The 40,832-nt window shown below is 42.4% G+C and carries 43 protein-coding genes and 1 pseudogene; 34 read left to right on the top strand and 10 right to left on the bottom strand.

Annotated elements, in window-relative coordinates:
• Nucleotides 1–175 precede the first annotated feature (175 nt).
• From QZ076_RS15150 to QZ076_RS15035, 25 genes are all read left to right on the top strand, one after another.
• Nucleotides 176–475 (top strand): hypothetical protein, encoded by a 300-nt coding sequence (locus tag QZ076_RS15150; protein WP_293714452.1) that lies wholly within the window; start codon nucleotides 176–178, stop codon nucleotides 473–475.
• 1 nt (nucleotide 476) lies between these two features.
• Nucleotides 477–806 carry an HNH endonuclease signature motif containing protein gene (locus QZ076_RS22005; protein ID WP_365325878.1) on the top strand — a complete coding sequence of 110 codons (330 nt, stop codon included), beginning with the start codon at nucleotides 477–479 and terminating at the stop codon, nucleotides 804–806.
• 115 nt (nucleotides 807–921) lie between these two features.
• Complete coding sequence (locus QZ076_RS15145; protein ID WP_293714450.1) at nucleotides 922–1,266, top strand: hypothetical protein; 345 nt, start codon at nucleotides 922–924, stop codon at nucleotides 1,264–1,266.
• Between the two features lies 1 nt (nucleotide 1,267).
• Nucleotides 1,268–2,974, top strand: coding sequence for a terminase large subunit (locus tag QZ076_RS15140; protein WP_293714448.1), 1,707 nt, complete (start codon nucleotides 1,268–1,270; stop codon nucleotides 2,972–2,974).
• A 50-nt stretch (nucleotides 2,975–3,024) separates the two neighbouring features.
• Nucleotides 3,025–4,317 carry a phage portal protein gene (locus QZ076_RS15135; protein ID WP_293714446.1) on the top strand — a complete coding sequence of 431 codons (1,293 nt, stop codon included), beginning with the start codon at nucleotides 3,025–3,027 and terminating at the stop codon, nucleotides 4,315–4,317.
• Complete coding sequence (locus QZ076_RS15130; RefSeq protein WP_293714444.1) at nucleotides 4,307–4,939, top strand: HK97 family phage prohead protease; 633 nt, start codon at nucleotides 4,307–4,309, stop codon at nucleotides 4,937–4,939. The genes QZ076_RS15135 and QZ076_RS15130 overlap by 11 nt, the downstream gene beginning before the upstream one ends.
• Nucleotides 4,940–4,955: 16 nt before the next feature.
• Complete coding sequence (locus QZ076_RS15125; protein WP_293714442.1) at nucleotides 4,956–6,065, top strand: phage major capsid protein; 1,110 nt, start codon at nucleotides 4,956–4,958, stop codon at nucleotides 6,063–6,065.
• A gap of 77 nt (nucleotides 6,066–6,142) precedes the next feature.
• Nucleotides 6,143–6,436 (top strand): head-tail connector protein, encoded by a 294-nt coding sequence (locus tag QZ076_RS15120; RefSeq protein WP_293714440.1) that lies wholly within the window; start codon nucleotides 6,143–6,145, stop codon nucleotides 6,434–6,436.
• Complete coding sequence (locus QZ076_RS15115; protein WP_293714438.1) at nucleotides 6,433–6,762, top strand: phage head closure protein; 330 nt, start codon at nucleotides 6,433–6,435, stop codon at nucleotides 6,760–6,762. The genes QZ076_RS15120 and QZ076_RS15115 overlap by 4 nt, the downstream gene beginning before the upstream one ends.
• Nucleotides 6,755–7,276, top strand: coding sequence for a hypothetical protein (locus QZ076_RS15110; RefSeq protein WP_293714436.1), 522 nt, complete (start codon nucleotides 6,755–6,757; stop codon nucleotides 7,274–7,276). Before QZ076_RS15115 ends, QZ076_RS15110 begins: the two co-directional genes overlap by 8 nt.
• Nucleotides 7,273–7,656, top strand: a complete 384-nt coding sequence (locus QZ076_RS15105; protein ID WP_293714434.1) for a DUF3168 domain-containing protein — start codon at nucleotides 7,273–7,275, stop codon at nucleotides 7,654–7,656. Before QZ076_RS15110 ends, QZ076_RS15105 begins: the two co-directional genes overlap by 4 nt.
• A gap of 12 nt (nucleotides 7,657–7,668) precedes the next feature.
• Nucleotides 7,669–8,130: a phage tail tube protein gene (locus QZ076_RS15100; protein WP_293714432.1), complete on the top strand. Its 462-nt coding sequence runs from the start codon at nucleotides 7,669–7,671 to the stop codon at nucleotides 8,128–8,130.
• Complete coding sequence (locus QZ076_RS15095) at nucleotides 8,127–8,423, top strand: hypothetical protein (RefSeq protein ID WP_293714430.1); 297 nt, start codon at nucleotides 8,127–8,129, stop codon at nucleotides 8,421–8,423. Before QZ076_RS15100 ends, QZ076_RS15095 begins: the two co-directional genes overlap by 4 nt.
• 44 nt (nucleotides 8,424–8,467) lie before the next feature.
• Nucleotides 8,468–8,761, top strand: a complete 294-nt coding sequence (locus tag QZ076_RS15090) for a hypothetical protein (RefSeq protein WP_293714428.1) — start codon at nucleotides 8,468–8,470, stop codon at nucleotides 8,759–8,761.
• A complete protein-coding gene (locus QZ076_RS15085) occupies nucleotides 8,742–10,610 on the top strand; it encodes a hypothetical protein (RefSeq protein WP_293714426.1) in 1,869 nt (622 codons plus the stop codon). Before QZ076_RS15090 ends, QZ076_RS15085 begins: the two co-directional genes overlap by 20 nt.
• The gene (locus QZ076_RS15080; protein WP_293714424.1) at nucleotides 10,607–12,721 is read left to right on the top strand and encodes a hypothetical protein; all 2,115 of its coding nucleotides are present in this window, start codon (nucleotides 10,607–10,609) and stop codon (nucleotides 12,719–12,721) included. Before QZ076_RS15085 ends, QZ076_RS15080 begins: the two co-directional genes overlap by 4 nt.
• Nucleotide 12,722: 1 nt before the next feature.
• Nucleotides 12,723–14,993 carry a tail fiber domain-containing protein gene (locus tag QZ076_RS15075; protein ID WP_293714422.1) on the top strand — a complete coding sequence of 757 codons (2,271 nt, stop codon included), beginning with the start codon at nucleotides 12,723–12,725 and terminating at the stop codon, nucleotides 14,991–14,993.
• Nucleotides 14,990–16,183: a hypothetical protein gene (locus QZ076_RS15070; protein ID WP_293714420.1), complete on the top strand. Its 1,194-nt coding sequence runs from the start codon at nucleotides 14,990–14,992 to the stop codon at nucleotides 16,181–16,183. Before QZ076_RS15075 ends, QZ076_RS15070 begins: the two co-directional genes overlap by 4 nt.
• Before the next feature lie 20 nt (nucleotides 16,184–16,203).
• Nucleotides 16,204–16,491, top strand: a complete 288-nt coding sequence (locus QZ076_RS15065) for a hypothetical protein (RefSeq protein WP_293714418.1) — start codon at nucleotides 16,204–16,206, stop codon at nucleotides 16,489–16,491.
• Nucleotides 16,491–16,934 carry a hypothetical protein gene (locus tag QZ076_RS15060; RefSeq protein ID WP_293714416.1) on the top strand — a complete coding sequence of 148 codons (444 nt, stop codon included), beginning with the start codon at nucleotides 16,491–16,493 and terminating at the stop codon, nucleotides 16,932–16,934. The genes QZ076_RS15065 and QZ076_RS15060 overlap by 1 nt, the downstream gene beginning before the upstream one ends.
• Nucleotides 16,935–17,121: 187 nt before the next feature.
• Nucleotides 17,122–17,496 carry a hypothetical protein gene (locus QZ076_RS15055; RefSeq protein ID WP_293714414.1) on the top strand — a complete coding sequence of 125 codons (375 nt, stop codon included), beginning with the start codon at nucleotides 17,122–17,124 and terminating at the stop codon, nucleotides 17,494–17,496.
• 127 nt (nucleotides 17,497–17,623) lie between these two features.
• Nucleotides 17,624–17,998, top strand: a complete 375-nt coding sequence (locus tag QZ076_RS15050) for a hypothetical protein (protein ID WP_293714456.1) — start codon at nucleotides 17,624–17,626, stop codon at nucleotides 17,996–17,998.
• Nucleotides 17,995–18,405, top strand: a complete 411-nt coding sequence (locus QZ076_RS15045) for a structural protein P5 (protein ID WP_293714412.1) — start codon at nucleotides 17,995–17,997, stop codon at nucleotides 18,403–18,405. Before QZ076_RS15050 ends, QZ076_RS15045 begins: the two co-directional genes overlap by 4 nt.
• The gene (locus QZ076_RS15040) at nucleotides 18,402–18,767 is read left to right on the top strand and encodes a hypothetical protein (RefSeq protein ID WP_293714410.1); all 366 of its coding nucleotides are present in this window, start codon (nucleotides 18,402–18,404) and stop codon (nucleotides 18,765–18,767) included. Before QZ076_RS15045 ends, QZ076_RS15040 begins: the two co-directional genes overlap by 4 nt.
• Before the next feature lies 1 nt (nucleotide 18,768).
• Nucleotides 18,769–21,426 carry an SGNH/GDSL hydrolase family protein gene (locus tag QZ076_RS15035; protein ID WP_293714408.1) on the top strand — a complete coding sequence of 886 codons (2,658 nt, stop codon included), beginning with the start codon at nucleotides 18,769–18,771 and terminating at the stop codon, nucleotides 21,424–21,426.
• Nucleotides 21,427–21,550: 124 nt separating this feature from the next.
• Here the strand turns inward: QZ076_RS15035 and QZ076_RS15030 are convergent, their stop codons facing one another.
• Entirely contained in the window at nucleotides 21,551–21,964 is a 414-nt protein-coding gene (locus tag QZ076_RS15030) for a hypothetical protein (RefSeq protein ID WP_293714406.1), read from the bottom strand.
• A 348-nt stretch (nucleotides 21,965–22,312) separates the two neighbouring features.
• On the opposite strand from QZ076_RS15030, the gene QZ076_RS22000 reads away from it, so the two are divergent.
• The 3 genes from QZ076_RS22000 to QZ076_RS15020 all read left to right on the top strand — a co-directional run bounded on the left by QZ076_RS22000 (nucleotide 22,313) and on the right by QZ076_RS15020 (nucleotide 24,320).
• On the top strand, nucleotides 22,313–22,489 hold the full coding sequence (locus QZ076_RS22000; RefSeq protein WP_365325862.1) for a type II toxin-antitoxin system HicA family toxin: 177 nt from the start codon (nucleotides 22,313–22,315) through the stop codon (nucleotides 22,487–22,489).
• Between the two features lie 40 nt (nucleotides 22,490–22,529).
• Nucleotides 22,530–22,934: a type II toxin-antitoxin system HicB family antitoxin gene (locus QZ076_RS15025; RefSeq protein ID WP_293714404.1), complete on the top strand. Its 405-nt coding sequence runs from the start codon at nucleotides 22,530–22,532 to the stop codon at nucleotides 22,932–22,934.
• Nucleotides 22,935–23,156: 222 nt separating this feature from the next.
• Nucleotides 23,157–24,320, top strand: coding sequence for a C1 family peptidase (locus QZ076_RS15020; RefSeq protein WP_293714454.1), 1,164 nt, complete (start codon nucleotides 23,157–23,159; stop codon nucleotides 24,318–24,320).
• Nucleotides 24,321–24,403: 83 nt separating this feature from the next.
• On the opposite strand, the gene QZ076_RS15015 is transcribed toward QZ076_RS15020, so the two are convergent.
• From QZ076_RS15015 to QZ076_RS15005, 3 genes are all read right to left on the bottom strand, one after another.
• Entirely contained in the window at nucleotides 24,404–24,961 is a 558-nt protein-coding gene (locus QZ076_RS15015) for a copper resistance protein NlpE N-terminal domain-containing protein (RefSeq protein WP_293714402.1), read from the bottom strand.
• A gap of 98 nt (nucleotides 24,962–25,059) precedes the next feature.
• Nucleotides 25,060–26,919, bottom strand: a complete 1,860-nt coding sequence (locus QZ076_RS15010; RefSeq protein ID WP_293714400.1) for a mechanosensitive ion channel family protein — start codon at nucleotides 26,917–26,919, stop codon at nucleotides 25,060–25,062.
• A 35-nt stretch (nucleotides 26,920–26,954) separates the two neighbouring features.
• The gene (locus QZ076_RS15005) at nucleotides 26,955–29,189 is read right to left on the bottom strand and encodes a S9 family peptidase (protein ID WP_293714398.1); all 2,235 of its coding nucleotides are present in this window, start codon (nucleotides 29,187–29,189) and stop codon (nucleotides 26,955–26,957) included.
• 126 nt (nucleotides 29,190–29,315) lie between these two features.
• On the opposite strand from QZ076_RS15005, the gene QZ076_RS15000 reads away from it, so the two are divergent.
• Complete coding sequence (locus QZ076_RS15000; RefSeq protein WP_293714396.1) at nucleotides 29,316–29,831, top strand: FKBP-type peptidyl-prolyl cis-trans isomerase; 516 nt, start codon at nucleotides 29,316–29,318, stop codon at nucleotides 29,829–29,831.
• 60 nt (nucleotides 29,832–29,891) lie between these two features.
• Here QZ076_RS15000 and QZ076_RS14995 read toward each other — a convergent pair whose 3' ends face one another.
• The 5 genes from QZ076_RS14995 to argR form a co-directional block, all read right to left on the bottom strand.
• Nucleotides 29,892–31,019, bottom strand: coding sequence for an aspartate aminotransferase family protein (locus QZ076_RS14995; RefSeq protein ID WP_293714394.1), 1,128 nt, complete (start codon nucleotides 31,017–31,019; stop codon nucleotides 29,892–29,894).
• 69 nt (nucleotides 31,020–31,088) lie between these two features.
• The gene (gene argC, locus QZ076_RS14990) at nucleotides 31,089–32,057 is read right to left on the bottom strand and encodes an N-acetyl-gamma-glutamyl-phosphate reductase (protein ID WP_293714392.1); all 969 of its coding nucleotides are present in this window, start codon (nucleotides 32,055–32,057) and stop codon (nucleotides 31,089–31,091) included.
• Entirely contained in the window at nucleotides 32,054–33,253 is a 1,200-nt protein-coding gene (locus tag QZ076_RS14985; protein WP_293714390.1) for an argininosuccinate synthase domain-containing protein, read from the bottom strand. Before QZ076_RS14985 ends, argC begins: the two co-directional genes overlap by 4 nt.
• Nucleotides 33,254–33,318: 65 nt before the next feature.
• Nucleotides 33,319–33,909, bottom strand: coding sequence for a GNAT family N-acetyltransferase (locus QZ076_RS14980; RefSeq protein WP_293714388.1), 591 nt, complete (start codon nucleotides 33,907–33,909; stop codon nucleotides 33,319–33,321).
• Nucleotides 33,910–33,975: 66 nt separating this feature from the next.
• Nucleotides 33,976–34,419: an arginine repressor gene (gene argR / locus QZ076_RS14975; protein WP_293714386.1), complete on the bottom strand. Its 444-nt coding sequence runs from the start codon at nucleotides 34,417–34,419 to the stop codon at nucleotides 33,976–33,978.
• Nucleotides 34,420–34,602: 183 nt separating this feature from the next.
• Here argR and QZ076_RS14970 point away from each other — a divergent pair, with 183 nt between their 5' ends.
• On the top strand, nucleotides 34,603–35,400 hold the full coding sequence (locus QZ076_RS14970) for a M48 family metallopeptidase (RefSeq protein ID WP_293714384.1): 798 nt from the start codon (nucleotides 34,603–34,605) through the stop codon (nucleotides 35,398–35,400).
• Between the two features lie 32 nt (nucleotides 35,401–35,432).
• On the opposite strand, the gene QZ076_RS14965 is transcribed toward QZ076_RS14970, so the two are convergent.
• Entirely contained in the window at nucleotides 35,433–37,226 is a 1,794-nt protein-coding gene (locus QZ076_RS14965; protein WP_293714382.1) for a MutS family DNA mismatch repair protein, read from the bottom strand.
• 158 nt (nucleotides 37,227–37,384) lie between these two features.
• On the opposite strand from QZ076_RS14965, the gene QZ076_RS14960 reads away from it, so the two are divergent.
• From QZ076_RS14960 to QZ076_RS14945, 4 genes and pseudogenes are all read left to right on the top strand, one after another.
• Nucleotides 37,385–38,224: a phospholipase A gene (locus QZ076_RS14960; RefSeq protein ID WP_293714380.1), complete on the top strand. Its 840-nt coding sequence runs from the start codon at nucleotides 37,385–37,387 to the stop codon at nucleotides 38,222–38,224.
• A gap of 86 nt (nucleotides 38,225–38,310) precedes the next feature.
• Nucleotides 38,311–39,267, top strand: coding sequence for a DUF5119 domain-containing protein (locus tag QZ076_RS14955; RefSeq protein ID WP_293714378.1), 957 nt, complete (start codon nucleotides 38,311–38,313; stop codon nucleotides 39,265–39,267).
• Between the two features lie 38 nt (nucleotides 39,268–39,305).
• Nucleotides 39,306–40,292: a fimbrillin family protein gene (locus QZ076_RS14950; protein WP_293714376.1), complete on the top strand. Its 987-nt coding sequence runs from the start codon at nucleotides 39,306–39,308 to the stop codon at nucleotides 40,290–40,292.
• 113 nt (nucleotides 40,293–40,405) lie between these two features.
• A pseudogene (locus QZ076_RS14945) lies at nucleotides 40,406–40,832 on the top strand (carboxylesterase family protein); the annotation flags it as partial.

Raw genomic sequence — 40,832 nt, 5'->3', positions numbered from 1 at the left:
AATATATAACAATCCTAAGGACTAAATTGATTAATGGATATTTCAAATCACGAAAGAAGTGAAGCAATATGAATAGAAAAGCAAAGCCGTTCGGCGGCAACCGGACGGCTTTGTAAAAAACAAAACGCTTTAATGTAATTCACTCACAACAAATATACAAATTAATTGCATTGCTATGAAACGATTCAGACATATTAAAAGCAGGGTGACAGGTGTAGACTTTGACCGTCTTGATGCCATCAAAGAAAAGTATGGGTTTAAATCCGTGTATGAAATATTAAATTATCTAGTCCATTGTTTCCTACGTGTAGCGGATCCCGATAACGATCCAATCGCTGAGCCTGTCCCGATGGAGATAGAAGAAATGTTCTCCGGTTTCACCGATGCAGAAAGCCGGTATAAAGGAGAGAAGCCAAAGCGCAGGTGTAACACCACTGTAGATAAAGAGATTGATCCAATGAGTAAATACATCTGATATGTCACACAACCCTACCTATATAAAGTTAATCAACTGCCAGACCTGGCGCAATCTCAGAAACAAACAATTGAAACTGCGGCCACTTTGTGAGGAATGTAGGAGTAAAGAGATATACACGTCAGCAACAGAAGTACATCACCGTATACCGGTAGAGTCGGTAAGAAGTGAACAAGCAATGAGAAAGCTGGCGTATGATCCTGATAATCTTGTAAGCCTTTGCCATGAGTGTCATATTGAAGTACACAAGGCTTTGCACTCAAGAGGAAAGGATGTAGTAAAGAACAAGACTGAACGAGAGGTAAAGAGCTTTAAGGGGCGGTATTTATGATCAAATCGGGAAGGGGGGAGGGCCTTTTTTTAATTGAAGGCGAAAGGCCCAAACCTCGCCCTTTTAGTATTTACACTCGCGAGGTATTTTTTTTCTGGGGGGGGAGTAGTGATATATGGAAACAGTAAAAACTATAAAGACAAAAATTAGATCGGCATTAAAGCGACAGGGTACTTATTCAAGAGATTTGGAGATCTGCATAGGCATGGTTGCAGGGTCGTATTATGCTTTTTTGCTAGCTCAGAATGATATTGAGGATTTGACATCTAGTTTTGTTGAAGAACTGTCACGTGAGAACAATATAAAGTTGGTTCCTCATCCGGCATTCAAAACCTTAAAAGACTCACAGGAAAGCGTAAGGAAGGGGTTGAGAGAATTAGGGCTTACATTATCAACGCTGTCAGTCAGTGACGATGATGAGTTGAGTGATTTAATCGAAGATGTTGAGAGTGTGAAATGAAATGGAAGAAACCGAAAAGCAGAAACTCAGAGAACTGAAATCCTTTACAGTCGCCCGGTTGCGTTCTATAAATGTAGATTCGTACGGACTATGCAATACAGACACCCGGTTGCGTGATTATGTTCTGCAATGTATTTCCGATCCTGACGCTCACAATCTGTATGAGCTTCTTTCTATTACCCGATTCTTTCGACTCCTTGACACATACAAGTTCCGGCCTAAAGATGTAATTAAGTTTATTCGTTTTTATGAACGATTGAAATTTACTGGAAAGAAGGGGAAGACTCGGTATAAACTTACGCCTATACAAGTCTTTCAATTCGCAAATATACTAGGTTTCTACAAATCGGACGGGAAAAGACTTTGTCGGGAAGCTCTTTTGTTTGTCCCTCGCAAATTTAGTAAGACTACCTCTGTAGCTTCGATAGCTATCTATGATTTACTATTTGGTGACGCAAATGCTCAGGCTTATGTTGGTGCGAATAGTTATGATCAGGCTCAGATCTGTTTCAGGGAGATCAAAAGCATCTTGTCGGGGCTTGACAAAAGGTTGAGGTATTTTAAGCTGAACAGGGAAGTTGTATATAACCGGATGAAAGGTAAAAGTTCTCTGGCGCGATGCCTGGCCACAAATCCGGACAAGCTGGACGGGCTTAATGCGTCGGTAGTTATACTTGATGAATATTCCCAGGCAAACAGCGCGGATCTAAAAAATGTACTAACCTCATCTATGGGTGTCCGTGAAAACCCGCTTACTATCGTTATCACAACTGCAAGCGACAAAGTGGATGCTCCTTTTTATGAGATGCTGCAAGGCTACAAAGCGATCTTACGCGGAGAGCAACAGGATGATACTATATTCGCTCATATATTTGAACCTGATGTGGACGACGAGGAGGACAACGAAAGAACATGGAAGAAGGTGCAGCCGCATTGGGGAATAACAATACAGCCGGATTTTTATGCTTACGAATATAACAAAGCGCTACGATCGAGTGCTGATATGAAAGATTTCCGCAATAAGCTATTAAATATTTTTGCAGTTGATGAGGCGCGGGCTTGGATAAGTGCGGATTTTGCTCAGTCAATGGCTTGTGATATTGATATAGATAAAGTCCAGGGCCGGCCGGAGGCAATGGTTGCTATTGACTTGTCAGTACACGACGACTTTTCAGCTGTAACTTATACTGTCTATTCAAAGTTGAACCGGTCTTTCTTTGCTCATACGGATTACTATTTTCCGGAGGGAGCTTTACAGGGGCACCCGAACGAGGAACTTTACAGACGCTGGGTTGATGCCGGGTATTTGAAACCATGCAAAGGGGATGTAATCGACTACCGGATGATTGTAGAGGATATTCTAGCCCGAAACAAGGTGTTACTTATACTACAAATAGGATACGATGCGTACAAGTCCCAGGAATGCGTTAACATGCTGGGGGCTGCTGGAGCTATGGGAGTACTCAAAGCTGTGCCACAGACATACGGGAATTTTACATCACCTGTCGAGAGCTTTGAATATGCGGCCAGGACCGGGAAATTGAAGATAAATAACAATCCGATCAACTTTTATTGCTTTGGCAACGCTGTACTTGATACGGATAGAAATGAGAATAAGAAACCTATCAAGCGTAGCCAGTTCCGGAAGATTGATGGGGTGATAACAAAGTTAATGACTTTCTGGCTATTCAATAACTACGAACAATAGCAGAAGTGCGGCCAATTTATCAGGGAGTGCCGGGTGGTAAAAAGCTAGGTATGAATTTTTCTGATTTTTTTCGATTTAAAAGGTCTGATCCTGCTGGTGGTATTGTTCCCGACCGGCAAAGCTATTTTGATATAACAGCACAGCCGCCACCATCTTCCGGACGGGTTGTTTCGGTCAATTCTCCTGCTTTGGCTATGAAAATTGCGGCGGTCTTTAGGTGTATAGATATCTTATCAGCTGGTGTAGCATCGTTACCCTTTGAATATAAGCGGTATAATCAAGCTGAGGGGTATTTTGTTGATTATTATCAATCTAATCTATATTATCTCCTTACTGTACAAGCTAATCCCAGAATGACGGCCTATGAGTTTATGCGTAATATCATAATAGAGAAGGTAACAAGGGGGAATGCGTACGTTTTTCCGCGTATGGTTGGCGGTGATTTAGATGAGCTTATTTTATGCAGTCCTCATAGTGTGAGTTTTGATAAGTATCTGAATACTTATACAATCACTGACTATACAAACGGCGTATTCGGAACATATAAGGCTAGCCAGATCATTCATATCAGAAATTTTAGCTTAGACGGTGGTTATATTGGTGTATCTACAATTGAATACGGGGCAAATGTACTGGGGATATCTGCAACAGCGGACAAAGAAACCCTTTCCGCATTTGCTACCGGTGGCCGTCTGAAAGGGCTTGTTAGTAACGATAACAGCCTGGCAAAAGGGTTCGGAGAATTACAGGATGGTCAGTTAAAAACAGCCGCAAAAATAATTGAAGAGGCGATTAAATCAGGGAATGATATCATTTCTGTTCCTGGTGACTCAAAGTTCTCTACCATGTCAATCAGTCAAAAAGACATGGAACTACTGGAAAGTAAAAAATTCGGTGTTCTTGAAATCTGCCGGTTCTTTGGCGTGCATCCGGATAAGGTTTTTGCTGGTCAGTCTGCGAACTATAAAGCGAGTGAAATGTCTCAGGTGTCATTTTTGACTGATACACTGGCACCAACCCTAAGACAAATCGAAATGGAGTTTTTTGCCAAGCTAGTGGATCGTAACTTTTATCGGTATTACAAATTTGAATTTGATAAATCAAGCATATACACGACAGACCTAGCAACAGAGGGCGCCTATATGACTACAACGTTGTCAAATGGGGTTATGACTGTTAATGACTGGCGACGTAAAAAGGATCTGAAACCGGTTGAGGGAGGAGATCAGGTATTTATATCCTGTAATGTGGCTCCTATAAATTCTCCTAAAATCAGCGGAGAAACAGAAAGTGCGGCCAATTTATCAGGTAGTAACAGTAATAATAAAGACGATGAAAAATAATCATGAAATAAGAACTTACTCCGATGCTGTCAACGTACTAGTGCGGGCGGCAGAAGAGGGTAGACCTGAAGTGATTGAGGGTTATGCCATTGTTTTCGGTTCCCGGTCAAATCTGATTTATGACTTTTTGGCTGGTGGAATGCTGTATGAAACGATTGAGAGGGGGGCAGTAACACAGGCCGATTTGGATCAGTGGGATGTTAAAGCGACTTTAGATCATGACCCCAGCCAACTGTTGGCGAGGTCTACTAAAGGAAAAGGGTCTTTAAAACTCACAGTTGATGATAAAGGTGTGCGGTATTCGTTTGAAGTACCTGGTACAATTGACGGGCAGCGGGCGGCAGAGCGCGTAAAACGTGGAGAATTATACGGGTCGTCATTTGAATTTACAATCGATGAAAAAACGGGTTGTACTTATAGCCGCGACAAAGAGGGACATCTTTGTCGTTCAGTGAAAAAGATAGCACAGATGTATGATATATCAATCGTACAAAATCCAGCTTATCAGGCTACTTCAGTAAGTAGAAGAAGTATGGAAGATGCCGGAGTTATTGAGCCGGAAAACAGCAATGCCGCCACGGAGGTCGCGGCGATGCGTAGAAGTATAGAGCAAATTTATTAACGTTAATAAAATCAAGATGAAGAATTATTTAAAAAGAATCGGTGAGATCAATATCCGTATGAACGAGATGGCAGATCTGTGTGAAAAAGAAAAACGTTCTATGTCGGAAGATGAAAAGAAAGAGTTTGAATCTATCCGTATCGAACGTGGTCTTTTGTCAATGAGAGTTGACGCAATGCAGGCCGGTAAGCCTGTCCCCGTTGAAAGTCGTGCGGACGCATTTGATAAGATCGTTCGTGAATCTGTAACTAACAGTACCCAGACTACGATCAAGTTGCAACGCGCCGACGTGATGCAGGACTTAGCCAGTGCAACAGATATTGTACCGGTTACTATCGGTGATATTATCCAACCACTTGAAAAAGGTTTGATCCTGGATAAGGTTGGCATTAAATTACAGACAGGGTTGGCCGGTGATTATGTTTTCCCGATCGTTGCGGCAGTTGATGCGGAAATTGCAGGTCAGGAGGTGGCTTTGTCTGACAAGAAAATTGATATCACGAAATTACAACCGTCTCCGAAGCGTGTCGGTATTTCTATCCCTGTATCAAATTTTGCAGTACATCAGACGCGCGGTGTTTTGCTGGAGATCGTAAAGATGCAGATACCGTTGGCATTGCAGCGTACTTTGAATAAATGGATGTTCCAGCCGGAGGAAGTTGTTGCAGGATGTTCTGGTTGCTTTAAAGAACCCGGTACGACCGTTCAGTTTGCCGGTGATGTTCCGACGTACAAGGAACTCATATTGATGCGTGGTAAGGTATATGCAAAGGGTATTGTTCCGGATGGATCAGGCGCGTATGTTATGGGTGCCGAGTTATACGCAATCCTGGAAGCGACCCCTCTTGATGCCGGTAGCGGTCTTATGATTATCCAGAACGGAAAGATCAGCGGTGTTCCTGTCTTTGTCACTGAATATATTGGTGCAGGAAAGATCGGTTTCGGTATTTTCAGTTATGAATTGTTTGGCCAGTTCGGTGATATAAATTTTATTGTGGATCCTTACACTGGGGCAAAAAAGAATATGACCTATTTTGTGTTAAATACCGAGTTCAGTATGACTTCAGCCCGAACCGAGGCTTTTGCTTTGGGAACGGTTAAGGCTGCTGCACCTGCTAAAGCTTAACATTGTTTGTAGCAATCTTTTTTATTATATGAAGGAAGGGGGCGGGTAATACCGCCTCTTTTTGTAAATGCAATGATATGAGAGTAGTGTTAGAGGATTTGAAGAAGCAGTGCAATGTTGATTTTGAAGAAGACGACGCACAGATATTAAAGTATGGGGCCGCAGCAGAGCGATTTGTCGAAATACGCCTTAACAGGACTTTTGACGATGTAATTGCCGAACATGGTGGCTTTCCTGAAGATCTGGAAATGGCGATACTTATGATTGCAGCGCATTGGTATAGAGTTAGGGAGGCTGTTAGTTCTACAGCTCAATCCCGGGTACCTTTTGGTGTTGAGTCTTTGATGACCCCTTATAAGAAAATTATATGATATCATCCGGTTTACTCAAAGATAGAATATCCTTTCTTCAGGCCGATACCAGTCGGAATAACTTTGGGGAACAAATACAGACCTGGAACCCTGTTTACTCCTGTCGTGCAGATGTGAAATTCAGTAAAGGGAGCCGGGCAATTCTCGCCGGTGAAGTCTGGAACCCGACTAGTGTAGTCATTACCTGCCGGAGAAGCAATAAGGTAAACAATCGGCAGCGGATCTGCTGGGAAGGTAACCAGTACAATATTGTCTCTATCAATCCTGATGTGGCAGATAGATCATTAACAATAATCGCAGACTTAATAAACGACAACAATGGCTGACAACGGTGGATGGTTAATAGATGCTCATCAGCTTTACAGAATGCTGGATGATCTGGATTTGTCAAATAAAGACTTAAACAGAGCGATGAGAAAGGCTCTTGCCTCATCTTCCCGCATGATACAGACTGAAACAAAGAAGAATTTGCGAGGTGTATCTTATAAGGCCGGGAGTCTCCAGAACGCTGCCTTTTTGTCAAAAGGGGTTAATACCCTCGTCTATAAATCCGGACGTGGCGCAAGCATCGGCCTATTTGATAATCGTAAAGCTACCGTGTCATATAAGGGGAGGAAATATAAGAATCCAGCTTTTCTATTGAGATTTATTGAACAGGGTACTAATAAACGAGAACTGAAAGGCCGTGGCAAATATCCGCGTGGAACGAACAGGGGAGTGTTGGAGGCTAGGCCTTTCTTTACGCCTGCTGTACAAGCTAAATATAAAGCCGCTCAGGATATACTCAACGATGGAATAGAGAAAGAACTTATTAAAATAGCTAATAAAAAACGATCATGAGTTTACTGATTGGAAAGCATATATACAGTGTGTTAACATCCGATGAAGATGTGAGTAGTATGATTGGTGAGCGGGTTTATCCTATCGCCATCCCGGAAGGTGCCGACCGTCCTTACGTCGTATTTAGTGATATTAACGCAGTCGGTGAATATACAAAAGATGGTTGGGTAGGAGATGTAACGCAGGTAACGCTTTTATGCGTTGCTGAAAAATACGAAAGTGCGGCCGATTTAGCAGAGAATGTACGAATTACGTTAGAGCAAAGCAAAAAGCAATATGACGGGTACACAATCGGAGGTGCAGAGCTAAAAAAGAGTGCTGATACTTATGAAAATGGTGTTTATGTGATAGTGCTAAACTTTGAGTTTGAAACATTTTAAATAATTGATAATATGGCAAAAAAAAGACCTCTTAAGGGTAAAAATTTAATGCTTTTTGTAGGTGGAAAGGCATTAGCGTTGGCAACTTCATGCGGCATTGATCTTACGGCTAATACTGAAGATGCTGCCAGCAAAGATAGTGGCGGTTGGGATGATCCAGAAATTACTGGCTGGGCCTGGTCAGCTAGTTCTGACAACCTTTGTAGTGCAGATGAGGCTGATAGCGTAGATGTTACCTATGAAAGTCTTGTGGATCTATGGATGAAGGGAGAACCGATAGATGTTAAGTTTGGTGTAGCGAAAAACGCTTCTGATGTGGAGGTCCCTGCAGCAGGTTGGACGGAACCTGAAAAAGGTTATTCCGGTAAGGCTATTATTGACAGTGTAAAGATCACTGCCGCCAACAAACAAAATGCAACTATTACCGTGTCTCTGAAAGGTAAAGGTGCATTAGAAAAATTCCCGAAATCATGAAAATAGTAATTGATGGAAAGGAATATGAAATAAGGTATTCCTTGCGAATGTATTATACGTATGAAGGTATAACCGGTACGATGTTTACTGGCGGAACTCTTCTTTCTGTATCGCTCTTGTTCTATTCGGCGTTATTGGCTAGTAACGATGATTTTCCTTATACCTTCGATCAGTTTGTTGTTATCTTGGATGAGGATAATACCCCTCTTGATAATTTCAATAATTGGCTGACTGGGGAACTGGAAAAACGAGCTCCTGTAGAGGATAAAAAAAAAGTGCCGAAGAAAAAGTAATAGGTGTTAGAGAGTTATACCGGATTTGTGTCGGACGGTACGGCATGGATCCGGTATATTTTTTAGACAGGGTTTCACTGGAAGAGGTTTACGACTATTTGGAAGGTGCGGCTATGCGTGAGCGTGACGCGTGGGAGCGGACTAGAATATCATCTTACATCGTGGCACGTACTGCCGGATGTGATGCAGAAACGGCAGAGGAGTTTATGCCGTTGCCGTGGGATGACAGCGGGGATATTGAAGAAAATATAGAGGTTGACCTGAATGAACTCAGGAAGTTACGAGAATCAGCAAAATTAATTGAAAAAGAATTGAAAGATGGCAGATATACTATGTAAATTAAAGTTAGTGACTGATAATTATGAGTCTAACCTTAAAAAGTCAAGGCAGCAAATGCAGGAGTTTACCAAAAAGACGCAAGATGCTAGAGGAGATTTTAAAAAATTTGAGAGTACAATCGGGACGGCTAGAAGCAGTTTCTTAAAATTTGCCGGTGGTATTGGATTGGCCATTACAGCGGGTGAGGGATTGGAAAAAATGATGAGAAGCAACCAGACTACTTCTGATTTATTTGATAACAATATTAATGCGGCAAAAGACTCAGTAGACTTGTTTTTCAAAAGTCTCACTACTGGTGACTGGACTCCTTTCGAAAACGGGCTTATTGGCGCATTTGAAAGCGCTCGAGATTTGTCTGCCATGATGGATGAGTTGGCTGATAAAAAACTATCATTGTCTTTTATTAAGGCAGATGATTTAAAAGACCTTAAGAGGTTTGAGCAGGTTGCTAAAGATTCTGAAAGCACAATTGCGGAGCAAAAAGACGCAGTACAGAATATGCAAGGAGTGGTTAACCACCTTAATAAGAAAACAAAGGAGACAATAGATTTTGAACTTGAAACATTAAATAAAAATTATGCGAATAAATCCGGATTAAATATTAATGCTGATGACGTTAGGTATTTTGCTCAAAACACAAACTTTAGTGGTGATGCAACTGCCCCCATGAACGAAGCCTATAAAAAATATGTCAAACTGAATAATGAAGCCGCTAAATTAAAGAAATCGTTTGATTATGAAGTCAAAAACTTCGGATTTGACCCGACTACAAAAGCTCAAAAGGCGTATCTTGAAAAGAAGAAAGAATTAGAATTATACCAACAAGAGAATGGCTTTTTAATCAAACAGGGATGGCTCACCGAAGAAAACGACGAGGCACGCAAAAAAAGTATAGAAACTTTGATTGCGCAATCTCGAGTAATGGAAGAAATGTCCTCTCTTCAGTTAAGGGTAGATTTGACGGAAAGGAGGGTGAATAGCCGTGCTGCACAAAAAGAAAAAGCCGGGAAAGCTGGGAATAAAGCTAAACAAGAAAAGCCGGTTGAGGTATCTATTGACTACATCAATGCTCAGATATCGGACTTGACTAAAAAGCTGAATGCAGAGACTGATGGTGCGGTTCGTGCTGCTCTAAAAATGGCTATTGATAAGTTCAATAAAGAGAAACACAGGCTGGAGTTATACACTGAAATTTCTCCGCTAGAAAGCAAAAAGGTTGTAGGAAAAAAAGCTTCTGATGCTGCAGAGGAGAAAGTGAGTCCAATCGCTAATAAAAAATTGAAACCAGCAATAACTCCTAAGGATGTAAAGGTTACCAATCAGTATAATGAATCTTTAGGTCATACGCTAAGTATGTTGTTGGCTATTGGCAATGCAACAAATGAAGGTGCTGCCGGTTGGATAACTTATGGCGTAAACTCGTTGACGGCATTAAATAGTACGTATCAGGCGCTTGCTGCTGTAATACCAGCCTTACAGGTTAAAGCTCTTGTTGCGGGAGCTGCCAGTGCAGCAGAAACTCCGATTATTGGCTGGATAACTGCAATAGCTGCGATTGGAGCGATGAGCGCTGCATTTGCTTCTCTTCCTAAATATGAAACCGGCGGTATCGTTGGTGTAAACGGAGGGATTATTCCTGGTGCTTCTTTCTCTGGTGATAAAATACTGGCCCGTGTAAATTCAGGGGAGCTTATCCTTAATCGGGCACAACAGAAAAATATAGCGTCCCAACTCGTTGCCGGAGGAAGCGCAAGCAGAATTGACGTGAATGTTGTAGGTCGAATATCCGGTCGGGATCTTGAATTAGTACAGGAGAAACGTAATCAATTTAAAAGGAGGACACAATGAGTTTATACATACGATACAAGAGCCGATTTAAAGATATAGATCAAACCCTATATAATATAGAGATATGGCAGGATTCAGACAAATCATTTGCTGTTGAGGAAATTACATTGGTTCGTGAGGCTGTTACAATCGAATGGGGAAAACAGGACAAGCTGGATCCGATACGTAGCAGTGCTGTAACCTTGCAGATACTTTGCCAATCTGATCGTAAATTTATCGATCTCTATACGGTTGCTGTTAAAACTGTACGTTTGGATATCTACCGCGCTGGTTCTCTTTACTGGAGTGGCACGATTGATACAGAGTTGTATGAAGAGCCATATTACACGCCTAAAGGGTATGTTGTTTCATTAACCTTCAGTGATTTTGCAGTGTTGACCCGGATAAAATGGAACAAGACTGGATTTAAGAGGATTAATGAGGTCATAAATACTTGTATTGATGCTATGGGGATTAACTATAAATCCATAGATAAACATCTTTCTACAAAGATGAACAGTTACGATACAAACGACATCTTTAGTTCTCTAAGCATTTTAAGCGACAACTTTTATAACGAGGACGGTGAAGCAGATAATTTTCAGGATGTGTTAGAGTATGTTCTAACCCCGTTCACGGCTCATATTCAGCAAAAGAATGGGGTTATACATATCTTTGATATCAATCAGATCGTAACAGAAATGCCAGTCCCGGTAAAATGGGTAAGGCGGGATAGTACTCTCAGTGTTGATAAAGTTTATAATAATGCACGAATTACTTTTTCCGCCTACGAGCAAACGGATATATTATCGGCAGAAATGGATGAAGATGATTATAAAAAACCGGAAACAGGAGGGATTACGATTTATACTAATAGTGATGACATAGGGACATCTAATCCGGCTATTGGATATAAAATTCATTTTTCAACAACTACTGATAATAAATTCGAGATTGTCTCAGGATGTGGAGCAAAATATTTTTGTATTGATCCTACTTATAGCGGGAGTGACGATCGTGGTGTTGCTTGGTGCTGCACACCGGAAGCAGGTCGGCAATATCTTCAAAAAGCAGTCTCCTGTATGTTGGATGGAAAACATGTACGTGCTGAAATGTTTCGGATTAAGCAGCAGCCTTATCTGGGATATGTCTCATATAGAAGAGAAGATTATATGCTTAAATTGACTCTTAATTTTATGTTTGATACAAGATATAATCCATTTGAAGAACCGACAAATAAGACAGAGACAGGAGATGCTGATAAAATGAAAGATTGGTGCAACTTTGCTTATGTTCCTGTAATGATTACACTACGTGATGAGGAAGGAAAGGCTCTATACCATTACAGAAATAAAAACGTGATGGAGAACGATAGGTACAACTTAACAGGCAATTGGGATGCCGGGGAAGGTTCGTGGGGTGATTGTTATTTGTGTTACTATAACGAAGGCGACCGTAAAAGCAACACCGGACTTGGTGGAGGGTGGAGTACAAACCGGCAGATAATAGGTTATTATCGTGGAGGTCTCCCACGAAATATAACGAAAAGAGGTGAGGGTGAATTTATTAAAATGCCACCAACTGCCGGCTGGTTAGATATTCGGGTAGGTATTGGTATTTATCAGTTTGACTATAAGAGAGAAGAAAAAGACATATATCAGCATGTTCGATGGGTATTGTATAAATCATTCAATATAGAGCTTGTTGATAAGTATGGCAACAAGCTCGACTTAAAAGACCAGGTACATACGGCCTGGATTCAAAAGGATGCGGAAGAAGAGTATGAGATTGAGACACACATAGGAACAATGAAAAAAGCGTCTCCTGCAGCAAGAGGTGTCGTGTTTCGTTCTGATTCAAACGATATGATAGAAACTGTTTTTCGTAATGGCCATACTGCCGGCTTGGAACAGTTAGCTATTGGAACTATCTATTCTCAATTTGGTAGTCGTAAAAATCAGTTTACCGGCACAGTCAAATTGTTGCCCGAATTTACAATCTGCTCAGAAAAGAATACACCCGGAAAATATATGCTTACTTCCGAGGTGCAAAATTTAAGTGCGGCCACTTCTGAGATAAATATGGTAGAGATAGAGGCCGACAATTACGAAGGTGTTGAGTTTACAGATTAGGATGGCAAAACAGTATACATATAAAGTAAGAGAGATCGCCGCCACTCCGCGTACGGGGCGAACACTTGATTCCGCACTCAGTGGAGGTCGATCTTCTGGGGGGGATGTTTTCGGAGGATTGGCCTTTGCTGGCTACTGGTCACTCATAACAACCGATAAAGACAACAATCCTTTAGAAGAGACCGCGCAATACATCAAGACAAAGTATCATGCTTTATCAGAGGGTGATGTAGTAGCTTATGCCACCTCCGATCATGACATAGTATTACCTCATGCCGGTTATGGTATGGTCGGCTGTGTACAGATCAAGCCTGACTCCGGCCTTATCATAGATAGTGCTACCGGTTTGCTGTATGTTGACCCTGACTATGCCGGAGGTGGCGGTGTTGCATTTACTCCCGGCACTGGATTACAAATGTCGGTCGATAAAGTTTTGTCTGTAAAATACGGTGTTGCAGTCGATACCGTAGCTGCCGGTAATGATAGCCGTATCCTTAACGGTCAAAAGGCCTATGACGTGATAAGTAAGGGTACTTGGTGGGGGCAAAAGATGACTGAGGGGGGAGTAGTAACCGGTGCACTGTCAGAGGTGACAAACATCAACAACAAATTGACCTTTGTCGATACCGGCGTCGATGTTACAGATAGCATCCGCGCTACCGGTGATGTCGTGGCTTATGCGACGGCCCCCGGTGATATATCAGATTGGTTAGGATTGGTCATTGACAACGAAACGATCAAATTTAATTCAGCCGGCAAACTATACTCTGAAGGAGGCGGTGGAGGAATTGCATTTACTCCGGGTACGGCATTACAATTAACTAGTTCCAATGTCCTGAATGTTTTGCTGGGCACTACCGGTACGACTGCATGTGCAGGAAATGACAGCCGGTTGAGTAATGCACGGCAGAACCCTTATTCCCTTACTTGGTCTGGCTATTCTTCCGGATCATATAACGGGGCAAGTGCAGCTAATATATCCATACCATCTAACACAAACCAACTGACCAATGGGGCCGGTTACATTACGGGCATCAGTCAAAATATGATCCTAAACGCCCTGACTGGCTCCGGATCATCGTCTAAGTACTTGGCAGGAAACGGTACATTTTATACGGTTGGATTTAGCGAATTATCCGGTATTCCGTCATGGATTACAGGTTGGAATACTAACCGCTTCAATTTAAACAGTAATGGAGGTGCTGTATTTAAAAGCTCTGGATCTATGTTCTCTCCATCGCATAGTGATGGAGTATCGAGCAGCATTGGTATAGAGATTTATAACAACCAAATCAGAGGGCTTAATGATGGCGCAAGTTCTAATTATTATGTGGGTAACTTGTATCTCAATTATGTCAATAGTAGTAAGTATGTCAGGATAGACGGTGATGCAAACTTAAGTTCAACCGGAGATGTTGTAGCTTATTCAACCGGATCGGCTCCATCTCCGTTTAAATATTGGTATCCAAGCGTTGATACTTCCGGTAATTTATCATGGTCGAACAGCACGTCGGAAGTGACGCCTGCAACACGGAATATAAGAGGACCGCAAGGCAATTCTGGACCACAGGGACAAGGAGTTACTTATGGGTGGTCTGGTACATCTTTACGAATAGGTACTATTAGTTCTGCCGGTTCTACTTCATGGGGTAGTTATGTTAATTTAGTCGGTCCGCAAGGTCCCAAGGGGGATACAGGAGCAACCGGTCCACAAGGCCCTGCAGGTTCTTCGGGTACATGGAATGGTGGAACGGTCAGTAATATGGTTACTATCCAAGGAAATGGAAATCGTTTGTGGTTCTCGGGAATAACAAGTGGTGGCGGTATTTATACGGCATGGAATGAGATGCGTATACTTAACACGAATGACTATGGGATACATTTTTATACAGGCGGCTCGAAAAGATGTACAATAAGTTCGTATTTGTATGCTTATACAAATTGGTCAATAGGTTCAGATATGCGATTTAAGACTCGATTAAGCGACTTTACAAATGTACTTAACCGTGTAAGATCAATAGATGTTTTCTACTATTTACGCACTGATTTAAATGATGGTAAAACCTATACAGGGGTTTCAGCACAGCAGTTAAACATTATGTTCCCCGAATTTGTGACTTATGATAAAAATACAGATAGATATGGTGTCACCTACGATGCACTAGGTGCTTGTGTAGCAGTACAGGGCATAAAGGAAATACTGAAATTAGTCGAAGATCAACAAAAAGAAATAAACGAGTTGAAGAATCAATTAAAAAAGATGGCAGCATGATATTACCAAAGACAGACATATCGATCATGATGGTACGCAATGCTCTAGGTTATCCGTCAACCGATCTAGGAACACTATGCAGGTGTAATAATGTCAACATGTGGTCGAGGTACAAACCTGTACCTTTTCCGCATGATTCGGTGAATGCTTATCCTAATTGGTGGCAGGGAAATTATGGAAGATGCGGAATTAACATCCCGGATGTCGGTTCAAACTTTGATCAGATGATGACGGCAAACTGGACTCGTGATATTCCGGCCGGAGGCTCTGCAGCTCCTTTCCGATTAGGGGATTTTCGCGGCTATAATCATGATGCAAAGGTTGTAATAGGTACAACTCTGACAGATGATGTAGTCGTTAACCGGGCTGATACCCCACAATGGCGGGTATTACCTTACATCTATAATGGCTCCGACTCGTCGAACCTGAATATTGATGACATCCAGATAAGCGGCAGAAAGTTAGGCAATTTTTATATGGCCATGCGTTTATCCTACAACGGGGCTACTGTTTACGCTTGTTCCAACGATATTATTCGTAACCGTCCTTATATACAGATTGATTTATCAAAGGTTCCGGACGCAATGCTTGACAATAAGGCGACAGCAATGTTTTTTATTTGTAGCGAGTCTTTTGAACAGCGGACTAACTGGATAATACAAGACTTGCAATATTGCCTTTATTCGGATGAGAATAATAAAAGCGTTGTAGGTTTTACAATTAAGGAGCAGGCATTGTTTACTGTCCTGACCGAAGAGATCGGAGCCAGTTTGGGTGTTTATTATCCGGTTGGAAACTACCATCTTGAATCCAATCCGTTAGTGCTAAGATCGGCAGGAGATATTTATTTGAAATGTACTTTTCGTAACCGAACAGGCGGGAACTATCAGGTCTTGTTATCCCAGTTTACCGGTATATCACAAAACTGGTGGAACGGCTCTGTACGTAAATCGCCTTTGGCCTTTTATAATCTGGATGGTACAATTATCTCAGGTGGAATAACAATCCCCGCTAACTCAACAGTACAGTATATCATTATGTGGAGATATAGTTATAAAGACAATGCTCAAATGACGCCTCCTTTTAATGTTACCATAAAAGGTAATGTAAACTTTAAATATACGTATAATGGCGTCAGTGTCGATGTAAGCAATGAAACAGCACCATTTTATGTACAATCATCAGATTGATAATCAATAAACTTAGAATCATGGAAGTAGAAGTAAAAAGAACATCAGTACAAAAACAGGTCAACGGAGTTGGCGCAGTGTTTAACATCAAAGATGCCTATGTAGTCGCAGGGGCCTCAGGTAGCGTGGAGAACGCAAACGGAAATTTATATCGAAAAGCGGACGAGGTACATGTAGGTAGCTTTAATTACTCTCCAGGTAACAGTAGTATACAAGTAAATGACATTGCTGATATCGCGGTCGCCAGTCAGGACGTCGCCGATTTTATTGCAGCTGTTGAAGTGTCTAACCCTGTAAAATCAAAATAATGAAGACGAAAGATATCAATGAGCTATACACTGTATTATCATCCGTAAAGCTAACAGGTATGACCACACCCGCAAAAATGGTAGTTCTTGAAAACATCCGTACCTTAAAGCATATCGCAGAGCTGTACAGGTCTGATTGTGACGATGCAATTAAATTGCTCCGGCCGGAAGGTTTCGACACAATTGAAGAAAAGGCGAACCGACACAATGAGGCTGTAAAGGCGAAGAACGATAAAGCCTTGTTACCTTCTGACGAGTTGCAAGAGGTGAATGAGACTTACGCGGCATACTTTAAAGAGGTGGACGAGCGAGTAAAAGAACTTGGAGAGGTCGATCATGAAATCACCCTCAAAGCAATCCCTCAATCAGAGTTTGATAAGCTGGCTGAGGTAAACGACCTGACCGCCGGTCAACTTGTAATACTTTACGAAAACCTAATTTGACGATATGACAACATTATTAATAGCCTTATCAATCTTGGCGATCCTTTCAGTGTTTGCCATCAGTCTTTACACCAGTGCTGTGTGCATCAAAGGGCAGGGTGTTCCTTACTCGATTAGCGCAACGTTTTATGCGTTAGCTCATAAGTGGTGGTTTCGGTTCAGTATGTGGCTGACTCCTTTACTGCTTATGCCAGCGATCCTAGAGGTGAGCCGGTCGGACACCGAGTTCCTCGCATTCCTGGCCCTGATCGGTATGATCATGGTTGGTTGTGCCCCTGATTACGCACGCGATCCGTTCCAACATAAAGTACATGTATCCGGGGCGGTAATGTGTATCGGCTTTTCCCAGGTGTGGGTTGCTCTCAATTGCTGGTGGGTATTACTACCGGTCTGGGGAGTCTATCTAACTTATACGATTGTTGCTATCGCCCGACAAAAAGAAGGTGTGTTCCTGTACCGGTTCATGCAGACAAAGCCGATGTTTTTTGTAGAGGTAGCCGCACTAGGTGCGACATATTCGGGGTTAGCGATCCTGATCAATCGCTTATTGCACTCATTATAAACAACTCCGCCTCCGAACTTCACAGCAGGGAGGCGGACGCCTTAAAACTAAATCTTTGTATTAGTACAAAGATCCATACTAGTAAATACAAAGGTAGAACAATAATTAAAAAAAGCAAGGCATGAACATAGAACTAACGGACATAATAACAATCGTCGGCACGATGGGAGGGATAGAGGGGGTAAAGTGGGGGGTCAGGGCATGGCTGAACCGCAAGACTGATGCTCGGAAGGAGGATGCTGCTGCCGATGCTTTAGAGATCGATAATGAAAAGAGCCAGGTCGGCTGGTTAGAAGAGCGTGTAACGCAGCGTGATTTAAAGATAGATGCTCTTTATGTAGAATTACGAAACGAACAGGCCGATAAGCTGAACTGGATACATAAGTACTACGAATTAGAATTACGTTACAAAGAAGCCGTGTGGGATCGATGCGATGTAAAGACATGTACAAAGAGAGAACCGCCGAGAGGATCGGCATTAAAAAAGGAGGATGAAGAATGAGAAAGCAAGAATTACCCCGGGGCTTGCGCAACAACAATCCCGGTAACATCAGACGTAATAGCGACGTGTTCCAGGGCGAGGTGAACCCTAGCCGTGATCAACAGTTCAAACAATTTAAAACGATGGCTCACGGCTATCGTGCTGTGTTTAAGATCCTGTCGAATTATTACCGGAAGTATAGCCTAACCACGATTCGGAAAATGATCGGTCGGTGGGCACCGGAGAACGAGAACAACACGAGCGCTTATGTTTCGCTTGTGTCTTCCTACACCGGGATCGGGCCCGATGATCCGATCAATGCAAATGACCGGGAGCAGATGATCCGGATAGTGGCCGGTATGTCTAAGGTCGAGAATGGGAGAGAGGCCAATATGTCAGACGTGATCGCGGGATGGGGGTTACTATGAGAGTCCTATCATATATATGTATAGCGTTTTGCCTGATCGGATGTACGAAAACAGTATATGTCCCGGTCGAGTCCGTTCGTGTCGAGTATCAGGATCGCTATCTACGTGACTCAATCTACCGGTATGACTCTGTGTACTTTGCTGTAAAAGGCGATACGGTGTGGCTAGAGAAGTACAAGATAATTTATAAAGATCGTTTCTTTCGTGACTCGATCTTTATACAAGACACGATCCGGGTACCGTACCCAGTTGATAAGATCGTCGAGGTGAACCGGCTTCGATGGTATCAAGAGACGTTAATGTGGATCGGAGTAGGGGCGTTGCTTGTTTTGATGTTGTGGCTTATTAAAAGAAAGAAATAATATGATACGAAAAAGAATAAACACAGACCTGTTTCTTCGTCTCTCAATCGTAATGAAGGACGGAAGCCCGGCAAACTTTACCGGAGCGCAAGACATGAAGGTGGAGACATGGCATCATCTGTACTCAAATAGTCGGACAGAACAAGCCTTTAAAGTAGAAGGCAACATTATTAGTCTGCAATACTCCTCAGAAGAGAATCAGAAGACAGGAAAATACGGTGTATCTGTGTTCTGGTCGAAGCTCGATCCAGATAGTGAGACAGGCCGGCGCGATTACGCTGTAGACTTTACCGAAGCGTTTACGATTGTCCCCTACAGCGAACAGGAGGACGACGGAACAATAGAGTATACCGGGAAGGTTAACCAGAACCCCGATGGAATAGGAGGCACCGGGGATGTTGATTTATCCGATTACTACAATCGTAAAGAGGTTGACGATAAATTAAAGGAAAAAGTTGATGTAGTAGAGGGTAAAGGGTTGTCCGAATGCGACTTTACGAAAGAAGACAAAGCAGAGGTAGGGAAGATCAAAGATAAGATAGATCCTGAAACTTTCTACGATGCTCTTGCCAGCAAATTATCTCCCGGTCAGGTATATTCCAAAGAAGAAATAGATTCAATGATAGAAGAGGCCCGTATCAGCCTTAATCTTACATCTGAACAGCTGTCAGGATTGAATGTAAACTTGACTCCAATACATAATGAATTGTCTGAAATAAATTTGTTTCCGTTAAAAGGAAAGAAGATGCTTGTTTTGGGAGACTCTTTGTCTAGCTCAGGAGGCGGCAGTATAGATAGCCCAGCGGTAGGTAGCTGGTGTCAATATACTAAGAGCTTATTAAAACTGTCTCCTGATAGTCGGGTGATCGCGCAGGGTGGTGCAACCTGTACTGATAAAAGTACGACAACAATAAAAACCAACAAGGTAGATTGGGGAGGTGATAACAACGTTCTCTCTAATCAGGTGTACTCGGTCATTAATCATTATAAGATGTACAAAGGTACGGCTTCTGAGTTTATTCCAGACGTTATTGCGATTATGATAGGTACAAATAACAGTCATACTACTCACCCTGATCCGATGTGGTCATCGATAGTAGGTGATTGGACGACTTGTATGTATTCGCAGTTTATTGACACAGACTATGATTTGTATGATCTGTCAGATAGTGCTCAGTTGCAGAAATATAATACGCTTCGGGATATCCGTAAAAAATTCTATTCGGCTTATAAATGGGCTATTGAGGCTCTTTTATATTGGTTCCCGAATACTTCAATCTATATTTTAAGCCCGATGGCCAATAGCGGTGGTAGAGGACAAAATGTTTTTGAAAATACAGTGAATGCCTGTAAAAAAGTGGCTGATTTCCTGTCATGTGGTTACATTGATGTACATAATCGCAGTGGCTTGTCTTATTATTCAAATACAAGAAAAGATAACGGCTGGGATAGTCAGTGGTATACCTTTGATGGTACTCATCCCAACTTTGATGCTGGTATGGAACTTGTAGGAAGATATGTAGCGAAGGAGTTACAAAATCAGTATTTTACGAAGCCTCCGATAAAGTCGATCAAAGTACCTATGAGTACTACTGATGTCTATTATAATATCAGTATTGTTAATGCAAATGCTGACACATCATTTGGTACGACAAATCCGGTTGATTCTACACAAGTAATCAAAGGCGGTTCACTTACAGTCGATATAATCCCGGCATCCGGCTACGAAGTCTATTCTGTTAAAATCGATGGTGTAGAACAAGGGAAGATTACGAGTTATATATTTAGCAATGTACAAGCCAACCATGAGATAATAGTAGAGTTTTGTGTTAAATCTGTTGATCCTCCCGTTGAAACTAAATACATGGTATCAGCTAGTAGCAACAATATTGACTATGGTAGCGTAACGCCAGCTAGTCAGGAAGTAGTAAAAGGTGGCACAGCTACAATGACTGCTAATGCTAAAAATGGTTATGTCATTGAAAGTTGGGCTGGAGTTACTTCGGGGACTGGTGTAGGTACAATGTCGGGGACGGGAACAGTAACTAATGTACAAGCAAACAAAGATGTTATCTGCAACTTTAAAGCGAATACTCCTGATCCTCCTGTTACTGATAAAACTATTTTATCCTTTAATTGGGGATTTAACGATAACGGTGCCGTTGAAGATGGAATAACAAAAGTCTACCTTAAGAATACAACAGCAGTCAATTCAGATATCCCAATAGGAAAAATCTGTCTTAATGGTAAGGGTGGACTTAATTATGCCAATACAATTGGAGCTACAACAGGTGATGATAGTGGTATTTATCCAGATAAGTTCTTAGAAAGAGGGGTTTTGATAACGTCAGGAACGACTGAAACAAGTAATGGTTATTTGACAATATCCGATATGGAAAACGGCACCTATAGGATCGGTATTCTTACTAATGTATCAAGTAAAGCGCCCTGGATATCTTATATTGCTGACTCATCAGGAGTACTGATCGAAGTAAATTCAATGCAAAAGAATCCATTAAAGATTATTGATAACACAGATACACTGACTGTATTTGAAAATGTGATTGTCACAGATGGAGTCTTAAGTATAAAGATTGATATCACTCAGTCAAGCAAGCGTTGCATGTTAAACGTTGTCGAGATCGAAAAAATAGGCTAGCATCCAGATAGAAAGCCGTCTTGCCTGTGAGTGGAGTTTATATATCCAACAGGCGGGGGCATGTATCCTTAGATTTTGTGAATGATGCATGCCCCCTGTCTATTATTTTGCTTTGGCAAATAAATTAAATCACTTGGATAAACGGATCAAATGTCATTTCTTTACCATTCATAGACAACACACACGCATATTGATAAGTAGTTTTAGCTCCTCTCGATTGCATTCGGGCTGTCCAGTATTCGTCATCAATTTCCCCCTGCTTGGTAGGAACACAAACCTGTTTAGTGATAATCTCACCGGTAAATTTTACTATTGAAACATTAGTATTTGGGCTAATGGGAACTACTCTCCAATTGATTCTTTGAGTGTCATGGCACACTGTATAGAGTTCACACTGTCCCTGATTCCAAGAACCCATATATTTGTTTGTATCAACAAGATATACATTATTACTCAGGTTACCCGATGCCAGCGCACCGACAACATCAACAATAATAATAATATCAATGCTATTAAGTGCATTCACTGAATTATCCATACTCTTTAAGTTTTACTGCTAACCGGAAAACGGAAAGCAAAGTTATTTTTTTTAATTATAATGTACAGCTGTATGGATCAAATTTAAAGATTAATATTAAACTATCATCCTAAATCATGTAGACAACCAAATAAGTTTATAAACAACATATTAAGTAGTCTAAACAGCATTTTATGTAGAAGATGTAATGAGTTAAGTTTGGGTGTCTGGGGGAGCGATCATCTGGACGCTCTTTTTTATGTGTAAATATTAAATACGATAACGGTAGAAATATTTCTATCGAAATGTTTTGTAGTGATAGAAATATTTCTTACATTTGTAATGTAATCAAAAGCGATATTTGAAATTATGAAGTACAGAGAATTTCACAGAACCATAGTTCAGCAAGGTTGGATTGAGGTTCGCAAAAGTGGAAGTCATGTAATCTACGAAAAGAATGGCAAAAGGTATCCAGTACCTTTTCACAGTTCTAAAGAGATTCCCGAAGGACTTCGGCTTAAGATTGAAAAGGAGATGGGGCTTTAAGCCCCTCTCTTTACTTTGTAATTAAAAAACATCAAAGAATATGGAAAGTAAATTGTTAAAAGCGGTCATAACTGGTGGTAAGGATCAGTTCGGGGCATGGTTAGAAGATGTGCCCGGTGTATACGGTGCTGGTGATACGGTAGAAGAAACAAAAGAAAATCTACTGGAAGGCTTGGAACTGTATAGAGAAGCAAATGAGGAATTACCGGAACTGTTAAAAGGAGAATATGAGATAGAATTTACTTTTGACGTGTCCGGCTTCTTGAAATATTATTCGAAATTCATTTCCTTTGCAGGTATGAAAGAAATAACGGGTGTCAACCAGAAACAGCTTTGGAATTATGCCAATGGTTATAGAAACCCGAATAAAGATACATCTGAAAAGATATTGAATAGTATTCATGCTTTCGGAAAAGAGTTTAGTCAGGTTCAGATACGCTTTTGATTACACTTTGTATTTAATCTGGCGGCCCGGAGTTGGGTTTCCTTCTCCGGGCTTTATTAATCGTACAAATGTTTTACAATTGATAATTCATAATCTATGTAACATTCTTATAGATAAGAAGTAATTGTCGGATTGGAATAAAACCCGTACATTTGTGATAAAATGTATAATTGCTAATAAAATCGAAAATAAAAGATGAAGAAACTTATTGTTGCCAGCTTAATGTTGGCTTGTATGCTTTCTACTTCAGTAGGGGCACAGGAGACAGAAGAGTATGTATTTACTCCGGTAAAAGAATTGAAAATAACTCCGGTTAAGAATCAGAACCGTACAGGAACATGCTGGTCGTTCTCCGGTATCGGCTTCCTGGAAGCTGAACTGTTGCGTCAGGGTAAAGGAGAGTATGATCTTTCTGAAATGTTCGTGGTAAGCCACTCATATAAAGATAAGGCGGATAAGTTCGTTCGTTTGCACGGTTGTTTAAACTTTGCACAGGGAGGTTCTTTCGGTGACGTGCTTTATGCAACCAAACATTATGGTGCCGTTCCCGAATCAGTAATGAACGGATTGCAGTATGGTGAAGATCAGCATGTACATGGTGAATTGGAAAGTCTGGCAATCTCTTATGTAAATACACTTATCAAGAACCCGAACGGTAAATTGTCTACTGCCTGGAAGAAAGGTTTCGACGGAATTATCGATTCTTACCTGGGAGCCGTTCCCGAAAAATTCACTTATAACGGAAAAGAATATACTCCGGAAAGCTTCGGTAAGGAACTGGGATTGAATATCGATGATTATATCTCTTTGACTTCTTACACACACCAGCCGTTCTATACTGCATTCCCAATTGAAGTACAGGACAACTGGCGTTGGGATCTGTCATACAACCTGCCATTGGATGAACTGATGCAGGTGATGGACAATGCCATCAACACAGGTTATTCTATCGCATGGGCTTCCGACGTAAGTGAAAAAGGATTTACACGTAATGGTATTGCTATTGCTGCCGATGTGGCTTCTATGGAGACTTCTGGTTCAGACCAGGACAAATGGGTTGGCCTTAGCAAGTCTGAAAAGGAGGCTGAAATCCGTAAGATGATTGAAAAACCGGGTTGCAAGGAATTGACTATCACTCAGGAAATGCGTCAGAAAGATTACGATAACTATCAGACAACTGACGACCATGGTATGTTGATCTACGGTATTGCAAAAGACCAGAACGGTAAAAAGTTCTATATGGTAAAGAACTCATGGGGAACAGACAATAAATATAACGGAACCTGGTATGCTTCCGAACCGTTCGTTGCTTATAAGACAATGACGATTGTTGTCCATAAAGATGCACTGCCAAAAGCAATCAAAACAAAATTAGGTATTAAGTAATTACCGATTTTATACAAACGAAAAGAGGCATTCCCGGTAGGAGTTGGGGTGCCTCTTTTCTATTTATACAAAGATGTGTTTCTTTATGGAACGAGCGTCAGAGTGTAATTCAGATCTGATGCAGCCTTTTGTAATTCCTGATTCAATAGTGTCAAACTGTCGCCTTCTGCCTGGAAATAGAATGTCATACTTCCATCGCTTGGGATCAATTCGTAAACGACTGCTTCAGAGTTGGCAGGGGTGCCATGTTTTACCTGGCGTTTACCGGTAGAAGAGAATGTTTTATCCTGTCCGTTTTCTGCTTCCAGATAAGTGGCATCCATTTCGTAAACACCATCTTCGCTATCTTGCTGATAATATAAAGTCAGGTCATAAACGATGCCGGGACCATCTGCAGCGGGGAATGTTCCCTTATATTTTTTCTGAATAACAGCTCCCTTTTTGGGATCAACTTTCAGTGAATCACGCATATTCATAGGCTTAGTAGTTTTTCCTGTTACTTCAGGCAAAACCGGTGCGTCGGGTATTGCTTCTGCTACTGCGACACTTTCTTCCTCAATCAGAGCGGGTTCGGCTGTTTTCTTCCCGCTACATGCAGCTAATAAAGCCAGAGCTGCTACTGCGATAAAATACTTTTTCATTTTTGTGCATTTTTATTAGTGACTTTGCGGATATAACAAAAGTCCCCCTGCATTTTGTTTTGCAGGAGGACTTTTTTAACTATATAACAGGCTGTTTCTTACTTTTTATCCGGCTCGTCGGGGCGTTGCAGATATTCGGAAGGGATGGTGGTCGCACTTCCGTCGCGTCCGGCAAAATAATGGGGCGACATGATTTCTACCCCGGCTTCGTTGAAGGTATCCTGTATCTGTTGGTGCAGGTCGGAAGTTATCTGGGCCAGCTGATCGGCTTCCTTTATATAGGCATTGATCTGGTAGCAAGGATAATAATCCTGCAATTCTGTTTCCAGCACGAACGGTTTCGGATGAGAGAGTACACCCGGGGTAGACCTTGCGGCATCGATAAGCAATTGATGTACCTGTCTCCAGGGAACATCGTAACCGATCGTTACCGTGGTGTGGATGATCAATCCGAACTGACGGGCGGAAGCACTATAGTTAACCGTATGTGACGACATGATAAAGGAGTTGGGGATCGTAACCACTTCGTTCTTGGGCGTACGGATACGTGTCACGAACGGAGTTTTCTCGATCACGTTGCCGGTTGTCTCGTTTAACTTGATGCGGTCGCCCAGTTTGAACGGGCGCATATAGGTAATGACCAGACCTGCGATGATATTTCCGATCACCGTGCTCGATCCCAGCGATACGATCAGTCCGACGAAGACCGATATCCCCTGGAATACGCCGGAGTCGGAGCCCGGCAGGTAAGGATAGATCATTGCAATCATGAAAGCGTACAACAGGAAACGTATGATATTGAAAGAGGGTTGCGCCCAGTCCGGATAGAACCCGGTGATCTTTAGCTTTTCACTTTCAATCTCGTTGGCTATGTATTGGATACCTTTGATGATATATTTTACACAGTAGTAGATAACAATGATAATGAACAGATTGGGGATATATTCAATAACCGATTTAAGAACCATTTTAATTGGTTCGATAATATACGTGAACAGTCTCATTGCCAGATTCTCCGTTTGTGGGAATATAGCGAACAGCATCGGGACACTGAACATAAGCTGTATCAGCAATACGATATAACGCAGGATATTATTCAGGAATATGAGTATCCTGCCTTGCCGATGGGTGTCCAGAAATTCGTAATCGCGTATGGTTATGGAATGGAGCTTGTTCTGTTTTAGCCAGATGATCTTTCTGCGTAGTTTCTTAAACAGGTAGTTAGTCAGCTTGAATAAAAGATACTGTACTACCAGTACGAGAACGAACAGAGCTACCCGTTTGACCATTTGAAGTATGCCGTGTTCTTTTTTCAACGATACGATCTTAGCGTTGACTACGGATTGATATTTTGCGGCAAGTTCTTCTCTTTCTGTATTTAACCAAAGGGCGTCCTGGTCTGTGACACTTAGTATCACTTTTTCCCCATACATGATATCTGTCTGGTATTCGCTGCTGAACAGATGTACGGAATCTGTTTTCAGGCTGAGGTCTTTACCTATTTTCAGGATCATATTAACTGCATTCTCTGCCCGATCGTGGGCGGATACTCCTCCTCTTTTGGCATAAAAGGTGAGGAGGGTATCGTCGTCGATGATGAGAGGTACGCCGGGAGTCAGCGTTCGTAATGAGTCGATACTGTGGCGTTGTTCCTCTCTCTTCAGCGAATCGCTGGTGATGTGCATATTCAGCGCATCATTCAGTTCGGTTCGGAGGACTATCTCGTTCAACTTCATTTCCTGCAACTGGAGCTCCAACTCTTGCATCCGGACAGAATCCTGCCGACGTTTCTCATCAGCGTTTATCGCTGATGAGTCGGCCGTTGTTTCATTCGTTTTGTTCTCTGTAATAACAGCATTCAGTAACCCTTCTGCCTTTTCCCGGATCTGTGATGTGGCCCGTGCCGGCATAAGGAATATTGCCGAGATTACGGCAATGCATAACATCAAACGTTTCATAGTGTTTTTTACTCTATACTTTTAATTGTTCGTATTTATTTGCCTCCGGCCGGTAAATGTTTCAACCAGTAGTCGGCCATGCTTTTCCGCAGATGCAATGTCGTACCTTCGCGTTCATAGATTCCGTGGCTACGCATCGGGTAACTGATCTGGCTGAATATCTTTCCGTGTTTCACCAGTTCGTTTACCAGCATTTCGCAGTTCTGGTAATGTACGTTATCGTCTCCGGTTCCATGTATCAGCAGTAAGTTTCCTTTCAATCCTTCGGTGTATGAAATAGGAGAGCCTTTGCGGTAACCTTCCGGATTGTTCTGCGGGGTGTTCATATAGCGTTCCTGATAGACAGTGTCATACAGCCGCTGGTCGGCGACAAAGGCGATCGCGATACCGGTGTGGAATACATCCGGGTAGCGGAACATGCAGTTCAGTGTCTGGCTACCGCCGCCGCTCCATCCGTTGATACCGATGCGGGCCGGATCGATGAATGAAAATTGTTTAGCCAGGTCTTGTATGCCCCGCGCCTGGTCTTCCGAAGCGAATGTACCGACTTCGCCATAGATACATTTACGCCACTCGCGTCCGCGCGGTGCGTTGGCTCCTCGGTTTTCGATGCTGACGTAGATATATCCCTGGTTAACCATATACTGGTTCCACAGGTCGCCGCCACCCCATGAGTCCTGCACAGTCGATCCGGCCGGTTCACCATAGACTTCGATGATCACCGGATATTTCTTCGACGGGTCGAAGTCGACCGGTTTGATCATGCATACATCCAGTTCCAGATCGCCTGACTTCGCTTTGACAAATTCTTTCGGGTTCAGTCCCAGCGCGTCGTATTGTTCTTTGGCTTTTGCATTATCTTCGATGATACGTACAGACTGGTTTTTAGGGAATGAAACCATGTCGATTACCGGCGGAGTTACCGAGTTGCTCCAGGTATGTACCGCCCATTTTCCGGTCGGCGACATATTATAACGGTGTTGTCCGGGTTGGCTTTTCGGGCTGAGGCGTTTTACTTCGCCTTTGCCGAACAGGTTTGCACTGTACAGGTAACGTTGTGTATAGTTTTCCGGTGAAGCAATAAAATAAACCAAACCTTTCTGTAAATCGGTTCCTACCGGCTCGATATAATCGAAATCACCTTTTGTGACAGGAACGATCTCTTTTCCGTCACGGCTCACGCGATACAGATGACGCCATCCGCTCCGTTCGCTTTCCCAGGTAAAGTATCGATTGTTTTTCAGCCACAGGATGTTATCGTTTGTATCCAGCCAGGCGGCATCTTTATCTGTAAAGATATTTTCCGGTGTGGCACTACCTATTTTGGCAATCCATACTTTATTGGTGTTCTGCTCCCTGTTTAGCTGTTGGATAAACAGTTCGTTGCTTTCCGGAATGAAATCCATGCGTGGAATGTAGTTGTTACGGGGATCGCCCGGAATGTCGATCCAGGTGGTCGTTCCGCCTTCAGCCGGGATATACCCCACTTTAACGGCCGAATTGGCGGTGCCTGCTTTCGGATAGGGGAAATGCAGGATGGTGGGATAGATGGAGTCGACATTGTTGATGATGTCGAATACGCCGGTACCTTCCGTATCACTCTGCCAGTAGGCTATGTATTTGCCGTCCGGGCTCCAGCGGAAACCGTCGCGGCAACTGAATTCTTCTTCATATACCCAGTCGAATGTACCGTTAACGATGGTTTGGCTTCCGTCGCTGGTCAACTGGATTTTTTTACCGGAGTTTATATCTTCTACATAAAGATTGTTGTCGGAAACGTAGGCTACTCTTGTTCCGTCGGGGGAGAATTTGGCAAACATCATGGATGATTCGGGCAGGCCTTTACCCAATTGACGCAGGTTGCCGTCATGTAGGGAAAGCACCCAATAATCGCCGCGGGTATCATATCGCCATACACGTTTCGTATTGTTGAATATTAGGACTTTATCGTTGTCGTTACTCCATGATAGTCTTCCCATGGCAATCTTCTTGCCGGTCGATTTATCTGTAAACATACTAGATGGGATAATTACTTCACGGGCATTGTCTTTGGCACGGTAGGCTACGACATCCATTCCTCCTTCTTCCTTGTTTTGTTCCAGACGGCTGTAGCGTTCGCCGTCTTTCAGCCAGTTCATGGCTCCTACGCCTTTGGTCTGGATAAGTTTTCCACTAAGTACCTCTTCTAAATTAAGTGATTTCTGAGCGGTACACAAACTGCTGCAACATATAGTAATAGCGGCGGCAACAAATAGTTTATTTAGTTTCATTTGTATTTATTGTGTTTGTTTCTATCTATGCAAATAACGTAAAGTTCTTTGAGATAACAAAGCGGAAACTCTTTATTATTATCTTTGCGGCTTCAAAAGAATTTAATAATAAAATAAAATCGAAGAATGAGATCTATTTATGCAGTCGCATGTTCTGCGATGGTGATGTTGAGTATGTTTACCGCTTGTGATAATAACGATGACAACAAATTTGAGTTGACTCCGGAGCAGATTGCTCATTATGAGAAGAACCGCGAGTATATCCGTGAGAAGAAACTGGAGAAAGACGAGAATGGAGAATTGGTTTATGAACAATTGGTGAAGTATGGAGATACTACTTTATATCGGATTATTGACAGAAAAGCTGAAACACCTAAATATCCGACAAGCAGTAGTAATTTGAATTTTGCTTTGGAAGGACATTATATTGATGGAACAACATTCCAGAATAAAATAACTGAAAATTTTGTTGTAGGTGAACTGATAACAGGCTTGAAAGGTGTTATTCTTGAGACTTCGGTCGGTGATTCTATCGAAGCAATTTTACCTTCTACTTTAGGTTATGATTTTCAGTTAGGTATGGGAGGGATACCTTTTGGTTCTACTCTGATATTTAACTATAGGGTCGAAGAAGCTAAATAAAGCAAGAATGCCGCCTTCGGAAACTCCGTTGGCGGCATTCTTTTTATAATAAAGAACTAATTAAGCATTAAGAACTTTCTTGAAACGGGCAAGGAAATCTTTTGCCTCGTCCATTGTCAGGCAAAGCGGCGGAAGCAGACGGATCGTATTGGTTCCGGCAACACCTGTAAATACCTTTTCTTCGAACAGCAGTTTACCACGTACCTCCTTGATCGACTCTTCGAATTCGATACCGATCATCAGGCCACGGCCACGGATCTCTTTGATACCCGGAAGTTTGTGTAATTCTTCGATCAGGAAATTCCCTACTTTTGCTGCATTGTCGATCAATTTTTCATTTTCCATGATGTCTAATACGGCGATAGCAGCGGCGCAAGCCAGATGGTTACCACCGAAAGTAGTTCCCAACATACCGTAAACAGGCTTGAACATCGGGCTGATCAACAAACCGCTCATCGGGAAACCGTTGCCGATACCTTTGGCTACTGTAATCAGATCCGGTTTAATTCCGGCATATTGGTGAGCGAAGAACTTACCGCTACGTCCGTAACCCGATTGGATTTCATCCAGGATCAGACAGGCTTCATACTTGGTACACAAAGCACGCAACTCCTTCATAAAGTCGTCTGTCGGAAGCTGGATACCACCGACACCCTGAATACCTTCAATGATAACAGAAGATACATCTCCTTTTTGCAGCTCTGCTTCAACAGCTGCCGCATCGTTTAACGGCAGGTAAGTAACAGCCAGATCTTCATTGACCGGAGCAATGATCTTCGGATTATCCGTTACGCGAACCGCTGCGGAAGTACGGCCGTGGAAAGCATGCTTGAAAGCGATTACCCGTTTTTTACCGTTATGGAATGAAGCCAGTTTCAAAGCATTTTCATTTGCTTCAGCTCCTGAGTTGATCAGGAAAAGAGAGTAATCGTCATAACCGGAAGCCTTACCCAGTTTGTCGGCCAGCTTTTGTTGCAGGCTGTTGACAACCGAGTTGGAGTAGAATCCCAGTTTGTTCACCTGATCGGTGATAGCGGCTACATAAGTAGGGTGGCTATGACCGACAGAGATTACAGCATGGCCGCCGTACAGGTCGAGGTATTCAGTCCCTTCGGCATCCCATACATGGCATCCTTTCCCTTTTACGATCTCTATATTAAATAAAGGATATACGTCGAATAGTTTCATGATAAATAATGTGTGAATTTGCCAATTTGCCAATTAATAGTGTTCTTTAATTGGCACATTGATTAATTATTAAAATGCTGACGGTTTGAGATGTAATCCTACAGTCTCTTCCAGACCGAACAGCAGGTTCATATTATGCACAGCCTGACCGCTGGCGCCTTTCAACAAGTTGTCGATCATGGATACGACCAGCAATTTGTTATCATATTTCTGTAGATACAGGAGACACTTGTTTGTGTTTACTACCTGTTTCAGGTCCGGATTCTTATCTGTAATGAACGTGAAAGAATGATCGTCGTAATACTCTTCGTAGATACGCTTGATCTCTTCCAGACTAACCTTACAGTCCACATATGTCGTGGCAAAAATACCACGGGAGAAATTTCCCCTTACCGGTATGAAGTTGATATTGCTTTCGAAACTATTCTGCAACTGGCGCAGGCTCTGTCCGATCTCTGCCAGGTGCTGGTGTGTGAACGGCTTATAGATCGAAATGTTATCGTTTCGCCAGCTGAAATGAGAAGTCGACGAAGGCTTAACACCGGCTCCTGTCGATCCGGTGATCGCATTGACGTGCAACTCTGAATTCAGCATCAGGTGTTTGGCCAGCGGCAAAACGGCTAACTGGATACAGGTGGCAAAACAACCGGGGTTGGCAATGTGTCGGGAGTTGCAGATACGTCGTCGGTTCAGTTCGGGCAAGCCGTAAACGAAATCGTGTTCGTCGCTTTCGATACGGTAGTCCATGCTGAGGTCGATGATCTTTACGTTCTCGGGGACAGTATGGCTTTCCATGAACTTCTTTGTATCGCCGTGGGCGGTACAGAAGAAAAGAAGGTCGATGCTGTTCAGTGGCAATTCGTCGGTAAAACGCATGTCGGTTTCTCCGAACAGGCCGCTATGAACGTCAGTGATCCGGTTCCCGGCGTTACTGGTACTATTCACAAATGTAATCTCAGCGTCCGGGTGATTAAGCAGCAGGCGAATCAGTTCGCCTGCCGTATATCCCGCACCACCTATAATTCCGATCTTGATCATATTTCTTCGTCCTTATGATTATTATAATAAACACGCAGCGGTGTGGAAGTTACTTTGATAAAGCCTTTCGCGTCTTCTGCCGTCCAGCCTTTCTGCATTTCGCCGTATTCACCGAATTTAGTCTTCACCAGGTCGTCTTTCGATTCAACACCGACGGTTGAGAAAGAAAGCGGGCGAAGTTCGAGGATAGCCGTACCGTTTACGTTACGCTGTGATTCCTGCAACATGGCCTCGATATCGCGCATAACCGGTTCGAGGTACTGGCTTTCATGCAGGAACATGCCGTACCAGTTGGCTACCTGGTCTTTCCAGTACTGCTGCCATTTGCTCAATGTATATTTTTCAAGGAAGCGGTGTGCACCGATAATCAACATTGGAGCAGCAGCTTCAAAACCTACACGTCCTTTGATACCGATAATCGTATCGCCTACGTGCATGTCGCGGCCGATACCGTAAGCGGCGCCGATCTCTTCCACTTTCTGGATAGCGGCGATCTTGTCTTCGAATACTTCACCGTTTACGGCGTGGATTTCACCATTCTTGAATTCGATGCGCAGTTCTTCGCTACCGGTCTTTTCTACCTGTTTCAGGTAAGCGCTTTCGGGCAAACCTTGTGCTGAGTCGAGGATCTCGCCTCCACAGATGGAAGTTCCCCAAAGACCTACGTTATAAGAATATTTCAGTTTGGTAAAGTCAGCTTCGAAACCGTTTTCTTTCAGGTAATTGATTTCGTAGTCACGAGTCAACGCCATATCACGTGTCAGGGTGATGATCTCTACGCTGGGAGCCAGCACCATGAACGTCATGTCGAAACGGATCTGGTCGTTACCGGCACCTGTCGAGCCGTGAGCGATAGCGTCTGCTCCGATCTCGTTGGCATAACGGGCGATCGCCAAAGCCTGGAAAATACGTTCCGAACTAACGGAGATAGGATACGTACCGTTACGCAGCACGTTACCGAATACCATATATTTCAGACTCTTTTCGTAATATTCTTTTGTTACGTCGATGGTAACATATTTAGTTGCGCCCAGTTTATAGGCGTTTTCTTCATTCTGTTTAAGCTGCTCTTCGCTGAAACCTCCGGTGTTGGCACAAGCTGCATATACTTCATAACCCTTTTCTTTGGCGAGGTACATGACGGTAAAAGAGGTATCCAAACCTCCGCTGAATGCTACTACAACTTTCTTTTTCATTGTCTGTTTGTTTTTGTGGATTCCATATGGGTGTTTCGCGAAACGCCCTTACAAGGTCTCCCTTATTATTTATTATTTTTATTTCTCTCTTCTGCTTCCCGTTTAGCACGGTGCGGATCGGCCGGGTCGAACAACATGGCTGTACAAATACAATATTTGCGGCCTGTACGTTCCAGGATGTCATGGTTTACGCAACCGTTGCAACCACGCCAGAATGATTCGTCGTCAGTCAGGTCGGCAAAAGTCACCGGTACATATCCCAGTTCCGTGTTCATTTTCATCACTGCCGCTCCTGATGTCAGGCTGAATATTTTCGCTTTCGGCCAGCGCATACGAGCCAGCTGGAAGGTCATATCCTTAATCCGTTTGGCAATACCCAATCCACGGTAATCCGGATGAACGATTAATCCGGAAGTGGTGACATATTGCTTATTTCCCCACGATTCTATATAACTGAAACCTGCAAACTTTTCCCCTGCCAGCGCAATGACCGCTTTCCCTTCTATAATCTTTTGGGCCACGTATTCATGCGTACGCTTTGCGATACCGGTTCCGCGTACCTTGGCAGCGGCCTCTATTGTATCAAGAATTGTGTCGACATATACCTCATGAGAGGCATCAGCGATCATTACATCGATTTCTGTTTCTTGTTCCATTTCTTAATGCTTGTTCTTTGTCTACTTTGTTTATAAACGGAAGATCTCTGGTCTCCCTTATCGCCCTTATATAAAATGTGATAATGCTTTTACTATCCGGTCCCGACTGATCCCTTCGCGGGGGATGATCAGGATCGTGTCGTCTCCGGCTATCGTTCCCAGTATTTCGTGAGGAGCGTGAGTGTCGATATCGGAAGCGATACCCATCGCATACCCCGGTCTTGTCTTTACAACTGCCAGATTTCCGGAAAATTCGATGTTGGGATGATGTTGTGTCTGGGGCTTTTTCGGCTGTATCAAAGCTGAATAATCGGGCAGACAATATACATAATCGCCGTTTGCATCATGTACTTTGGCTACTTTCAGTTGCTTTATATCGCGCGACAAAGTAGCTTGTGTAACCTGAAATCCGCTGGTTTCCAACTCCTTCAGCAGCTCTTCCTGATTACATATTGTCTTTGTTTGTATGATGCGACAAATAGCGTCCAATCGTTCCTTCTTTGTACTCATATTTGTATATTTATGCAAAACGGTTGCAAATATAAGCTGAATAATTGAATATTTATACATGGTTGCGCTGTTTTTTTGCATAATTATTTATCCTATATATCTATTGAGCAAAAATGCCTTTGGAATTGTTCTATTCTTATAAAGAAATGATAATTTTGTATCGGTAAAAACTAAATGAGAGAGATGAAGAAGATAACAGGTTTATTAATGGCGGTATTCTTGCTGCTAAGTAGTTGTGGTAGTGTCCCTTTAACAGGAAGAAAACAAATGCTGCTCGTTTCGGATCAGGAGGTCTTGTCGTCGAGCCTGACCCAATATGGCGATTATATGAAATCGGCAACCAAATCTACAGATAAGGCTAAGAGTGAAATGGTTACCCGGGTAGGGAAGAAGATCGCGGCGGCAACCGAGGCTTATCTGAAAGCCAATGGAATGGAAAGCGAGATTAAAAACTTCCAGTGGGAATTTAATCTGGTGAAAGACAATCAGGTGAATGCGTTTTGTATGCCGGGCGGAAAGATCGTGGTATATGAGGGGCTGCTTCCTCTGGTGGCATCGGATGACGAGTTGGCGGTCGTTGTTGGTCACGAAGTGGCCCATGCCGTAGCCAAGCATAGTAATGAACGAATGAGCCAGCAGTTGATGACTCAATATGGCGCGGCTATTTTGGGCCAGGCGGTAAGTAATAAAAGCACAGCCGTTCAGACGTTGGCAAGCACAGTTTATGGAGTGGGGGCACAGTATGGTGTCATGCTGCCTTTCTCGCGTAAGCATGAGTCGGAAGCCGATTATATGGGACTGGTGTTTATGGCTATGGCGGGTTATAATCCGGAGGTGGCGGTAAACTTCTGGCAAAAGATGTCCGCCGGAAAAGGAGGCAGCACACCGGAGTTTATGAGTACTCACCCGAGTGATGCCACGCGTATAAACGATATTAAAAGATATCTTCCGGAGATAGAAAAGTACCGGACGAAGAAATAAGATAAGTAGAAATAAAGAAAAAGGAATGGGGATTACACGGTGATCCCCATTTTTTTCATCAGGAAGCAAGCATTCATATTCTGTGCAACACCTTCACGCAGTTGATACGAGAAGGTCAGTTCTTCATTTTTGATGTCAGCTTCAAAACGATAATTCTTTATTTGGGCAGGGAATTCCTTTTCCAGTTCGCCCAGTGCCAGGTCGTGGGTTGCGATAATTCCGCAAGTCTGGTAAGACACCAATTGTTTCATCAGGGCAAGCGATCCTTTTTGCTTGTCGATAGAGTTGGTTCCTTTCAATATCTCATCCAGGATAATGAATAGTTTTTCGCCCTGTTGCAAACGGTCGATGATCATCTTCAGGCGTTTCAGTTCGGCAAAGAAATAAGATTCGTTGCTGACGAGCGAGTCGGAAGTGCGCAGGCTGGTTACCATTTTAGCCGGATATACAGTCAATGAATCGGCATAAACCGGAGCTCCGATACAAGCCAGCAGATAATTTACTCCGACCGTACGCAGGTAGGTACTTTTACCTGCCATATTCGCTCCTGTGATGATCAGGAACCAGGGACTTTTCTCGATGGATATGTCATTTCTCACACAAACATCACGGCGAAGCAGCGGATGTCCTAACGATTTACCGCTCATCTTGAAATAAGTGTCGGCTATCTCCGGATAAATATACCCCGGATGATTAAAGGCAAATCCTCCCAATGAACTATAAGCGTCGAAGCGTCCCAACGCCTCAAACCAGTGAGGGATGTCTTCTGCATGTGTTTGTATCCAGCTCTCCAATCTCATTGCGGTCCGGGTATCGCGTAAGATAAAGATATTCAGAATAATTCCTATGAAACTGATTCGCTGGTCGAGAGCCCCTATACATTTGGATAACTTCTTTAACGCCTTCGAGGCTGTCCCGTCTGCTCCTGTAAACTGTTTGCTTATGTCCGAAAGTTCTGCCGATTTGAAAATATCGCCTTCTATACTTTTGATCAGTAGGGAATAGGTGGAAAGTATCATTTCCATTTTATTCACGGAATTGTGAAGCGCTGTGATTTGTTTGGTGCGCATATTGGATAACAAGAATGCAAAAGCAAAGAATATTCCGAAGAAGGAAAAACTGATCAACTCTAATGCGATCCCGATAAACAGGACAACCCAGCATCCAGGAATAATCCAGATCAGGCATTTCCAAAGTGTACTGGTAATAAACGAGGGAGTATGATTCGTCAATGCAGTTAATGTATTGATATCTCCTTTCTCTTTAGGATATTGTTTGCCGGTGACAAAGAAATGTTGTCTCAGCTGGGTTAGTGAGCTTAATTCCAGGATAGCTTCCTGGCGTTTTTTTATTTCCTCCTTGTCGGTAAGCGGATCGATGAACCATTGGGTGAGTGTCTCTTTTCCAACTACTGTCACTGTCCGGTTGATCGACTGGAAGATAGAACGGTTGCCGAACAGGTCGAGATCCAGGCTGAAGGAATGATCGGCCGAACTCTTTTCCGGAGCTCCGTCGAAAGCACTGAAATCATAATCCAACGCCTTTAATTCGTCGTTGCATAATTGTACTAAAGTATCTGCGTATTCTTTCAGATAGGACAAGTGTGTATGATAAACCATTAGTGCGATGAACGGGATAATGAACGATACGACCGCACCGGACAACACTAACCAGCCCTCTGCTTTCAGTAGCCATATAGCGGCGATAAGGCCGGCAACAAGCAGCAGGCGGATTGTCCCACATAAATGCATTCTCTTTTTCAGACTATCCGAACCGCGTTTATAAGCTGTAATAGTTTCGTTATAATATTGGTATACTTTTTCCATGCGGACAAAGATATAAAAAATGAACATACCAGTTAAGAAATGGTTATTAATAAAAGATGGGTTGCAGAATTGACTATAATTCAGGCGATTTGGGAGAACTGTCTGTTTGTGGTATTGTTACCTTTGTTCTGTTATGTAGGGTTTATATAATAACGTTTATGAAAAAGATAGCTTTGTTTCTGTTGGTTTTATTCATCCCGGGGCTTGCGAAAGTAACCGCTCAGATACTGGAAAAGGATCCTAAGATGGAATATAATGCAGATAGTGTGCGTGCCGTATTGGATAAGGCACCTTATTTTTCATTGTTTAAGGATAACTATTTCGTAGGTGGAACGACGATCGGTCATAAGCCCACCGCAGCCAATTCGGATGTGAAGTTCCAGTTGAGTATCGCCCAACGGTTAACCAAAAGTAAATTACCTTTCGATACTTATCTTTTTATTCAGTATACACAGAAAGCCTTTTGGAATGTTTTCCAGAAATCTCTTCCTATGCGCGACCTGAACTTCAACCCGGGAATAGGGTTGGGGCATCTGATCATCCATCATAATAAATATATCGGTAAAGGCTATCTGATGCTTGAACATGAGTCGAACGGGAAAGACAGTACGGCTTCCCGTAGTTGGAATAGAGTTACATTTGCTGCGGCCGTTGTTCTCAATAAAAACTGGGAAGCCCAGTTCAAAACCTGGATACCGATCGTCGATGGTAAGTATAATAAAGACTTATTGAAATATAACGGTATATTCCAGGTGGCAACAAATTTTCGGACAGACAATAAGCGCTTTAACTGCGGAGTGATTCTGACGAAACGTAAAACATGGTTCAGCTTTAATACCCAAGTAGAGCTGAGTTATAAATTCAACAATAACGAGAACCAATATTTCTTCCTTCAATATTATAATGGCTACGGTGAGAATTTGCTGGAATATAATCAGTTCAAAAGCATGCTGAGGATCGGTTTTGTGATAAAACCGCAGGATTTCAGTATCTATTGATTTAACAAATTTGGCACTATAAAAATAACAAACTTTTTACAACTTTTTATGTGTGGCTGTGTTTTAATTATAAATACAGTCAAAGAATGAAAACTATAGTTTATATGATTGTTTGGGCTGTCGCTTTACAAATAGGTTTCGTAGGATGTGTCCGAGAGTTCCCGCAAGAAGAATGTAAGGAGAAAGAAACGGTTCAAGTGGAAGTAGCCGACCTCCTTCCTGATTCGTTAGCAAGCTTTGAAGATTTGAGAATGCGTTCTGTAAACCTGATATTTTATCCTGTTTCAGGTGAAAATCCAATAAAAGGTTCAATAGTTGATACAACAGGAAGTATTAGTGTTCCACATGGCAAATATTCTTTATTAATCTACTCCTCTGACTTTTTTGATCTGGATGGATTATTTTATCGTGGCATGGAGCAACCGGAAACGGCGGAAGCATATACACATCAACACACTCGCAGTGATCTTGTTATGCAGATAGAAGAGCCTGATCCATTATTCTGTTTTTATACAGACGATTTTGATCCGGAGAATCAGAAAGAGGAAGAAGAGAATGAAGCAGACGAACAACCAGTACATGTATCGGTAGTGTTGATTCCTTTGGTTTATACGTACCGTTTCAAAATCAGGGTGGAAGGTCTGCAAAACTTTCGTTCAGCTACGGCGATAGTTACGGGGATGTATACTTCTGTTTTCCTGACAAATAGTTGTCATCGTGAAGACGAAGCGGCGGCTATGCAAGTTAAAATGAAAAAAAGTACTGAATCCGCCAGTGAAGGATTTATTTATGGAGAGTTCCGGTCGTTCGGGTCACACCAGCGAAACGATGTAAACCACCACATTTCCATCGTATTCAACAACGACGAAACTAAAATTGTGGAATTAGATGATCTGACTATACCTATCAAAAGTATTCCTCATGGTGGTGAGATCGTTATTAAACAAAAAATTGTGATTAAAGATAGTGATGGAGGAGAAGAGGGAGCCTTTGATCCTAAAGTTTACGATTGGGATGATGTTGTGATTCCTCTTCCGGTTTAATGAAAAGGTAAAAATGATTTAGACGAAAGGGTAAAATTATGAGACGGTTATTATTATGGGCTAGCCTTATAGCTCTGGCAACAACAAGTTGCACGAAAATGGACTCTCCGGAAGAACAGAGTCAGGTTCCGATTGCATTTAGTGCATCGATCGGAAAATCCACAAAAGCCAATCCTTCTGCATTTCCTACAAGTTCAACATTTGGAGTGAATGCCTATTTCAAAACTCAATCAGGTAATTATCAGTTTGAGGATGACGGACTTTATTTTAAAAATCTTCTGGTCAGTAATTCAAGTGGTGTCTGGAAAGGGAATGATATTTACTACTGGCCTCCAACGGGAAACCTGAAGTTTGTGGCTTATAGTCCTTATAATAAAGCATCTTTGGGTTACGAATCAGCCAAGGGGGTCAAATTAAGCAATTTTACCCAGGATGCGACTGCCTCCATGGATTTGATGTATGCAGAAACCGGAGATTTGACAACGACTAGTAGTCCCGTACCATTGATTTTTAATCATGCTCTGACACAGTTGTACTTTACGATTCAGACAGCGCAACATGGCTTTACTTTTAAAATTAAGGAGTTATCTCTAAAAAAACTATATTATAAAGGCGAATTTGTCTCAAAGCCGTCACCTGTATGGACAATGGTGGGAACTAATGATGCTAATTATACTGTATATAGCGGAAGCGGTGTCTTAATTTCGTATGGTAAAGATTATGGAGATGATAGTCATGGTGACCCGGATGATAATACTTCGTATGTGTTTTCAACTCGTCTGTTTGTTGTTCCTCAGGAAGTTACAGCTGTTCAGCTATATATAAAATATGACTTAATGGTATTGAATACAGTCAATCTTGCAGATCAGGAAAAAACAATCACGTTGACTGGTAGTCCCTGGTTGCCCAACCAGCTTGTTGAATATGCTATATCCATATCACAAAGTAATGTTCCTGAAATTACTTATACTCCTACGATCACAGACTGGACGGCAGAAACAGAGAAGCCGATTGCTGCAAACTAGAAGAATGAATGTATAATTCTTAGGGGCTTGTCCGACTTATAGGGTAGCCCCTTTTAGTTCGTTATAGTTATCTTGATGATATTTTGCAGTATAGAGAATAAATCTTATATAGAATGAAATACAATAGATGTTATAAATTCCGTGTTTGTCTGTTACTTTTGTGTCTGATCGCGTTTACACCTGTCATTAGAGGACAGCAGGTGGATACCTATAAGTTTGCAGATCGTGATACTTGCTCGTTGTGGATGGATGTATATCAACCGGTAGATAGTGTCCGAAAGGATATATGTATGTTATATGTTTTCGGTGGCGGGTTTGTTGGGGGATCGCGTACGGGAGAAGAGAATGTTCGTTTCTTTAAAGATTTGGTTAAAAGGGGATATACTGTCGTTGCTATCGACTACCGGTTGGGACTGAAAGGTGTTAAATTGGGATTATTTAAATTAAAACCTGCCTTTCAAGCTCCGGTAATAGCTTCCGAAGACCTCATATCTGCAACTGAGTTTATTCTTGACAACAGGGAACGATTGCGTATCGATC

The organism is uncultured Parabacteroides sp. (assembly GCF_905196875.1).
In the GTDB taxonomy this organism is placed as follows: domain Bacteria; phylum Bacteroidota; class Bacteroidia; order Bacteroidales; family Tannerellaceae; genus Parabacteroides.
Note: the sequence above shows the minus strand (reverse complement) of the source record. Positions and strands in the feature narration are given on the sequence as shown.

Bases quoted from the DNA above. Each gene is read 5' to 3' on its own strand.
- QZ076_RS15150 (WP_293714452.1), top strand. From the start codon at position 176: ATGAAACGATTCAGACATATTAAAAGCAGGGTGACAGGTGTAGACTTT.
- QZ076_RS22005 (WP_365325878.1), top strand. From the start codon at position 477: ATGTCACACAACCCTACCTATATAAAGTTAATCAACTGCCAGACCTGG.
- QZ076_RS15145 (WP_293714450.1), top strand. From the start codon at position 922: ATGGAAACAGTAAAAACTATAAAGACAAAAATTAGATCGGCATTAAAG.
- QZ076_RS15140 (WP_293714448.1), top strand. From the start codon at position 1,268: ATGGAAGAAACCGAAAAGCAGAAACTCAGAGAACTGAAATCCTTTACA.
- QZ076_RS15135 (WP_293714446.1), top strand. From the start codon at position 3,025: ATGAATTTTTCTGATTTTTTTCGATTTAAAAGGTCTGATCCTGCTGGT.
- QZ076_RS15130 (WP_293714444.1), top strand. From the start codon at position 4,307: ATGAAAAATAATCATGAAATAAGAACTTACTCCGATGCTGTCAACGTA.
- QZ076_RS15125 (WP_293714442.1), top strand. From the start codon at position 4,956: ATGAAGAATTATTTAAAAAGAATCGGTGAGATCAATATCCGTATGAAC.
- QZ076_RS15120 (WP_293714440.1), top strand. From the start codon at position 6,143: ATGAGAGTAGTGTTAGAGGATTTGAAGAAGCAGTGCAATGTTGATTTT.
- QZ076_RS15115 (WP_293714438.1), top strand. From the start codon at position 6,433: ATGATATCATCCGGTTTACTCAAAGATAGAATATCCTTTCTTCAGGCC.
- QZ076_RS15110 (WP_293714436.1), top strand. From the start codon at position 6,755: ATGGCTGACAACGGTGGATGGTTAATAGATGCTCATCAGCTTTACAGA.
- QZ076_RS15105 (WP_293714434.1), top strand. From the start codon at position 7,273: ATGAGTTTACTGATTGGAAAGCATATATACAGTGTGTTAACATCCGAT.
- QZ076_RS15100 (WP_293714432.1), top strand. From the start codon at position 7,669: ATGGCAAAAAAAAGACCTCTTAAGGGTAAAAATTTAATGCTTTTTGTA.
- QZ076_RS15095 (WP_293714430.1), top strand. From the start codon at position 8,127: ATGAAAATAGTAATTGATGGAAAGGAATATGAAATAAGGTATTCCTTG.
- QZ076_RS15090 (WP_293714428.1), top strand. From the start codon at position 8,468: ATGGATCCGGTATATTTTTTAGACAGGGTTTCACTGGAAGAGGTTTAC.
- QZ076_RS15085 (WP_293714426.1), top strand. From the start codon at position 8,742: ATGGCAGATATACTATGTAAATTAAAGTTAGTGACTGATAATTATGAG.
- QZ076_RS15080 (WP_293714424.1), top strand. From the start codon at position 10,607: ATGAGTTTATACATACGATACAAGAGCCGATTTAAAGATATAGATCAA.
- QZ076_RS15075 (WP_293714422.1), top strand. From the start codon at position 12,723: ATGGCAAAACAGTATACATATAAAGTAAGAGAGATCGCCGCCACTCCG.
- QZ076_RS15070 (WP_293714420.1), top strand. From the start codon at position 14,990: ATGATATTACCAAAGACAGACATATCGATCATGATGGTACGCAATGCT.
- QZ076_RS15065 (WP_293714418.1), top strand. From the start codon at position 16,204: ATGGAAGTAGAAGTAAAAAGAACATCAGTACAAAAACAGGTCAACGGA.
- QZ076_RS15060 (WP_293714416.1), top strand. From the start codon at position 16,491: ATGAAGACGAAAGATATCAATGAGCTATACACTGTATTATCATCCGTA.
- QZ076_RS15055 (WP_293714414.1), top strand. From the start codon at position 17,122: ATGCCAGCGATCCTAGAGGTGAGCCGGTCGGACACCGAGTTCCTCGCA.
- QZ076_RS15045 (WP_293714412.1), top strand. From the start codon at position 17,995: ATGAGAAAGCAAGAATTACCCCGGGGCTTGCGCAACAACAATCCCGGT.
- QZ076_RS15040 (WP_293714410.1), top strand. From the start codon at position 18,402: ATGAGAGTCCTATCATATATATGTATAGCGTTTTGCCTGATCGGATGT.
- QZ076_RS15035 (WP_293714408.1), top strand. From the start codon at position 18,769: ATGATACGAAAAAGAATAAACACAGACCTGTTTCTTCGTCTCTCAATC.
- QZ076_RS15030 (WP_293714406.1), bottom strand. From the start codon at position 21,964: ATGGATAATTCAGTGAATGCACTTAATAGCATTGATATTATTATTATT.
- QZ076_RS22000 (WP_365325862.1), top strand. From the start codon at position 22,313: ATGAAGTACAGAGAATTTCACAGAACCATAGTTCAGCAAGGTTGGATT.
- QZ076_RS15025 (WP_293714404.1), top strand. From the start codon at position 22,530: ATGGAAAGTAAATTGTTAAAAGCGGTCATAACTGGTGGTAAGGATCAG.
- QZ076_RS15020 (WP_293714454.1), top strand. From the start codon at position 23,157: ATGTTGGCTTGTATGCTTTCTACTTCAGTAGGGGCACAGGAGACAGAA.
- QZ076_RS15015 (WP_293714402.1), bottom strand. From the start codon at position 24,961: ATGAAAAAGTATTTTATCGCAGTAGCAGCTCTGGCTTTATTAGCTGCA.
- QZ076_RS15010 (WP_293714400.1), bottom strand. From the start codon at position 26,919: ATGAAACGTTTGATGTTATGCATTGCCGTAATCTCGGCAATATTCCTT.
- QZ076_RS15005 (WP_293714398.1), bottom strand. From the start codon at position 29,189: ATGAAACTAAATAAACTATTTGTTGCCGCCGCTATTACTATATGTTGC.
- QZ076_RS15000 (WP_293714396.1), top strand. From the start codon at position 29,316: ATGAGATCTATTTATGCAGTCGCATGTTCTGCGATGGTGATGTTGAGT.
- QZ076_RS14995 (WP_293714394.1), bottom strand. From the start codon at position 31,019: ATGAAACTATTCGACGTATATCCTTTATTTAATATAGAGATCGTAAAA.
- argC (WP_293714392.1), bottom strand. From the start codon at position 32,057: ATGATCAAGATCGGAATTATAGGTGGTGCGGGATATACGGCAGGCGAA.
- QZ076_RS14985 (WP_293714390.1), bottom strand. From the start codon at position 33,253: ATGAAAAAGAAAGTTGTAGTAGCATTCAGCGGAGGTTTGGATACCTCT.
- QZ076_RS14980 (WP_293714388.1), bottom strand. From the start codon at position 33,909: ATGGAACAAGAAACAGAAATCGATGTAATGATCGCTGATGCCTCTCAT.
- argR (WP_293714386.1), bottom strand. From the start codon at position 34,419: ATGAGTACAAAGAAGGAACGATTGGACGCTATTTGTCGCATCATACAA.
- QZ076_RS14970 (WP_293714384.1), top strand. From the start codon at position 34,603: ATGAAGAAGATAACAGGTTTATTAATGGCGGTATTCTTGCTGCTAAGT.
- QZ076_RS14965 (WP_293714382.1), bottom strand. From the start codon at position 37,226: ATGGAAAAAGTATACCAATATTATAACGAAACTATTACAGCTTATAAA.
- QZ076_RS14960 (WP_293714380.1), top strand. From the start codon at position 37,385: ATGAAAAAGATAGCTTTGTTTCTGTTGGTTTTATTCATCCCGGGGCTT.
- QZ076_RS14955 (WP_293714378.1), top strand. From the start codon at position 38,311: ATGAAAACTATAGTTTATATGATTGTTTGGGCTGTCGCTTTACAAATA.
- QZ076_RS14950 (WP_293714376.1), top strand. From the start codon at position 39,306: ATGAGACGGTTATTATTATGGGCTAGCCTTATAGCTCTGGCAACAACA.